Source organism: Christiangramia marina, assembly GCF_048285865.1.
GTDB lineage: Bacteria > Bacteroidota > Bacteroidia > Flavobacteriales > Flavobacteriaceae > Christiangramia > Christiangramia marina.
On record NZ_JBLVTK010000001.1, the window covers coordinates 514775 to 563216 of the forward strand.

The following is a 48442-nucleotide window of genomic DNA, read 5'->3' on the forward strand; positions in this document are numbered from 1 at the left end:
GGATAGTGAAGTACTTGTGACTTTCGAAAACAAACTTTTTACGGCTCTGCCTTTCTATGAGAACCTGGTGTATAGTTCACATTCCAATACTATACAATCTGCTTTGTATCTTAATAAAGAACTGGTAAACACTAAAGCCAGAAAGATCTTTGTACTGGAAGAACTGGAACCTCTTATCGCTGAATTTGAAGAGCAGCAGGGCATCGATGTCAGGGTTTCGGGAATGCCTTATATACGAACCTTGAATGCACAAAACATAGTCGATGAAATTGGACTTTTTATTGTCGCAGCCTTGCTGGTCACTTCCATAATATTTTTCTTTTTCTTTCGATCCATACGAGCCACCATTATTTCCATGGTTACGGTTTGTATTGGAGTTATGTGGGCCTTTGGTTTTATAGGACTTCTGCATTATGAGATTACGATCCTAACGGCACTTATTCCTCCACTTATTATCGTAATAGGTATTCCAAACTGTATTTTCCTAATCAACAAATATCAGCAGGAGATCAAAAAACATGGAAACCAGGCAAAGTCGTTGCAACGAGTGATCACCAAAGTTGGTAATGCTACATTGATGACCAATGTAACTACCGCATCTGGTTTTGCAACTTTCATTTTAACCGATAGTCAGCTTTTAAGAGAGTTTGGTGTGGTGGCATCTATCAACATCCTGGCAATCTTTGTTTTAAGTTTATTGATCATTCCGGTTATATACTCCTACTTGAAACCACCGCGAGACAGGCACTTAAAACATCTTAACACAAGATGGATTGGCGGCTTTGTTGACTGGATGGAAAATATGGTAAGAAACCATAGAATTGCTATTTATATATCTTCTCTGGGGCTTCTAATTCTTAGTATCATTGGAATTTACACCATTAAGGTTTCAGGAAGTATTCTTGAGGATATGCCTCAGGAAACCCAATTCTATAAAGATGTAAAATTCTTTGAACGGGAATTTGATGGAGTGATGCCTTTGGAAATCATGATCGATACCAAAAGACCGAAGGGCGTATTAAAGCTTTCTACTTTAAAACGGATGAATGATCTTGAAAGTAAGATCGAAGAGATTCCGGAATTAAGCAAGCCATTATCAATCAACCGACTCGTAAAATACAGCAAGCAGGCGTATTATAACGGGAACCCGAAATATTACCAGTTACCAACATCACAGGAGCAAAACTTTATAATGCCCTATGCAAAAGGTCTTTCTTCTTCTGAAGGAATTATGCAGAGCTACGTGGATTCTACTGGACAATATGCTCGAATTACTACCTTCATGAAGGATGTGGGAACCGAGAAAATGGAGGAGATCGAAAATGACCTTTTACCAGAAATAGAAAAGATCTTTCCATCTGAAAGATATGAGGTTTCACTTACCGGAAAGGCGCTGCTTTTTCAGAAAGGAACAAGTTACCTGGTTAGAAATTTAATAATTTCATTAGGACTCGCTATACTTCTTATTGCAGGTTTAATGGCCTGGATGTTTAGAAGTTTCAGGATGATTTTGATCTCTCTGGTACCAAACTTACTTCCTTTGATCGTTACTGCGGGAGTAATGGGCTTTCTTGGAGTTCCTATTAAACCCTCAACGATCCTGGTTTTTAGTATTGCTTTCGGAATTTCAGTTGATGACACTATTCATTTTCTGGCAAAATACAGGCAGGAATTAAAAGCCAATAACTGGAAGATCAAGCGCTCCGTTTATGCCGCACTAAGAGAAACCGGCGTAAGTATGTTCTATACGTCCATCGTTCTCTTCTTTGGATTTTCAGTATTCATGATCAGCAGTTTTGGAGGAACGGTTGCCCTTGGCGGACTGGTTTCGGCCACTCTGCTGTTTGCTATGTTGTCGAACTTACTATTGCTACCATCACTTCTGCTTTCACTGGAAAGAAGTATTGCTAATAAGGAAACTTTAAAGGAACCGGCGATGCGTATTTTTGAGACCGAAGAAGAGGAGGCAAATCGAGATCAGCAAAACAATTAAATTAATATATAAAACAGCCTGCTTGCTAAGCTTAAGGCGAAAAACTATCTTTGTTTTTTCTAAATTTCAACTAAATGATACAAGCAAAAGTCGCTGAAATACTGGAAAGCGATCAGTTTTTACAGGAACACCATGTGAAGGGATGGGTACGCTCTTTCCGTAGTAATCGTTTTATTGCGCTTAACGATGGTTCTACTTTGAAAAACCTGCAATGCGTTATCGATTTTGAAAATACTGATGAGGAAACCATCAATCGCATAAACGTAGGTGCAGCTATATCTGTTAAAGGAACTTTGAAAGAGAGTCTTGGCAGTCAGCAACGTGTTGAAATTGAAGTTTCAGAAATTCAAATTCTGGGCGATGCGAATCCTGAAGAAGTGAAACTAACCATTCTATCGCCGAAGAAGCATAGTATGGAGAAGCTGCGTGAACAGGCGCATTTACGTGTACGAACGAACACTTTTGGAGCGATCATGCGTGTGCGAAGTAAATTGTCTTTTGCAGTACACAAATATTTCCAGGAAAAGAACTTCTACCACGTTCACACACCAATTATTACGGGTAGTGATGCTGAAGGTGCCGGAGAAATGTTTCGTGTTTCTTCACTGGATATGAAAAATCCTCCAAAAAATGAGGATGGCAGCATTAATTATAAGGAAGACTTCTTCGGAAAAGAGACGAATCTTACAGTTTCCGGACAACTGGAAGCTGAAACCTTTGCACTCGGTTTAGGGCAGGTTTATACGTTCGGTCCAACTTTTAGAGCTGAAAACTCCAATACTTCCAGGCATTTAGCTGAATTCTGGATGATCGAGCCAGAAGTTGCTTTCTGTGATCTGGATCAAAATATGGACCTGGCTGAAGATTTTATTAAATACGTACTTCGATACGTAATGGAACACTCTAAAGATGACCTGGAATTTCTTGCCGAAAGACAGGAAAAAGAAGATCAGCTGAAGCCAAAAGCCGAAAGAAGTGACATGGGTCTTATGGAGAAGCTCAACTTTGTGCTGGAAAACAATTTCAAAAGAGTTAGTTATACTGAAGCTATAGAGATCCTGAAGAACTCGAAGCCAAACAAGAAGAAGAAATTCAATTATATCATCGAAGAATGGGGTGCAGATCTTCAAAGTGAGCATGAACGTTACCTTGTTGAGAAACATTTTAAAACTCCGGTAATTCTTTTCGATTATCCCGCCAATATCAAAGCATTCTACATGCGTTTGAATGAGGATGGAAAAACAGTGAGAGCGATGGACATTCTATTCCCTGGAATTGGAGAGATCGTGGGCGGAAGCCAGCGTGAAGAACGTTTGGATGTTCTTAAGGAGAAAATGGCAGAATTGAACATTCCGGAAGAGGAACTATGGTGGTATCTTGACACCCGTAAGTTCGGAACCTGTGTACATAGTGGGTTTGGACTTGGTTTTGAAAGACTTGTTCAGTTCACTACGGGAATGGGTAACATTAGAGACGTGATTCCTTTTCCAAGAACACCGCAAAACGCAGAATTTTAAGATTGAATATTATAGCAACGCATACAGTCCCTGCAATCGAACAAAAGATCCGGTTGCAGGAGTATGCGATTTCTATATTCCCTCAAATCAACAGTCGGTCGGCACTTAAAAAAGCGATCGCAAAGAAACTTGTCCTACTGGATGGAGAAAGAGCTAGCACTGCCGACTGGATCCAATCGGGACAGAAGATCGAACTTCTGGAAGATAAATTTCAGCAAATAAAGATCTTCAAATTTATACTTGAAGTATTATATGAAGATGAATATCTTGCTGTAGTTCAAAAACCATCGGGCATTCCTTCCAACGGCAATTATTTTCGAACACTCGAAAATGCTCTTCCGCACAATTTATCTGTATCCCATTCAGAAGATGCTTTAAGATATCCGGTTCCTGTTCACAGACTGGATAATCCTACCGCCGGGATCATTCTCGTTGCCAAAACCAGGAAAGTGCAGCAAATATTACACAGCGCTTTCGAAAATAAATCCATTCTTAAAACTTATCATGCACTAGTTCACGGCCAGCTACGAAGCGTGGTGACACAGACTGCAAGCATAGACGGTAAGGCTGCAACGACCATATTTGAACCAGTTGATAATTTTGAAATTGAGGACGAAATTTTTTCCTTGGTGAAAGCCAAACCCATCACTGGTCGCACGCACCAGATTCGTATTCATCTAAGTGATATGTCCTTGCCTATTGTTGGAGATCCCATTTATGGCATTGAGGAAGGATATTTTAAGAATAAGAATCTGTACCTATTTAGCTCCGGAATTAGTTTTGGACATCCTATCGCTTCAGAAGAAATGGAGTTTGAATTGAAGCTTCCGAAGAGGTTTACAAGCCTTTCCCGACATAAGCTGTCTTAACAAAAATTTACCACGAACATAGTTCGTGCCAAAGCCTACTTAGATCGATTTTTCCTTATTTTTGTTAAACAAGCACTCTTTTATGCTAAAGCAACAATTAAATTTTAAACTATCTCAGAAGCTATCTCCGCAACAAATCCAGTTGATGAAGCTTATTCAATTGCCTACCCAGGCTTTCGAGCAACGTATCAAACAGGAAATGGAAGAGAACCCAGCGCTGGAAGATGGAAAGGAAGATCGCGTCGACGAATATGATGATATAGGAAATGATAATTCAGACGATGAATACGATACCGATAGTGAAAGCATTGAAACTGAAATAGACGTTGATGAATATTTGAGTGATGATGAAATTCCAAGTTATCGCCTGAATGCCAATAATTACAGTGCAGATGATGAAGACAAGCAGGTGCCTTATGCCGCCGGAACTTCATTTACGCAACATTTAAAAACTCAGTTAAGCACGATAAGACTGGATGATATCGAGCAGGATATCGCAGAATTTCTGGTGGGAAGTGTGGATGAAAGCGGATATATAAGAAGAAGCATTCAGGATATCGTAGATGATCTTGCTTTTACCCAAAATATTTATACAGACGAGGAAACGGTTGAAAAAGTACTTAAAAAAGTACAACGACTCGATCCTGCTGGTGTTGGTGCACGAAGTCTTGAAGAATGTTTGATCATTCAGCTAAATCGCAGAGAACCCACAAAACAGGTGGAACTAGCCAAAGATCTGCTGGAACGCTCTTTTGATCATTTTAGCAAAAAACATTACAATAAACTTCTTACACGCCACGATATAAGCGAGGACGACCTTCGTGAGGCTATAGACGTTATCGAACATTTAAATCCTAAGCCTGGTGGAGCTTATTCGGGAAACACCAGAATGGTAGAACATGTCATACCAGATTTCACCATTAAAATAGAAGATGGTGATCTACAGTTAAGCCTGAATGGTAGAAACGCTCCTGAAATGCATATTTCAAGGGACTACAGTAACATGCTTAAAGGTTACAAGGAATCAAAAGAAAAGACGAAGGCTCAGAAGGATGCCGTCATGTTCATTAAGCAAAAGCTAGATGCCGCAAAATGGTTTATTGAAGCTATAAAACAAAGACAGCAAACGCTTATGGTAACCATGAGTTCGATCATGAATTACCAGAAGGAATACTTTCTTTCCGGAGATGAACGGAATCTTAGACCCATGATCCTGAAAGATATTGCAGATGAAATTGAAATGGATGTGTCTACGGTTTCAAGAGTGGCAAATTCCAAATATGTCGATACTCCATACGGAACGAAACTTATCAAAGAGTTCTTCTCTGAATCGATGACAAACGATCAGGGCGAAGAGGTGTCTACAAGGGAAATAAAGAAAATTTTAGAGATGTCCATAGAGGAAGAAGATAAAAGAAAACCTCTTACAGATGAGAAGCTCGCTAAGGTCCTGAAAAGCAAAGGTTATCCTATCGCCAGAAGAACAGTTGCGAAATATCGCGAACAACTGGATATTCCTGTAGCAAGATTGCGAAAAGAGATCTAATGAAATTGCTACTTAGGCTTTCCTCATACGTATTCCATCCTTTGTGGATGCCATTTTTTGGAAGCCTGTTTTACTTTATTCTTATTCCGAGGTATTTTCCAGACGAAATCGTTAAAGCTAAATTAATGGCGATAGCGATCATCACGATTTTCATACCGGTAGTATTTTATTTTTTACTGAAGAATCTTGGGAAAGCAGAATCGGTTTTTCTTGAGAAAGTTGAGGAAAGGCGCTGGCCACTATTTTTCTTTTGCTTATTGATACTGATGGTTTTACATCAAATTTTAAACTTCTATAATTATCCCGGGCTATATTACTACTTCGCAGGCATACTTATTTCGACTCTATTAGCCTATACCTTGAGCTGGTTCAGGCTTAAAGTCAGTTTGCATATGATGGGAATCACCGGGCTATTAATGTTCGTTACCGGCTTCTGTATTTACTTTCACCTATATTATATCTCCACTGTGGCATTTCTTATCATCGCCTGCGGTCTTACAGCATCTTCGAGACTTTATTTTAAAGCCCATACAAGCTCAGAACTATGGCTGGGAAGCCTATTAGGTCTAGGTCCGCAATTGCTTCTGTTCAATCTGTGGTTTACAGAATATAGAATGTCAGACCTATTTTTAAGGTAGATACATCTAAAGACTCATTCTGAAGTGAGGCATCCTTGAAAAAAGGGATCAATGAATAGTAGAAATGAAAGTTGAAAGTATTGTATCCAAAGGTAAAAGTTGCTCCGGCTCTGAATTTATTTAATTCTGAAAGTTTATTGATAACAGTTTGTCCTGTATCATCCCTATAGTTACTTCTGAAGTTATAAATATAGCCTAAACGGACTCCAGAATATATCCTCCAGAACTTATAAGATTCTGGGGTTGAAGTACGCCATCTAAATTCAAGTGGCAATTCGAACTGTTGTGTCGTGTAGCGATTGGTATCATAATCTATGTCCTCTAATGATTGAAATTCTGTGTCACCGGAAGCAGACCTAGTAATACGCAAATTTTGGCCATAGCTATCAATTCCCCAACCTAGCCCTAGACCGAGCGCAACGTTTCTACGTTTATTCAAAGGCATGTCTCGAATCACTCCCAGGTTGAGACCTCCGGAAAAACTTTCCTGAGAGATCGCTTCGGGTTTATTGGTAATTAGATTAAAACTGAAACCTACATAGAATTGATCCTCTCTATAGAGGCTATCTACTGTAAATGGTACTGAATCAGGGACTTTGTATTGCCGCTGTTCTTCCTGCGCAATCAAGATGACAGGAAAAAGCAGAGTTAAACTAAGAATGATCAATTTGATCCTCATGGTTTCAAATATTCTATAAATATAAAAAACATCCTGCCTGGTTTTAAACCGGACAGGATGCTTTCTATAATTAAATTGAAAAGATTTTAGTCGATGTTATTACCAGCTTCTCCCTTTTTGGTAGTATAGTTGATTTTTAACGCTTCAGCTTTTCTAAGTTCCTGTTTGATATCAGATACTAGTCCCATATTAGTTTCTTCATCCACTTTCAAAGCAGTTGTAAGATATGGAACAAGTTCTTCTCGCTTGGATTCTCTTTCGGCGTAAATAAACTGCTGCACTTCTTCAACACTTGCGAATTTATCATTTAGCTGAATCCTGGCTTCAGTACCATATTTCGCCTGGTATCTCTGGCTCGGTTTTCCAGCGTAAATATACATGATCAAATCTTTCTTGTCCAATTTCTCCACCTGGTCTGCAAATGGCAAATTGTTCTGGATCATTAATGTATTGTCACGCATTACCGTTGCCACCATAAAGAAGAACAATAGCATAAAAACGATATCAGGTAAAGATGCCGTACTAATTGCAGGCAAATCTCCAGACTTTTTCTTTTTAAATTTTGACATAATTTAAGTCGTTTTTTCGTTTCTAGTTCTAATTTGTTGGTTCAGCTTCAGATAATTTCTGAGGAATCATATCAGATATTACATCAATCTTCTCCTTCAATGCATCTTTGTCACCAGTATATCTTGGATCATTGTAGTTACTCTCCATTTTAGTGAAAGTGGTACCATACATTCTCTGTGCTTCACGATCTCTTAACTGATTATATGCAGCAACAAGTTCGTTCTGTACAGCGATATAAGTCCCGTACTCTGTCCCACGGTTATTTACCAGTGATATAATAGCTTTTTGTGGATTCACTGAAGATGCAGGATCTTTAGCTCCCTGGCAGAAACTACAGGCTTCATCGCCTTGTCCGCCACCATTATCAAGAAATTCGACAGCTGCTTGACGCAGTTCCCCAATTTCCATGCTCTCATCTTCAACTAGCAGCTCGTTATTACTGTTCACAAGCACCGTGAAAATGTTTCGTTGTTTAATAACCGGAGGCTCCTGCTCTTCAGGTTGCCATGGCGGTAACTTCCTGCTTATCCCACTATCTGTCTCAATGGTAGTAGTTACCAGGAAGAAGATAAGAAGTAAGAAGGCAATGTCTGCCATAGACCCGGCATTCACTTCCGGTGCTGATCTCTTTGCCATATTATTTAGCTAATTTTTTTATTCCAGAGAATACCATTGCTGCAATCGCAACTGCTGCAAGTATATAAAAGGTAATTAATCCTGCGCCTACCCAATGATCTGCAGATGCAGACAGCATAGTACCATCTTTTAGTTGAGTTGCCTCACCGTCACTTAATACATAAGCGACAATAATGATCACTGCAAAGGATCCTACGGCAATAATGGTGTTCTTAATACTTCCTCTGAATAAACCTACGATCACAAAGATAGCAACCAATACTACAACTGCTGCAAGAACAATGTATGCGATCCACATGAAAGGGTCTAAATGACTCCCCTGTAGGTCTGCCGAGGCTTTTATAGCATCGTCACCGGTAGCGATAATTCTTCCCAGAAGAATTAACCCAATCACACCGATCACGAGTGCCAGATATTTTAATACTTTATGTAAGGTCATAATTTACGTTGTCTTAAATTCGTTTTTTATTCTTGTAAGCTACCAACATATCGATTAGAAGAATAGAAGCATCTTCCATATCGTTTACAATGCTATCAATCTTAGCAATGATGTAGTTGTAGAAAATCTGAAGAATAATCGCAACGATCAAACCAAATACAGTTGTAAGAAGTGCTACTTTAATACCCCCAGCTACAAGTGAAGGCTGCATATCTCCAGCCGCTTCGATACGGTCAAATGCCTGAATCATCCCGATTACAGTACCCATGAAACCAAGCATTGGTGCAAGTGCGATAAATAAAGATACCCAAGAAACGTTCTTCTCAAGTTGTCCCATTTGAACACCACCGTAAGCAACTACCGCTTTCTCTGCAGCTTCGATACTTTCGTCTGCTCTGTCAAGACCCTGGTAGTAAATTGAGGCAACAGGTCCTTTTGTATTTCTACAAACTTCCTTAGCTGCTTCTACTCCACCACTATGAAGAGCGTCCTCAACATCCTGAGCCAACTTCTTAGTATTCGTAGTAGATAGGTTTAAAAAGATAATTCTCTCAATGGCAATGGCCAGACCAAGAATTAAACACAAAAGTACGATCCCCATAAAACCTGGACCACCTTCGATGAAACGTTTCTTAAGCTCCTGGTGAAAACCAAGGTCTTCTTCTTCCAGATCATCACCGGCCATTGCTTCTTCGTCATCCTGTACAAAGCTCACAATCGTCCCTGGCAAATTATTCGTACCGTTAGCCGCCTGTAGATTATAGGTTCCAAGAACCGTAATCGCGGCGATTACCAAAATAGAAAATAATCTTTTCATTACTGTTTGTCTTAATTTAATTAGTTAAAGGTTAAAGATATAAATTATTTTTAATAAACACTTAGCAGAGAGGAAGGGATTCGAACCCTCGATACGCTTGTGACGTATACACACTTTCCAGGCGTGCGCCTTCGACCACTCGGCCACCTCTCTGTATTTGTTAGGCTCGGCAAATAACGAAAAAAATAATTACCCGTCAAGAAACCCGCCGTTAATTTTAAGACATTTCACCACGAAGCGAGGTTTCGAAGATCGTTTTGAAAACTTTTGGAGATAAGTCTTTACCAATCAGGTACATCAGTTTGCTTACCGCAGCTTCGGTAGTGATATCCTTTCCGGAAACCACCCCTACTTTCTTTAGACCTACACTGGTTTCATACTGTCCCATGTTCACACTTCCTGCTACACATTGCGTCACATTGACCACAAAAAGACCTTCCTTTATTTTTTTCCGAAGCAGTTCGAGAAACCAGGATGTATTTGGTGCATTCCCGCTACCGTAAGTCTCTAACACCACTCCCTTTAGCCCAGGTTTAGCCAGAATATGCTCCACCGTGCTCTCGCTTATTCCCGGGAACATTTTTAATACCAGTATATTATCATCAAAACCTGTATGTAATTTTGTTTTCTGCTTTCTATTGGGAGCCCAAAGTGCCTTATAATTAACCGAAAGATATACACCAGATTCTGCCAATGCAGGGTGATTCATGGAAGAAAAAGCCTGAAAATGCTCTGCATTGATCTTCGTCGTCCTGTTCGCACGGTACAATTTGTATTCAAAATAAAGTCCAACTTCAGAAATAACCGGCTTTCCATTCTTTCTTAAACCTGCAACCTGAATACTTGTGATCAGGTTTTCTTTTGCATCTGTCCGCAAATCTCCAATAGGTAACTGCGAACCGGTGAAAATGATTGGCTTCGTTAGATTTTCGAACATAAAACTAAGCGCAGAAGCAGTATAGGACATCGTATCACTTCCATGTAGCACGACAAACCCATCATAATCATCGAATCTTTCATGGATCACATTCGCGATTTTGATCCAGTATTCGGGATTCATATTGGAGGAATCGATAGGATCACCAAAAGTCATGGTTTCGATCTCATGCTCAAGGATCTTCAATTCCGGGATATTATGCAAAAGCTCATCAAAATTGAAAGCTTTTAACGCACCAGTCTCATAATCCTTGATCATCCCAATGGTACCACCGGTATAAACAAGTAGTATCTTGGAATTATCCTTCATTAAGTCCCAGTTTATTGATTACAGGATTCGCGTACATTAATAAATAACTATTTAAAGCCAACGGATTTTTAATATCCACCCGCCTGCTTACTCTGCGGTCAAACTGTCTCTTTTCCTTTTCTGTGTATTTGTCTGTAAATCGCTCCTCGTTTCTGAGTAGATCACAGGCGATATAGTTCGATGGCCATAATTTGTAATTTTTATGGATCGCTTTATCAATGAGTTTGGAAACGGCCTGAAGTTGATCGTTTACTGAAAGATTCTGCTCACGAATATAATCCAGGTCTTCTGAAGTGATCACATCACCCGCATTCAAACGTATTCTACCTTTTTGCCCCATTGCGCCCTGCATGATACTATTAAAGTCTTCATTGGCGCTTTTCTTATATTCCTCCTGCATCCTTTTTGCCAGTACTTCAGGCATTTTCAGCATATCTGTAGGATCAAATTCATAAGAAATGGAAACCGGCACGATCTTGATCTTAGCCAGGTAATCAAGAAGATCCAGGTCACCCTTAGCCATCCCGATCATCTTAAGAACACCCTGCTGGGTCACATCATTACCATCTTTGGTTCTGCCTTCTCGTTGCGCCATCCAAATCGATCTTGAATCTTCCAGTAATTCTCTCGTGTATTCTGAAAGTCGCATGGAACTTTTTAGCATCTCACGCGGACTCTGATTTCGAAGGACCAGGAAATTACGATTCAACTTTGCCAGGGCGGCTAGGAAAGGTTTCTGCACCAGGTTATCGCCAATGGCAGAAGCAGTCATCACCAGGTCATGGTTGTACAGCGTATAATTAAGCAACGAAGTATCTAAGAGAATATCCCTGTGATTGGAAATATAAAAGTATGATTCGTCCTGATCAAGTTTATCGAAACCGCGGTCGCTAAGACCCTCACTGGTTTTCTCCAGAACTTTCTCCACACTATAGTAAATCACCTTGCTTTGAAAATCCTTAATAGAATAACAATCTGCGAGTATGGTCCTAATCTCGTCATATTCCAGATCGGGAAAGGTAAATTGCAGAAGCGCCTTTACCATGGGATGTTTTACATACTGCTGCAAAGCAGGGTTTACCTCTTCATCGTCGTAAAAACGTATATCATCAAAATTTTGCACCTATCTCTATTATTAGTTCAACAAATGAACAAAATTTATGTTTAACAGCTTTAGATTCCGAAGACTTCCTTTGAGTTTTTGGTAGTTACTTCAGCAATAGTCTCCACTGGGAGTTCATATATTTCGGCTAATTTCTCGGCAACCTTTAGAATATAGACCGGATCGTTTCTTTTTCCGCGGAAAGGTTTAGGAGCCAGGTATGGAGCATCTGTCTCAAGAACAATTTGCTCTAGCGGAATTTGAGCCATGAATTTATCGATTCCACCATTTTTGAAAGTAACCACTCCGCCAATACCCAGTTTCATATTATAGGAAAGCGCCTGTTGCGCCTGCTTGAAATTCCCCGTAAAGCAATGAAAGACCCCGAAAAGATCATCACCCTTTTCTTCTTCTAATACTGAAAATACCTCATTAAAGGCATTACGACAATGAATAACAATTGGAAGTTTATATTTTTTCGCAAGCTGTATTTGTCTTCTGAAAGCGTCCTGCTGAATTTCCAGTGTAGATTTATCCCAATACAGATCGACCCCAATTTCACCTACAGCGTAAAATTTGCGCCTGGCAAGTTCCTGTTCCACATGCTTTAATTCATCTTCATAATTCTCCTGCACATGAGTAGGATGTAATCCCATCATCAAAAAAATGTTCTCTGGAAATGCTTTTTCCAGCTCATACATACTTTGGGTAGTTTCTGAATCTATCGCTGGAATAAAAAAACGGGTTACATTTTCAGCAATGGCATCCTGTATAAGTTGCTGCCGGTCGCCATCAAATGAATCACTGTATAAATGAGTGTGCGTATCTGTAATTGTCATATCGCAAAAGTAAGATATGCGCCACAATCATAAAACCAATTTAGCTGAAGTTCTTGTAATTGAAAGGTGGTTATACTAAAACTGAATGCTTTTCAGCAATCTTTCGGGCGAGGTAAGCTGCATCTTTCTTGATTCCGCCAAGGGTTGCAGAACCTCTGGTATGCAACCAGGGCAAACCAATAAAGTAAAGGCCTTCCATATTACTTACTCCACGGTAATGTTCAGGATAGCCGTTTTTCGCCAGTTCCAGTCCTTCGATCCACTCAAAATTTGGTCGGTAACCAGTAGCCCATACGATATTCTTTATATCCCGAAGTTCTTCCTTCTCGGTAAGAATACGTTCGTTTTCGGCATCTTTGGTTTTACCCACAGCGGTTACATTTTCCCTGGCCAGAATCCCTTTTACATCTGTTCCAATTACGGGTTGTCGCGAATTACTGATCTTTTTTCCCAGCCATGTATCTCTACTGAAGCTTAAAAAGCCGGATTTTGTAAACCACCACCATAAAGTTTTACCCATTATTTCCTGCGGAAGTACTTTTACATCGGTAGTTCCTGAAAAATAGGTTTTGCGATCATTTTCAGAAATTTCATCCAGGATCTGAAATCCACTATCCCCGGCTCCTACCACCATAGCGGGACCGGCCTGTAACTGATCTGGATTTTTATAATAGTTGCTATGGATCTGAAAAACTTCAGAAGAGATCTTTTTAGAGAAAGCTGGTGTGTAGGGGATATGAAATGGCCCTGTAGCAATAACTACATTTCTGGCTTTTAGATCACCTTGAGGAGACTTCAGCAGAAAATGATCATCTACTCGGGTGATCTTTTGGATATAAGTTTCTAACTGAACCGGAATATCGAAATTCTGTACATATTTTTTAAAGTAACCGGCCACTTCAGTTTTAGAAGGATAATGTCCTTTATCGGCCGGAAATTCCATCCCGGGCATGTTATTAAATTCAGAAGGAGTAAAAAGAGTGAGAGAATCCCAGCGATTCATCCAGGAAGCACCAATTTCGGTTTCTTTATCCACTACCAGGAAGTTATGACCCTGTTGTTTTAGATAATACGACATGGCTAAACCTGCCTGTGCCGCTCCTACCACAATAAAATCCAACATCATTTAACTTTTTTGCAAAAGTACACTTATTTAAAGGTTTCTGAAAATCAGATCTTTCAGAATATAAACTCCTTATAACTCCAGAATTGGTAAAGGAACAGGATAAGAAATGCAAAGGTGACGATGAATTCCATAAAGCTTGAGGCCAGCAGACCGAGAAAAGAACCAAAAGCAGCCTTTCCAGCCGTTCTGGAATCAGATTTATTTAGAATTTCTCCAATGAAAGCACCTACAAACGGACAAATAAGAATAGCGAACGGAAATGGAGCGAAGATCCCAATGATCAAACCTATAGTAGCTCCGATCATTCCTTTTCGGCTTCCTCCAAATTTCTTGGTCCCCATTGCTGGGATGGCAAAATTGAGAATATAAAAAAGGATAGCAACAAAGAGCGTAATTCCAAGGAACACGTAGTTCACTCCTACTCCCGGAATAAGGAAAAATATAAGCAACCCGATCCAGCTTAATGGTACTCCGGGCAAGACCGGAAGAAAACTTCCCAGGATTCCCAGGATCATAAAAATCGCTGCCACACTTAACAATACTATCTCCATACTAATTCTATTTCTGAACGAAGATAATCAACTTAATTTCATTTTTTAACTAAATAATTAGTTCAAACTAAAAGATTAGTTCTATATTAGCTTTAACTTATTCATTTATCATGAAACAATTAACCAAGGCAGAAGAAGAGATCATGCAAATTCTCTGGCATCTAAAAGAATCTAACGTAAACGGGATCATTGATGAAATGCCCGAACCTAAACCCGCTTACAATACGGTTTCGACGATCGTACGGATTCTCGAGAATAAGGAATTTGTAGATCATAGGAAAAAAGGGAAAGGCTACATTTATTTCCCAAAAGTCGAGAAAGAGACCTATAGCAACCAGAGCATCAACCAGTTGATGAACAATTATTTTAATGGTTCATTTCAAAGCATGGTTAGCTTTTTTATGAAAAAGAACGAGATGAAATCAACAGATCTCGAAGAAATTTTAAAAGAAATCAATAAAGACAATAAGTGATGGAACATTATATCATTCAGGTAATTTTATTCCAACTTGGATTTTTCGTGATCTACGAGGTGTTACTGGAAAAAGAAACCTTTTTTAAACTTAACCGTGCGTACCTTATTGCAACTCCTATCCTGGCGTTTTTGATTCCATTTATAAAGATTGGGAGCTTACAGCAAAGTGCACCAGCACGCGTTATGCAACAATTTAGCGATCAAACAATGATCTTAATGCCGGAGGTAATGATTGGTGAAACTTCCAACGCTGCAACTACGAATTCTGTTCAGGCCGATCCTTCAATCAACTGGATGTTATGGTTATATCATGCAGGAGTAGTCATCAGTTTAAGCATATTTATTTTCAAGCTTATTAAACTTCAGAAGATCGCTCGAAAAAGTAAAACTCTCGATGTTCGTTACTACGAGCTGAGAGAGGTTCCAGATTCTGATACTGCTTTCACCTATTTCAATAAATTATATATAGGAGACCAGATTTCAGAAAAAGACCGACAGCATATCATCACTCATGAACTGGTGCATCTGCAGGATCATCACGGTTTTGATTTGATGGTTTTCGAGTTTTTAAAGATCCTGTTCTGGTTCAATCCGCTTATCTATATTTTCCAATCTAGGCTGGCCACGCTTCACGAATATATTGCTGATAGCACCACCGTTCAGAAATCGGGAAAAAAGCAATATTTCGAACAGTTGCTCAATACCGCCTTCGGAACAGAAAACTTTTCATTCACCAATCAATTTTTTAGTCATTCATTAATCAAAAAACGAATCATTATGTTACAGAAAAATCAATCATCAAACATTTCAAAATTCAAGTTTTTACTCATCATTCCCATGCTAATGCTTATGCTTACTTATGTAGCATGCTCCAATGATAATTCCGCGGAAATAGAACCAGAATTACAGGAATCCAGCACTTCGGAAATAATTGCGGAACTTAAAGCACATCTAGAAAATAAGGAGAGCCTTACTCCATCAGAGAAAGAAGAGTTCCTGCAGCTTCTTAAGAAAAGAGAAGAGTTATTATTGAAAGAAGCGAAGGCGAATGGGACAGAGGTTATAGAAGTTGTTGAAGAACAAACATTGCCACCTTCACCTCCGCCAGCCCCGGGTTCTACCGAAGATATTCAAAATCGTGCCGATAATAGCGCCTACGATAATGCTACCTCAGTTCCATTTGCTGTGATCGAAAAAGTTCCTGCCTTCCAGGAATGTGATGAGTGGCTAGATGACGCCAGAAAAAATTGTACTTCTTCAGAAATTTCAAAATTCGTCAATAAGAACTTCAATACTTCCCTGGGAAAAGAATTAGGACTTAAAGGCATAAATCGTGTCATCGTTCAATTCAGAATTGATGAAAACGGACAGGTCCAGGATATTAAATCAAGGGCTCCGCATCCAAGATTAGAAGAGGAAGCTAAAAGAGTCATTTCTGAGCTTCCATCATTTATTCCAGGAGAACAGAATGGTCGTGCCGTAAGTGTCATGTATAGTTTACCAATCGCATTTCAGGTTCAATAATAAATTCAAAAACAAGATTATGAGAAACAATAAATTTAAAAATCTACTAAGCCTTTTTGTATTGCTAATTTCTCTTTCAGGTTTCAGCCAGGAGTTGGCTACACCTTTTGCGGTGGCAGACAAAACACCTGTCTATCCTGGATGTGAATCGCTAACAGGCAATGATCAGAAAGATTGCACGGTGGAGCGAATTACCAATCATGTGAATAAAAATTTTAACACCGCTCTGGGAAAGGAATTGAATCTTAGCGGTCGCCAACGTATCGTTGTGAAATTTGTAATAGGCAAAGACGGTGAAATTAGAGATGTTGAATCAAGATCTCTGGCAAAAAAGGCTGAAGTAAGAGCCAGCCTGCAAGCTGAAGCCAGTCGCGTGATCAAATCATTACCAAAGATGCAAGCGGGTGAATTTGAAGGTGAAAAAGTTGCGATCGCATATGCTTTACCGATAGAATTTGCTACGCCTCAGAAAGAAAATAAGAACAGATAATATAAAGTGATTTGAAATTTTTACTAGCCCTGATTCTTACTGTAATCGTCCTGCTGCCCTCCTATGCGCAGCAGGACATTTTAAATAATGCTGATAGTCTTGCAGCCGTCGGCAATCGTGAAGAAGCCATTAAATTACTAACAGACCTGCCTGATAAAGACGCTAAAGTTCTATTGAAACTGGCGAAATTTCAGCAGTCGGAAGGAAATATCAAAGCCGCACTTGAGAATTATAAACAGGTAATTCAACAACATCCTGAGAAGGTTTTAACGATGCAGGATTATGGAGAACTGTTACTTGAAAACGGGAAACTTGAGCTGGCAGATAGTATCTTCAGTAATTTAAAAGAAAGCTATCCAGAAAATGCTGGCTTTACCTATAGATTAGGACTTGTTAAAGAAAAGCGCAAACTGGACACCCTGGCTAATCGTTTATTTTTTGAAACCGTTAGTTACGATTTTTCACATCAAGGTGCATTATATAAAACAAGCAAATATCAATTAGCTCGCGGTAGAAAACATGAAGCGATTGTACTTGCGCAGGCTGGTTTAAAAAAACGTCCAAAAAATGTAAGTCTGTTATCCATTCTGGGCCAGGCCTATATGTCCACTTTTCAGTTTGATAAGGCGATACCGGCGTTTAATACGATCGTGGAAGAAGGGGAAGCTTCAGAATTTGTACTGGAAAAGCTCGCAAAAGCCTATCGTATGACCAACCAGTTACCAAAAGCCTTGGAAACCTATAAGCAAATGCTGGACATCAATGATATGAATAGCGCTGCGCATTCTAATATAGGTGTCATCCTAATGGAAATGGATAGGCACAAAGAGGCGAGAGAACATTTCTACAATGCCCTGTTTATAAAAAATCCCAGAGTTGACAAAGAATTTCTGAATCTTGGACTCGCTTCAAAAGAACACGAAGATTTTAAAGAGGCCTACCGATTTTTCAAATTTGCGCTCGAAGAAAATGAAGAGAACGAACGGGCCTTACTGGAACTGGCGCTTACTGCCGACAGGTATTTTGAAGATAAAAAATCTGTTGCTGAACATTACCAGCGATACCTTGACCGGTATGCCGGCAAGGGGAATTCCAAGATGATCGAAATTGCAAAGTACAGGTTGAGTGAGCTTAAAAAAGAAGAGCATTTTTCGGAATAGCAGATAATTTTCCTAACCTGCTAGATTTCACTATTTTTGGAATCCGAAAGCTAACTTTTAATGAAGAAGATATTATTCGCAGTTGCCATTTCAGTTCTGTGCTCCTGTAATTTCGAAACCAGGAAAATTTCTTCTGAAGAGGTTCTGGAGCAGGAATCACGCACGTTGAATTGGAAGGAAGTGGATGAATACCCCGCTTTCGAGGATTGCCAGAATTTCACAAACCTTTCCGAAGCCAAAAATTGCTTCGCAAGGCAGGTCTCTACCACAATTTACAGTCACCTGGCGAGTCAGCAACCTGTAGTGACCAAAAGTATTGACGATACGCTTTTTATTTACCTGGAAATCGACAAGACTGGAAAACCGCAAGTTGAATCCATAGAAGTTGATACCACGGTGACCAATCAATTACCAGATATTAAGAACTGGATCAGGCAGAGTATCGATTCCTTGCCTAAAATTTACCCGGCCAGTAAAAGGGGAATTCCTGTATCTACTGTGTTTAAAATGCCGGTAGTTGTAAAAGCCGAATAGATCTATTTTCGGTAGTCTCTTCCTTTCCACTTAAAACCAACTAATAGAGAAGTGAGCGCAATTCCTGAAGAAAACAAAGGGTAGGCAATACTACTCCAGGCGTAACTTCGCATATTTGCCTTCCTATCAAAGAAAACCGCAGCTTTATAGATCAACATAAAATCCAGGTTAAACTTGATAAGAAATGCCATCATGAGCCACTGAAAATAACTGGCGTCGAACAGGCAAAGCACCACTCCTATGATGAGTGCAGCATTCATTATAAACACGGTCAAAGCAGCAAACCTGGCAAAGTTATCTTTGTAGCCGGCAGATTTCGCTGCCCAGCGCAAACGTTGCTGTATAAAACTTCCAAGATCTTTCTGCGCTGCGGTTGTTACGATCATTTTAGTACTTCTTAGAAAATCGATCTTCTCTCCGTGTTCTTTGAATTTCTGAAGTAAAAAAACATCATCACCACCTGCATAGTTGCTTGACTGCCTATATCCTCCAACCTCCTGGAACGCCTTTTTCTTAAAGCATAGATTTGCCGCATTACATATAAACGGTCTTCCCAATCCAAAAGCACCGATCGTAGTAGCCTGCAAACTCATAAAATCAATGAGATCGAATTTTCGGAATAGTGGATCTTCAGGAGGAACTTTGTCCAGTATTACCGAAGCTGCAATAATATCTGAATCTTGAGACTGTATATAATTATCAAATCCCTGCAACCAGTTTTCGGGAACTTTACAATCGGCATCTGTAGTGACTATATATTCAAATCTGGATTTATCTATGCCGACTTTAATAGCATCCTTTTTTGCTGAAATGGATTCTCTCTGGTTTTGCAAGAGCTCGATCGAAAGTTCAGGATGCATTTTGCGAAATTCCTGAACCAGTTTTTCAGATTCATCTTCTGAAGAGTCATTGATCAAAAGGATCTCAAACTTGTTTCTCGGATACTTCAAATCCTTCAGAGAGTCAAATAAATCGGATAAATGCAACTGCTCATTTCTAAATGGAATAATGATAGAAAAATCGGTTTCAGAAGTAGAAACAGAAGAAGGATTGGATTTTAAATTTCTCCATCCATATAATAGTGATACAAGTAAAATTATATAACACAGACAAATGCCGGCTAGGATGTAGACAGGAAGCATGGCCATAAATTGCGATCGCCAGGTTTTAAATGATTAGTTTTGCAGAAGTCCAAATTAGGCAATTTTAGTGAGTAGCACGACAGAGAAAAAGACGATACAAGGAGAAAGGATCATCCTGGGAATTGACCCCGGAACTACGATCATGGGTTTTGGTTTGATCAAGGTGGTTAACAAGAACATGAGCTTTATTCAAATGAATGAGTTACAGCTCAACAAGTACAGCGATCATTATGTAAAGCTGAAACTTATTTTTGAGAGAACCATTGAACTTATAGACACCTATCATCCTGATGAAATTGCTATTGAAGCACCGTTCTTCGGTAAAAATGTGCAATCCATGTTAAAACTGGGCCGGGCGCAGGGAGTTGCCATGGCCGCTGGATTATCGCGCGAAGTTCCCATTACAGAATACCTTCCGAAGAAAATTAAAATGGCGATAACAGGGAATGGAAATGCCAGCAAAGAACAGGTTGCAAAAATGCTGCAAAGTATGCTGAAGATCGGGGAACTTCCAAAAAACCTGGATGCTACAGATGGTCTGGCTGCAGCGGTTTGCCACTTTTATAACTCTGGAAAAACCGAAATTGGCAAAAATTACACAGGCTGGAGCGCCTTTGTAAAGCAAAATCCGGGTAAGATCAAATAGATCATGAGCGGAATTTACATTCATATTCCATTTTGCAAACAGGCGTGTCACTATTGTGATTTCCACTTTTCAACCTCTACAAAGAAGAAGGGGCAACTTGTTGAAATGCTTGGCAGGGAATTGGAATTACGAAAAAATGAGATTGCCGGACCTATACAAACCATCTACTTTGGAGGTGGAACTCCTTCTCTACTTTCTTCGGAAGAACTTGAATCAATCTTTCAAAGTATCTACCAGAATTTTGAAGTTTTAGACAGTGCTGAAGTCACCCTTGAAGCCAATCCCGATGACCTTTCAGAAGAAGTTTTAAAAATGCTGAATGATTCTCCAATAAACCGACTAAGTATTGGGGTGCAGTCCTTTTTTGAAGCAGATCTGAAATTGATGAATCGCGCACACAACGCATCAGAAGCATTAGAAAGCCTCAAACTTGCGAAGCGATATTTCGATAATATCAGTATTGATCTTATTTATGGAATCCCCGGACAGTCTGATAAGCAATGGAACGAGAATCTGGAGATCGCTCTTGAATTGGACATTCCTCATATTTCCAGTTATGCACTTACCGTAGAACCAAAAACAGCACTGGAAACTTTTATTAAGAAAGGAAAGATCAAACCGGTCACCGACGAGAAGTTCAGAAAGCATTTCGATATCCTGGTACACAAGCTTACAAACGCCGGATTGGAACATTACGAGTTTTCAAATTATGGAAAACCAGGCTTTCATTCAGAAAACAATATGGCTTACTGGCTGGGCAAAGCTTACCTGGGAATTGGTCCTTCTGCCCATTCTTATGATGGCAAGACCAGAAGCTGGAATGTGGCAAATAATTCATTATATATTTCAGCACTAGCAGAAAATAAAATTCCCCAACAACAGGAAGTTTTATCGCTTACAGATTCATATAATGAATATATCATGACGAGACTACGCACGAAATTCGGCGTAAATTCAGAAGATATTCACCGCAACTTTGGAGAACTTTATGAACAACATTTTACGATGGAAGTTCAGGTTTTCCTTGAAAACGGACAAATTGAAAAGCGTGATTCCGAATTCCATATTTCTGAAAAAGGTAAATTTCTAAGCGATGGAATTGCTGCAGAGCTCTTTTACTTTAATGATTAAAATTTGTGTGAGTCTTAAAAATATCAACTTCACTCCTAGCCTATTATCGGTTTACAATCTTACATTTGTTGAGCAAATTCATCTCTTATGATCGCCAGCATACATTACCAGAATTCAGATTTTCGTGTGGATCTTTCCAAACCTCTGGATATTTCGATTAGTCTGCGTGGTGATGAAAAAAATCCAATCGCCTGGTATCTGGAACATCCCGAGATCAAGCCGGTTGTTGATGGCAATTTTATTGGCAAAGTAAGTGCGGGAGCTTCAGTGAATTTCAACAATATCAGTTTTAATCCTCACGCCCATGCCACGCATACCGAGTGTGTGGGTCATATCACCAAAGAACCAAACTATATTCAGCAGCACTTAAAACGTTTCTTTTTTAAGGCGGAAGTGATCTCTCTGGAACCGGAAATTGCTGGAAAGGACCATATTTTTAGAAAAGCACAATTCGAAAACGCATTAAAGGATTCTACTGCGGAAGCCATCATTATCAGGACGCTGCCAAATTATATTGGCAAGATCTCCAGGCATCATTCTCATACGAACTGGCCATATCTCGAGGAAGCTGCAGCCATATTTTTACGTGATCGGGGAATCGATCACCTGCTTACAGATCAGCCTTCCGTAGATAAGGAAAAGGATGAAGGTAAAATTCTGGCGCACAAAGCATTCTGGAATTACCCGAAGGAAATCCGCTATCATGCAACGATCACAGAATTGATCTATGTTCCCAATAAGATTGAGGACGGCGCTTACTTTTTAAGCCTGCAACCGGCATCTTTTGAGAATGATGCAGCACCATCGAAACCGGTCTTATATAACATTCTCGACAAATGAAGCTTAGTTTGAAAATCGAAGAATTTGCAATGCTTATTCTGGGGGTTTTTCTCTTCACAAAACTGGATTATAGCTGGTGGTGGTTTGCAGGCTTATTTTTAGTTCCCGATATTGGCATGTTGGGTTATCTTGCCAGTGATAAAATTGGCGCATATTCTTATAATATTTTCCATCATAAGGGAATTGCGATTGCGATCTACCTGGCGGGAATCATGATCGAAAATGCATATTTACAGCTTACAGGAATCATGCTTTTTGCACATTCCAGCTTTGATCGTTGTTTTGGATACGGACTCAAATATGAAAAAGGATTTAAATTCACTCATTTAGGTGAAATAGGTACATAATATGGAATTACTATTTATAGGACTCGCCGCCGGCGCGGTTGCTGCATATTTTATTTTTTCGATTTTCAATAAGAATCGATCCCAGGAGAAGACTAATGAACAATCTGTTGTTCTTATGGATAAGATTCGAAGCGTTTGCAAATTTATCACTGTAGAAGGTGATTTTTCTGAGATCTACCACTACGAGAATTTGAAAGAGAAATATATAAGCCTGGTCTTCGGAAAGAAAAAAGCCATTGTGCTGGTACAGGCGAAAGCCCACGTTGGATTTGATTTGAGCAAGGTGAGCATGCATAGCGATAACGAAAATAAAAAGATCATTCTCACCAATTTTCCACAACCGGAATTATTAACGATCGAAACAGATTTTAAATATTATGATAAGCGTGAAGGTTGGGCGAATCCTTTTACAACCTCAGACCTTACCGACATTAATCGGGACGCCAAAAAGACCATCGTAGATAAGATCCCTCAAAGCGGACTCATGGAGCAGGCAAAAAAAGAAGCATTGGGTACGATCGCGCTTATGGAAAAGATCGTGGAAACCATTGGCTGGAAACTTGATTACTCTGCACTTACCATCGAAAATTCGGAAGCTCCGAAACTGGAAAAATAAGAGGAGTATATTTATGTAATATCGATTCTATGGATATAGACGAGTTTCGCGATTATTGCCTGATGAAAAGAGGCGTTTCTGAACATTTGCCTTTTGGACCAGACAACCTCGTATTCAAAGTGATGGGTAAAATGTTTAGCATTGCCAGCCTCGATGAAATTCCACTTAGAGTAAACCTAAAATGTGATCCCGAATGGGCTGTGCAGCTAAGAGAAGAATATCCTGAGAACATTTTACCAGGTTATCATATGAACAAACGTCACTGGAATACGTTAATAATAAATGGTGCAGTAGATCCAGGATTAACCAGGAAACTCATAGATCACAGCTACGAACTGGTGGTGGCCGGTTTGACCAGAAAACTTAAGCAGGAATTAGATAGTTTAGAATGAAAGAACCTTTAGCTTTTTACAAGGATAGAAAGAAGAAATACGAGCAGGAGAAAAAAAAGTTATCAGGAAAACTTTCTTTTTCCAGTATTTTGAGATTGCTGGTATTTCTCGCGTTATGTGCAGTCGTATATTTTTTTTACGATCGGGTTCAAATCGTTGTTCCTGCAATCATAGCTTGTCTCGCGCTGTTTATTTTTTTAATCACCAGACATTCCGGACTTAAGCGTGAAAGGGATAAAACAGAAGCTTTGATTTCCATCAATGAAACTGAACTCCACGTTCTCGAAACAGGGGATTTTCTGAATTTACCAGACGGAAAGGAATTCGATGTTGAAGACCATGATTTTAGCCGTGACATTGATCTCTTCGGAAAAAAAAGCTTTTTTCAGTATCTCAATAGAACTGCTTTAGCTGAAGGAGCCAGCAAACTTTCATCTTTTCTACTAAGTAATGACACTTCCCGAATTACTGAAAAACAGGAAGCTATTAAAGAGCTCGCGAACAAAGCCGACTGGCGACAGGAATTTAGTGCTACCGCCACGCTGGTAAGAACAGAGAATTCTTCAAAAACCATCCTGAAATGGATTGCGAATTATAAAGCCTTTGTCCCAGCAATGATGCGCTGGTTACCACTAGTTTTTACAACTATTTCTGTAGGAGTCATCCTTGCCTATTATTTCAGTTTTATTGGATTTTATCAGTTGTTATTATGGTTGCTTATAGGAATCATGATCACCGCCATTTACGTTGGCAGGATCAATCAACTATCCTCTGCGATTGGAAAAGTACAGGATACTTTTCAGCAATATTACCAGCTACTCGGCTTTATTGAGGACGAAAAATTTGAGTCGGTTATTCTCCATGATCTTCAGACTTCGATTGCTTCGGAAAAACGCAAAGCTTCAGAAATTTTGAAGGAATTCAGCAAAGGAATTGATGCGCTGGATCAACGGAATAACTTTCTATTTGGATTTCTTGCGAATGGATTTATGCTCTGGGATCTAAAACAATCTTACCGACTCGAAAAGTGGATCCTTCAGCATCGAACGGAAATTAGCAACTGGTTTAAAGCAGTAGAAAACTTCGATGCGTATAACAGTCTTGGTAATTTCGCATTTAATCATCAGCAATATACCTTTCCAAAGATCTCTGAAGTACCAAAGGGTATAGAAGCAAAAGATCTAGGGCATCCACTTTTAAAGCAAACCAAACGTGTAGATAACGATTTCAGAATAGAAAGTGACCAGTTTTTTATCATTACCGGTGCGAATATGGCTGGAAAAAGTACATTTCTAAGAACGGTCGCACTGCAAATCGTCATGTCGAACATGGGACTTCCGGTATGTGCCAATTCCTGTACCTACTCACCTATCAAATTGATAAGCAGCATGCGTACCAGTGACTCATTGGGTGACGATGAATCTTATTTCTTTTCTGAACTTAAAAGACTGAAATATATCGTCGATAAAATTCAGACAGAAAAATACTTTATCATTCTCGATGAGATTTTGAAAGGTACCAACAGTACAGATAAGGCGATAGGCTCCAAAAAGTTCATAGAACGCCTGGTAAAATCCAACTCAACGGGGATCATTGCTACACACGACCTTAGTTTGTGCGAAACTGCCAACCAGTTCGAGCAGGTGAGGAATTATTATTTCGATGCCGAAATCGAGAACAATGAACTTCATTTCGACTACCGATTCAAAAAAGGAATTTGTCAGAATATGAATGCTTCGTTCTTACTTAGAAAAATGCAGATCGTGGAAGATTGAGCTACAGGTAAGTTTTCACAAGGCAATTAGACTATACCACTTATGGATTCATTGACACAAATTGTATTAGGCGCAGCTGTTGGAGAAGCTGTTCTGGGTAAAAAAGTTGGAAATAAAGCGATGCTGTACGGGGCGATCGCCGGCACCATTCCAGATCTGGATACTTTTGTAGGCTACGCTTATGATACGATCACAGCTACCGAGATCCACCGTGGCTTTTCTCACTCAATAGTATTTTCAGTCCTGTTCGCACCGGTTTTTGGATGGTTAATCTCAAAGATCGAGTCAAAATCTGCCGCAACCTGGAAGAACTGGTCATGGCTCATGTTCTGGGGACTTTTCACTCATCCTTTGCTCGATGCACATACCACCTGGGGCACTCAACTCTTCTGGCCATTCGATCTAAGACTGGCTTATAAGAATATCTTTGTCATCGATCCGCTTTATACATTGCCGTTTTTAGTTCTGCTTATCATGGCAATGCGCTTGAAGCGGGATGATCCAAAACGAAGGAAATACAATCGGCTTGGTTTGATCATTAGTAGCATTTACCTACTGTTGATCACACCTGCGCTTAAATGGATCACTTATAACAAATTCGAAAATGCTCTGGAAGAACAGTCTATTTCCTATCAAAGAATAGATACACGACCTGCACCTATGAATAGTATATTATGGAGCGCAAATATAGAAGCCAAAGAACATTTTTTGATCACCGACTATTCCATCTTCGATACCAAACCCATAAGTTTTCAGAAAGTACCCAAGAATTATACGTTTGCCGACAGTCTGGCTGGTGATCCTAACTTGAAGCGTTTAATTAATATTAGCGAAGGCTGGTATACTTTCAGCGAGAAGAACGAGCAGCTTTATTTTAATGATCTTCGCTTCGGAAAACTGGATATGAATGATCCCGAAGCGCCATTTATTTTCAGCTTTTTACTACAGGAAGAGAATGGAGAATTAACCGCAACTGAATCTGAACGTTCCATGGAAGATGCAGAAAGTTTACTTCCTGAATTATGGAGCAGAATCCTTGGAAATTGAATCTATTTTACTGAAAAAGTCATAAATACTTAATAAAACATGGCTTTAAACTACCTTTGCTTCTCAAAATGTTGAAATAAATGATTTCTGAAGATAAATTAAGAGAACGCAGTGATTCCACCTGTGAATTGTGCGGTCAAACCGAACACCTGAATGTATATACAGTTTCCGAAGCTCCGGAGGACTATGAAGCTGAGATCCTGATCTGCCAGAACTGTGAATCACAGATTCAAGATCCGGAAAAAGTAGAACCTAATCACTGGCGTTGTCTCAATGACAGTATGTGGAGTACCATCCCTGCCGTCCAGGTCATTTCGTGGAGAATGCTGAACAGACTTAAATCTGAAGGCTGGCCGCAGGACCTACTCGATATGATGTATATGGAAGATGAATTAAGGAGCTGGGCCAAAGCAGATTTACGGACTGAGGAAAACGATATTCAACTGGTTCATAAAGATAGTAATGGGGTGGTACTGGAAGCAGGTGACAGCGTTGTTTTGATCAAAGATCTGAATGTAAAGGGCAGCAGTCTTACCGCAAAAAGAGGAACTGCAGTTCGAAGAATATCTCTGGTTCATGATAATGCTGAGCAAATTGAAGGTAAAGTGGAAGGCCAGCAGATCGTATTGCTTACCAAGTTTGTAAAGAAAACCTAATCACGCCTATGGAAAATGACAAACACACTCAGCCAAACAATCCTTTGCACGGTATCAAACTTGCTGATATCCTTGATTCTTTACATGATCATTATGGCTGGGAAGGGCTTGCAGAAAGGATCAATATTAATTGTTTTAAATCCAATCCCACAAAAAAATCCAGTTTAAAATTTCTTCGGAAGGAACTCTGGGCAAGAGAAAAAGTGGAGCGTTTGTACCTCAAGACAAACTTCGAATAGAGATATACTCACAAAAAAAAAGCGGCCAGTTAGCCGCTTTTTTTTCTATAATTCTGCTAAGAACTACTCTTCAGTTTTAGCAACTTCATTTTCTTCTTTCTCTTTCTTTTTAGTCAAGAAACTATAGTTTTCAGAATAATCCAGCATCTGCTCTTCGAAAGATCTTGGTTGAGTTACTTTGATCGAAACGATCTCATCATTCTCATCCATTTCAGCAACCAGAACAGGATTTACGAATCCGCTATATGGAGCCGATTTGAATTTTGAATTTCTGTCCAGTACCTGTTTGTGAATATCCTGATCTACTTTTACACCGTAGTTTTCTACCAGGTCCTTTGCAGCCTGGAAATCACCTTCAGACTTGATTCTCTGAGTTTCCTTAAGCAAATCTCCGAACAGTGAACGAAGCTTCGTGTAGTCTTTGATATCAAAGTAGATATTACCATCTTTTTCGACTTTTTCGATAACTCCTTCTTCCTGTCCTTTTTCGTAAACCCATTTACTCACCCATTGTCTGTTACGCATATGAGCTTCTTCAATATCCTGACCCGGCTCAATTCTTACTAACTGCGTAAGCAAACCATTACGAATATAATCGTTGTAAGCAGCTTTCCCCAGTTTTTCAGAATCATTTGTAAGACCAAGTTCTTCCAGTTTTGGATCCATCAGGTAATACAAACCTACAAGATCTGCACGACCTTCTTCAAGTGTAGATGCATAGTTCTTTAGAGTTTCCTTGGTTTCTCCAACACCTGCATTCATTTGTCCGGAAGCGTGACCAACTACTTCATGCAATGCAGTATGCAACTTGTCAGCCTCTTTCCCATATTGTTCAGAAAGTTGCACCTCTTCTTCATCATGTGCAAATTCTCTCAGTTTATCTGATCCTCCTGCGCTTTCGTAAGCAGAAATGATATTCCCTAAAGAAACAGATTTACTTCCATGCTCTTTGCGAATCCAGTTCGCATTTGGAAGGTTTACACCAATTGGCGTACTTGGAGATGCATCCCCGGCTTCACCGGCGACGATCACTGTTTTATAAGTTACTCCTACAACAGAATCTTTTTTATGCTCATCCATGATTGGCGAGTTGTCCTCGAACCACTGCACATCTTTTTCAAGAACGCTCATCTTTTTGGACATATCAAAATCCTTGATCTGTACGATGTTTTCATAAGATCCTCTATAACCTTTTGGATCATTATAAACCTCGATAAAGCTGTTGATATAGTCAATATTACCTTCAGTAGCTTCCACCCAGGCAACATTATAATCATCCCAGGTTTTCAGGTCTCCGGTAGTATAGTAATCGATCAAAAGACCTAAAGCATTCGCCTGTTTCTCATTTTCAGCAACACCTTTTGCTTTTTCCAGCCATTTGATGATCTCATCGATCGCTTCACCGTAAAGACCTCCACTTTTATAAACTTTTTCAACCAGCTGTCCATTCTCCTTTACAAGCTTGGAATTAAGTCCGTAAGAAAGTGGTCTTTCTGGATTTGGAGATTTCTTGTTCGCATAGAATGCATCCACTTCCGCAGCAGTTACATCAGGGCCGTAGAAATTGATAGCAGAACCTTCCAGTAATCCATCAGCTTCGTTAAGATTTACTTTTTTCGCATCCTTATCATTGAAGATCACTTCGTAAGCCTCCCCGGTAAGTTCAGTATTTGTTTCCTTCAGTAGCGTATCGAAATACTTTTTGCTGAATTCAGGCTTGATCTTCGCGTTGGAATAATGATGGTGAATACCGTTCGAGAACCATACTCTTTTCAGGTAAGTTTCAAATGAATTCCATTCTTCTGAAGACTGGTCACCTTCATAATTTGTATAAATATTTTCCAGAGCTTCACGAATCACCAGGTTATGACGGTAATTCTGGTCCCACATAATATCTCTCCCGGCAAGACCTGCCTGGGTAAGGTAATAAACTAACTTCTGCTCTTTCAGAATTAAATTTTCCCAACCCGGGATCTGGTAGCGCAGTACTTTAATATCTGCAAATTCATCTACGTTTACCTCAAAATCTGAGTTCATCGCGATCTCCTGCTGCTCATCCTTTTCTGCATTTTTCTTGTCCTCATTACAGGAAACAAAAGTCAATGCCGATGCAAGAAGGCAGGTACTTAATATTTTATTCATGAAAATAATTTTAGTGCGGCAAATATACTAAAACGGGGAATCAAATTCTGCGAACCTGATCCCCCGTGATATAGAAATATTGATATATTCTTTATTTTTTACTCATTTCAGTAAAATGTTTGTAAAACCATGGGATGGTTTCAATACCTTTTAGATAATTCCATATTCCAAAGTGCTCGTTAGGGGAATGGATCGCGTCGGTATCCAGTCCAAAGCCCATCAGGATGATCTTACTGTCCAGCTCCTTTTCAAACAGGGATACAATTGGGATACTTCCTCCACTTCTTTGCGGGATCGGAGTTTTGCCAAAAGTCTCCTCATACGCAGCACTAGCCGCTTGATAACCTATCGTATCGATTGGAGTTACATATGGATAGCCGCCATGGTGAGGTTTCACTTTCACCCGAACACTATCTGGCGCCAGACTTTCAAAGTGCTTTGTAAACAATTCGGTAATTTCCTTATGATCCTGGTTAGGGACCAGTCGCATGGATATTTTTGCATATGCTTTCGATGGCAGCACGGTTTTCGCTCCTTCACCAATATAACCACCCCACATTCCATTTACGTCGAGGGTTGGCCTGATAGAACCTCTTTCCAGCGTAGAATATCCTTCCTCTCCATGAACATCTTTGATATCCAGTTTTTCTTTATATTCTTCAATACTGAAGGGCGCCTCTGCCATTTTAGAGCGTTCCTCATCACTAAGATTTTCTACGTTATCGTAAAATCCAGGAATGGTAATATGATTATTATCATCTGTAAGTTTGGAGATCATTTCACTTAAGACGTTGAGAGGATTTGCTACCGCACCACCGTAAAGACCAGAATGCAGATCCCGATTCGCTCCAGTCACTTCCACTTCTACGTAGGAGAGTCCGCGTAGACCGGTTGTGATAGATGGAGTGTCTTTGGAGATCATTCCAGTATCAGAGATCAGGATCACATCATTCTGAAGTTTATCCTTGTTCTCCTTGATATACCAGTCCAGGTGCTCACTGCCAACTTCCTCCTCACCTTCGATCATGAACTTTACATTACAGGGCAGTTCATCATTTCTGGTCATGTATTCCATGGCTTTTACATGCATATACATTTGTCCCTTATCATCACAGGCTCCCCGGGCGAAAATTGCCCCTTCAGGATGAATATCGGTTTTTTGCACGACAGGTTCAAAAGGCGGTGAATTCCATAGATCTAAGGGATCTGGCGGCTGCACATCGTAATGGCCATATACGAGCACAGTTGGAAGGTCTTCGTTAATGATCTTTTCAGCATAAACCACAGGGTGACCCGGAGTTGGAGCGACTTCTGCAGTATCACAACCAGCATCCAGTAGACTTTGCTTTACAGCTTCCGCAGCCTTGAGCATGTCTTCCTTGTAATTTGCATCTGCAGATATCGAAGGAATCTTCAATAATTCCTTTAATTCATTGACAAATCTGTCTTTATGTTCTTCAAGGTATGTTTTTATAGAATCCATGTACTAATTTTCAGGTTTGCGTAAAGTTATAAAGAAGTCGGCGGAAAGTTGGTCTCAAAGCTCTTAGTGTTTTCATAAGAAAATAAATTTTCCTGAAAATCAATGAAATTGATCCATGCTGAAAATCAGAAACTTAATTGTAGCCACTAAATTTTAGCTGAATTTTTTTTAATTTTTTTCTGAAAGACTGTTTGAAAATTGAAACTTATCTTTATATTTGCACCCGCTTAAGTAATTAAGCAGGGAATCACAACGAGTCCTAAGTGTTGTGAAACTTTAAAATGCGGGCGTGGTGGAATTGGTAGACACGCTAGACTTAGGATCTAGTGCCGCAAGGTGTGGAGGTTCGAGTCCTCTCGCCCGCACAACGGAAAAGCTTCAGAGAAATCTGAAGCTTTTTTTTATTCCACCTTCCGAAGAAAATTTTATAATCAGACCTAATCTGTTTATGTCTCTTTCAACTGACCTGAATTCCTGAGTCCATCAATTTTGCCAATTGCTTTTAGAAAATCTCTTTCAGCTTAACAAGCTTTAACAAGTCCTGTTATTCCATGTCAATTATTTTCCCTTTCCCAGGCCATAATTTTGTATTCAATTTTTAAGAATAAAGTTATGAGTACACAAGCATTATTAAAAACATATAAATTAGGCGATCTGGAATTAAAAAATCGCATCATCATGGCTCCTATGACCCGTGGTCGTGCAGACAATCCAGAAAAGAAAGCTATTCCTGAACTCCATTCAGAATATTACCGGCAAAGAGCGAGCGCTGGTCTTATAATTTCTGAAGGTTCCCAGGTTTCAAAAGATGCCGTAGGATATATTAATACTCCGGGAATTCATACAAAGGAACAGGTTGAAGCATGGAAGGACGTAACCTCAGCAGTTCATAATGCTGATGGAAAGATCTTCATTCAGTTATGGCATGTGGGTAGAATGTCACACCCAGATTTTCATGGAGGTGAATTGCCATTAGCGCCATCGCCCATCAATCCGAATTCAAAATCGTTCACGCCAGAAGGTTTTAAGGATACGGTTGTGCCCAGAGAAATGACCGCCGATGATATCAAGCAAACCATTGAAGATTTTAAGCAGGCAGCTAAAAATTCTATGGAAGCAGGATTTGACGGAGTAGAAATACATTCCAGCAACGGATATCTTTTTCACCAGTTTTTCAATGCGACTTCCAATCACAGAAACGATGAATATGGAGGTTCTATAGAGAAAAGATCAAGAATACTTTTTGATGTTCTGGATGCGGTGAAAGAAGTAATGCCGGAAAATCGTATCGGTATTCGCTTAAATCCTTCCATGCACGGCCTGTTCGGGATAACTATGGATGAAGAAACCATCCCTACTTTCGATTATATCATCAAGAAGCTGAACGAATACGATCTGTCTTACCTTCACCTTTCTGAACCTTTTACAGACGTTTCTGAAATTTCTTTTGCTGAAACAGATATTGCTAAACGTTATCGCCCTATCTACAAGGGAACATTAATGATCAATACGAATTTTGATAGGGAAAAAGGGAATGCCGTGATTGAAGATGGGGATGCAGATCTTGTTGCCTTCGGAAAACCATTTATCTCTAATCCAGATCTTGCTGAAAGATTTGCACAGGGCGTTGAACTGGACTCCTGGGATGAAGATACTTTTTACTCTGGAGGAGCAAAAGGCTATACCGATTACGAGGTTAAAACTGAAAGAGCTACAGTACTTCAGTAAAAATTGGAAGTTTAATACTAAAAAAAAAGTCCTTCAGAAATTTCTGAAGGACTTTTTTTTGAAATGAGTTCGATGTTATGATCGATAAAATTGAATCCTCAAATAGTCAAACTTAATTTTAGTCTCTCATTAGTCAAGGTAGTAGCGTAATCCAACGCCAAAGTTGTTAGAATAAAAGTTCTTTAAAGTATAGAATTCCAGGCTACCTGTGAAATACAGTTTATCATCAAAAGGATAGCTAAAACTACCACGGTAACGCTGAAAATTATCTGAAAACGTATCAAGAAAATATGCCGCATCAAGGCTTAGATTAATATCTTTATTTAAATTCCCAAAGGTATATCCAGCTCCAAAACCACCATATAATCTCTCTTTGAGTGTCCAGTAGGGATAACCACTACTTTTATCACTATTACCAAGCAATCCTGCCACCTCAGTATATGCAGACATTGAAGATCCTCCACTTCGATATATTTTTCCGTAGAAAGCAAAAGCAGCAGTAGCGTCCACGGTGCCATCATCGTCATAATGATTTCCTTCCAGGTACAGAGTAGTTCTAAAAGTTTCATTAATCCTTAACTCCTCGTAGATATTTAGCTGACTCTGGTAAATCTCCAAACCATACGCTCCACCGGTAAGCGCAGGTCGCCTAAACACAGAAGCGGAACTATAAAGACTGTCCTTACTAATACTAGCCCCGGCACGAATATGATAAAACAAATTCTCATCCTGGTCCATTTCCAGCCTCGCACCTGCCGTGAAATTGAATTTTCCAGGTTTTATAGCTGTTAGAAATTGATAATCTAATCCATACAAGCTACGATCTATGTTATTAGGAGCTATTTGTACTACTGGCACTTCGTAAGCCTTGGTTTGAACCAGGCTGAAAATATGCGTGTTGAAGGAACTGTCTCTTAACCCATAACCAATCTTTGATTCATAATAATTAGGATCCAGCCTGTCTGCCACCATATTCCCATTTAACTGGATAAAATCACTTTCTGTAGTTCTAATATTCTTTTCCAATAGTGCCGATACCTTAGTATCAAAAAGATCAGGGTTTTCCTCTAATAATTGTTTTTGCTTATCTCTATCTATAAATACCACATCTTTATTCAACTGCTTTCTGAATTCTGTTTTCTTGTCAGATGCTGGCATAGCATCGGTAATTTTCCAGGCTTTAATGAAATTAGCCTCTGAGATATAGTAGGATACTAAAAACTCCTGAATCTCCTTGAATTGTTTATTCTCAGGACTAATTTGAGCATATAAATCCTCAATATCCTGTGTTTTGCTTAATTGTGCTAACCAATACATTCTGGTTAAAACCGGTAAAGCTGTGCTACATTCGCTCCAAGCTAAGGCCATTCTATAGCTTCCCTGGTTTCCAAAAGCATAGGCGATCTCTGTAGCTAATGACTCTAATTCATCATTACAGGCATCAGTATTGATCAATTGCTGTGTGGCTTTGGCCGGTGAATTACTCAACAACCAATTAATATAAAGTTGATAACCTCTTTGCTTTATTTCTGCTTCATTCCCATCTTTTAAATACCATTGATCTATGGTCTCTGCGTCTATCGTCTCTGCACAACCTGCCCAGGCGATCGCTTCTTTATAGTTCTGCCTATCGGCATAAAACCAGCTTATGGTCTCTGCAGAATTCTGATTATTAGAGCAGGGAATTCTGGTAAAGTAATTTGCTGCTTCATCGGGATATTCCTTCAGAAACATTTCAATATAATTTCGAACATTTTCTGATTCGTTTGAAGCGATCAATTGCTTGAATTCAGCAGAATTTAATTTCACTCCGTTATCATTTCCGAAGTAGCCGATATAATCGAGTTTCAACTGTGGATCCTCTGAAACCGCAACTTTTTCACCCATCCAGAATTTCCGGGTTTGCATGTCTGGATAATCACTGCCTTTTACCAGCATACTTGCCAGCTCAATATATCGTTGATCTCCATTGCTCTGCTCGTAACGGATTTTTAACAAGGGCCATATTTCTGCCTGCCTGTTCTGCCACCCCAGATAACGGGCGAGTTCAAGCCATTTATTTTTAGAAAAGGAGTTCGATGATTTCAAACTTTGTTTTAACCCATTTATTTTTTCTGTAATGGAATCGTCTGCCGGAGTTTCTTCCAGATTGACATAATTTTCGAACTGTTCTGCCAGTGAAACTTTTAAGGCTGAAGTGTTCTTCGGAAAATATGGAATAGTCACTTGTCCAGTCTCAGATTTCAGCATGTACAACTTCCCTGTATGCAGGTTTGTTTTTGAAAATTCGAATTTTCCGGAATTGAAATATTCTTCGATCAGCGTTTTATTTTGATCATTCACATAAAGAAACCACCAATTCTCATTTTCTTTGCTTGTTCTTACCTTAACCTCCCGATTGTCAAAACTATACGAATAAGATGCATTTCTCCAGGCTTCAGTAATTTCAGCAGCATTCTTAACTGCCAGAAACCGCATTAAAGGGAACAGCTTTTTTGTTTGTTTGATATAATTTTCAAAGCGTGGATACAATCCTAGAGAACCGTTTTTAGAAATTTTCCAGCCCAGCTGTTCCTGATTTCGGTAGTCGTATGGCGGCTCCTGCTCCTCAAAACTTGAAGGTATTTGATAAATATCATCTGCATGTATAAAATGTGACCAGATACCTGTGTATAAATATAGATTTTGCTGGTTGTATTGATTGGCTATGTCCATGGTATAGCCACTGGTAATTCTTGGGAAATTATAGAAATGAGTGTTGAATGGTTCTGGGTCGAATTCCCGAGATCCACCATCTTCAAAATTACCCAGGTACAGGCTGGCATTATATTTTATGGAAGGAAACACTTGTTGTAGCGCTGCAAAACCAAGACTATCTATATTATTGGACGGCGGAACGTAGCTTACAGGTAGCTTTCCATAGTTCCTGATCTGCCACCTCTTTTTCGCGGCTTCCAATCCCAGGACCATAAAATCGTAATTTGGCCAGTCGTTCTCAACCAGTGAAGCGTGATTATAGCCATGAAAAGCGAGTTCATGATCAGAATTCTTCATTTGATTCATTAGCCAGTCAGATGCGATGACTGTTTTACCAGATTCTCGTTTTTTTGAGCTTTCCCATTCTTCAAAAGTAAACGGCGGTGTGGTCTGGTTTCGGTAATCGAAACAAACATAACCGGAATAAATCAAGCCCTGTTCCTTGGCAAGATTCAGCATGTCTGGCCACCAGTGATCTGTATAGAAGTTGGCTTGAGTCACAGACATTTCTGTATGAACAGGTTCCATAGCCATGTTATACATTGGCGCAGGAAAATCATCCAGAAAAATGCTTGTAGTATTTGCAACGGAATATGGAATTTCTTCAAGTCCATGCAAAAGAATACTAAAGATTAATCCGCGATCGCGTTTTTCAAAGGCCTGAGAAGTGTTCATCAGGATCACCTTACCATTCCCAAGATCATTCTGAAGAATTGCCGGGTAGTTTGTATCACTATTTGCGGTAGCCAGTACTTTTATATCCGCTGAAAAACTTTCTCTGTTTAACCCATTAAGTAGAGTGGACTTCTTAAACGCCTTGTTTTTAAAATTTGGAAGAATATGATTGGGAGCCAGGTAACCGGTAGCCTTTGTATCAATTTGTTGAAAGCCATCAAGTCTCACCCCTGCAAGAAAGTTAAATTGCTCCCCCCAACTTAAAGTAGGCAGCAGGACCATCCCTCCATTTTCAAGGAATTCAAGGATTTGTTTAAATGCTCGCTTATTCAGGTCATCGGGATTCGTAAGAATAACTATGCGATTATTTGCCCCGAAGGCTGGTTTGGAATTAAATTCATCCAGTTGAATAGCGGTAAAGGGAATTTTGGAATAATTGAGTGTTTTATGAATGTTCTCTTTATAATTAATACTGGTTTTATCCTTTGGATCCAGGATAAATGTCACCAAAGGGTTTTTACTATAAGCTTCATAACTTACACGTTCTGTTATATTAGCCGTTTCCTGCTCCTTGCTATCCTTTTCACAGCCAGATATCAAAATAATACTAACTAAAAATATGATAAACCTACCTCTCAAATTTCTCACAACAACAATTCATTTATTTTACTGGAATTCGGAATATTTACTATTTCAAAAACCTGTACCGAAGGACCTTCGTAAACCATTTTCAACTCTCTTCCTCTTCGTTTTAAGATCTGCAGACTCCTTTGTACACCTTCCAAAATTTTAGCATTCAATTTTTCCGGAACAAATACAAAAACACTGGAAGGCAAGATTACTTCAGGATGGGTTTTTAAATACTCCTCATCAGCCTTATAACGTGCAAAATTTTTATCTTTTTGGAGATATGATGCGTTAAAATCTCCATAACTCAGAAAGTAATGTAAGCCGCGGCTTACCCGACCATTAATGGATGTGTTCACCACAGCATAAGAATAGGGTAGCCTGCTATTCTCGATCTCATAATAAGCCTGAAGAATATCTTTTTTTGTATCAAAAACCTCGCTGGTCACACTGGCCTTACTCTCTCCAACATAAAATAAACCTCCGGTTAAAATTAGAACGACACTAATTTCTGCAAAGTTGGAAGCATTCAGTTTTTTAATCAGACTATAAAATGGCAGATAGATAAAATAGAATAACAGTCCAATTAGTATTGGCAAGAAGACCCCTATGAGTTGTAGCAAAAGATCATCATCCAGAATGGGAATATCCAGGACATATATCGTGAATAAAAACAGGACAAAAACAAGAATTGTTAATATAGACCTCCATCGGGAAGATTTTTTGGCGATCATAAAGCTTGCAGCAATTCCCAAAGCCAGGTTTATACTTATGTAATACCACACTAATTCTGAAAATGGAAGAATAAGGTTTGGTGTATAGGTATAATAATCAAATGAGACTAACTTAGACACTAACAGATTCACAAAGCTTACCTGCAGGAAGTATGAAACAACGAGATAACACAGGAGGACTAGTGCGGCACTAACAAGATATGCCGTTAAAGCCCGTAAATTATACGCTCGTTTTTCAGCTGGGTTAATAACAAGACAAATGAGAATAAACGGCAATAAAACGGCCAGAGCTATAAAAAGATTAATAAAACTCAAGGCCAGAACACCAATAACATTCCACATGAAATAATTCAATTTCTTTTGACGGAAACTTGTGGGATACATGTTGAAGATCATTAACGGCAATGCCAGTGTCATGGAGAGAAAGACCGATTTATGTTGCAGAACAGAATCTATATTTAAGGGAATGATGGTATAGCCAAACCCGAATACCAATGCCGCAAGTAATCCAGGGCCATGTTTATGTGTTATCTTATATAATGCCCAGTATATGATCACTGCCAGCAATGCCGACTCGATAAAGCCAGCATTACTCAAGGCCAGCATATCACTTAGACCTGAGATCTTTGCGTATAACGAAATGATCGCATAACCACCCATAGAATCTGAAACAACACTGAACCAGGTTTGTTCTGCAATGGCTTTTACTTTATCCAGATCTTCATACCAGGATGAACTTAAGAGGTAATTATCATACTGCAGTAAATAATACCTACTCATAAACATAGCGGCGAAAATGAACAGAGCAACTCCAATTTGCCAGAATTTTGTTTTTTTAGCTTCCAGAGTCTGCGGTTTTCTTTTTCTGAAATTTTTACGCTCTACCAATGACCGATTAGCCTCAAACCTTATTACCACATATAAAATTAATCGGCTGTAAATCTTCTGAAGTTGAGCTTTGAGTGGTTTTTTTCGTTTTAGATTTAAAAAACTCAGGACAAAGAATAAGGATGTGATCATTAAAATTAGCATGGTATCGAAACCATTGATCTGTGTTAGAAATAAACTAACAATGATCGCTGCGGAAAGTCCCATCACGAACCTGGGGACAAAAAATTCGATTCCCGTTTGATAAGATAATTTTACAGCAGTTAACCTGTATAGAATGTAAAAAAACAAAAAGAATAAAAGAATTCTTAGTGGTCCCAGTAAAGTTGCACTGAACCAGAAATAAACATCACTCATTTTCCGGTAGGTTTTGAAGCTCAATTTTTCCAATAAAGAGATTTGCCTGATAAGGCTTCAAACGCTTTTTCACGGCCTTCTTAAGAGCTGCACTATCTGCATATTCTATAATTATAATAGGTAATCCAAAATCCTGAGCCACGCTCTTCAAATTGTTAATTCTTTGATTGAAATCTTTCGATTCTCTCATTCTATATTCCGAAGTTTCAAAATTATAATTGGTTGCTACAGATTCTACCGCGATTGAACTTACATACTCTTCGGTTTCATCAAGCGCTTCCAGTCCAGCATTCTGCATTAAATGTGATTCTGGAAATTCGGTTTTAAGACGTTTTAGAAAACTCACGAGCGCAGTCAGTTTTTCTGGGGTTGGTCCAAAAGAAGTGTAGTTATCTATATTATCAAGGAAGAGTCCATCAAAACCTTTAGTTTCCAGATTATTTCTTACGATCTCAAAAATTGTTTGGCGTGTTTGTTCATTTTCCAAATCGAGCACGTAACTATTCCAAATATCGTTTTTTGACAGCGTATACTCTGAAATCTCCTTATAATGTGGAGCAGCTTCATTCACTTCTCCAAAACTTACGTAAGCAAGAACATTCTGGTTGTTAGACTTTAAAATTTTAATGTCTTCCGAAGAGAAATGGGCGCTTTCTAATATTACATAGTCATAACCCCGAACGAGTTCAGGATCAAAATCACCATAATTTACAAGCACACGTTTTGCGGTTTCGTGCTTGCATTTAGAGAAACTGAAGATTGAAAAACAAACCAGACCCATCACAAAATATTTAATATGCTGCATAATAATAGTAATCCAGATTCTTAAAAAACTGCTTCGTATATCTAAAGGTTACAAGCATAAAGACCAGAGATCCCAGCATTAAACCAACAACCGCATACTCATAAGATATGAGTCGGCTTAGTATCACTCCCGATATAAAATTTGTTAACAACGCAGCGATAATTGCTACCAGCGGTTTCCGGTTTTGATTAAGAGTATACAGATAAAGCGTGTTTAAAACACCTATAGTAAGAAATATATAACCTATACTCCCTAATATGCTCACCTTAATACTCAGTTCTGAAAGTGCCTCATCAAATCCCGCTTTATAACCCCAGGGCTGGGTCATGATAAGATATAATAGGATCGCCACTCCCATCGTCGTGAAAAGAAGCAATCTCAAATGACGATGATATAAACCCGTCATTTTACGATTGAATTTCTTGAATTTTGAGTAAGTATGAATTAACTGAAAATAGTCCAGATGTCGGTTAAACGAGCTAATACTGTATTCCAGCACTCCACCCAGCAAAAAGAAGAACAGAATGGCGAGATCCATGCCTATTTCATAATCCTTTTCATAGTAGAATAGATAAGGTATTTCGCGATTAGTAGAAGATGACCATGCGATAATCCTATCCATAAAGACGAAAAGGAAGAAGAAAATTCCGTATAAAAAATAATTAAAGTTGCGGTAAATAGACAAAGTCACTTTTGGTTCTACGATGGACCTGGATTTCTTCTTCTTTAAAGTATGTTTTAAGAACCATTGCAAATATAAGATCGAGGTTAAGGCTGCTACAACTATTCCTGCCCAATGGAGAAAATATACCGGGACATTAGTAAAAAAATGTAAAGCAAGTGCGAGTGCAGTTCCTAAACTTATGCTCACCGTGATCATCCAACGTTGCTTTAATGCATATAAGGGCGCCAGTACCAAAAGTAGGAAGCCAATAAATAAGGCATAAGAAAAACAGATGATCACAAAACTAATAGAGTATAAAGGTATTATAAAGTTAAGCAAGGCTGAAAATATGAATATAACCAGGATGGTAAGCGTACCGTACTTTATGATATTGAGAACCGAGTGCCGGGCCATATAAAAATCTTCATTATACCAATAATAGGAAACCTGTTTTCCAATTACCTGCACAAATCCCCCCGTAGCCACGAAGCCCACAATTACACCAAGAACTACGGCAGTAGATTGCAGGTTATTGAATTTAGAAAATGTCCATAGTGAAATCCCGAAAAGTACAATTGAGATCACCTGTATCGCAACCGGCAAAAAGTTCGAGATCCCAGATCCATTCTCAAGTATAAATTGTTTGACCGCACGAGATGAAAAATACGAGGAAATGGCAATCTTCTTATAATTCTTGGCCTCAACTACTCGTTGCTTGTCATTCTTTAAATCATTATAAGCTTTTAAACCGAAGACTTTATAGATATAGTTCGCAAGATTTAAAATACTATCAAAGCCAAAATCTTTTTCAACATCAACTTCCCTGATGCCTAAAGATTCTATAGTAGCAATCACTACATTTAAATTTACCGGTTTCCCGTTACGATCTTTAATAGCAATGATGAGATGTGCTACAGCTTTTCTTTGTTCTGGGTTCATCTAAAATATTTCCACAGGTTGGTTCTCCACTAGATGTTCATTTAGTAGTTGTTCGTAAACATCTTCATATTGCCGTATAAATTTCGAGATCGTAAAGTGATCCAATACGCGTTGTCTTGCGTGGGTTGCCATTTTCGAGCGTAATTCATGGTTCTGTAATAATTCTATGACTCTATCCCCGATTTCCTGGGCATTTTTCGGTTTGCATAAAAAGCCGCTGTTTTCGTCGAGCGCTTCCTTAACTCCACCAACATCTGTAGAAACAACCGGAACACCACAACTCATACTTTCAATCACTGTATAAGGAAAACCTTCAGAAATAGAAGTAAGAATAGAAAGATCACCTTCCGGGAAAATATTATGCGAATCGCTTCTAGGCCCCATCAATTTAAAATTCTTCTTTATTCCCAGTTCATCGATTAAATGCAGACAGGTATCTGTATATTCGGGAACCGCTCTATCATCACCATAAATTAGATATTGAATATCTGGAATAGATTTTTGAACTACGGCACACGACCTGATCATGGTGATCACATCTTTAAGCTCAAAGATCCTGGCAGCTGCGACAACCGTTGGAACATTTTTAAGATGGTCTGGTTTTGGTTTCGGTTTAAATTTATCAGAATCAATCCCATTATATATGATCGAAATCTTTTTGGGATCTGCTCCATACATTTTTTCCCATTTAATATTGAACTTATTTACTGAGACAATAGCTTCAGATTTATAATAGGCCAACCTTGCTATAGCTTCTGAAAAGCGTATTAATAAACGTTTCAGAAAAAACGGATATTCAGAATTGTTCAATGCGAGAAGTCGCTCCCTTATAAAAACTCCGTGCTCGGTAAGCATGATTTTTGTACCGTACTTATAATGCGCGATCAAAGCCGGAATCACAGGGAATCCTGAAAGGGTTAGATGAGCGATATCACATTTAGGGACATCGGTAATGGCCAGTGGAATTAAAAACCTATAGATCCATCGAAGACCAATGGTAATATCTATCAAAGCTGCATCTGGGTTGTAATCCCTTACAATATACTGGGACATGATCTCACGGTAAGCCTTCCAAACAGGTTCACTTCGCATCGTTTCCTTGTAATCATAATCCTCAAAATATAACCACAGAGCTCTAAAAACCTCATCCAGATGTTCAACCTCGAGATTATCATCATAAATTAAATGCAACAATTTTGAAAAAACCGGCACAAATTCACGCTCCACAATCTCATTCGTGGTCCATTCCTTTTTACCTACGGTTTTGTAATATTCGTCCCCATAGCTAATATAATCATAAGGTTCATCTGGAGTCCATAATGGAACCTGAACTACCTGGGTAATATTAGGGCTCAGGTCATATTTTGGTGTAGTTTCAAAATTGGCATTAATGGAGTACAATTTAAAATTCACGTTGCTTACCTGGCTACATAATAGATGCGCCCAGGTAGAAACTCCACCACCATTGAAAGGATAGGTTCCTTCCAACACCAACATTACCGACTGCTTCCCCATAGCTATCCTGTAAGAATTCCGAAAATACAATTAAAATTATAGAATAATGACGTCCTGAATTTAATCCAATGGATTGAAACCCGTTTTAAACGCACGGGAAATCTACGTATGAAATACTTTTTTAGATTCCTGCAAGCTCGTATAATTTTGTTAAAATTTCGCTGCTATATGAAAGCGACTTTGCGCCCAATAAACTCCTCAGAAAATCATCTCATCCAAAAAATGCGAAATAGTTATAGACATTGATATAAGTATCTTAATATTCTGACCTTAAAAGAATAAATTGATTGAAAAAATAAGAAATCCTTATAGCCTTCGAGAAAATTCCTGATAAATTTTTGATTTAGAAAAAGGGAGTGAAGTTATTGAAGATGTTGATGCAGACCTGCTGCCTCTCGAAAATCATTTATCTCTAATCCAGATCTTGCTTTAAAAATTGCACAGGATGTTGAAATGGACTCCTGGAATGAGGATACTTTCTACTCGGAAGGAGCAAATACCGACTACGAGGTAAAAACCGAAAGAGCTGCAGTACTTCAGTAAAAACCTGAAGTTTAACACTATAAAAAAGTCCTACAGAAATATCTGAAGGACTTTTTTACTTCGGTATAAACATCTCAACTAGAATTCCTGAACTGTAGGTCTAATTACGATCTCATTCACGTCTACCTCTGTTGGTTGCTCAATCGCATACGCTATAGCTCTGGCAATAGAGTCTCCAGGAATTGCCTGCTTGTAAAACTCTTTTACGTTTTCTGAACTTTCATCATGGCTTGAACCATATTTTAATTCAGAATCTATAGCTCCAGGTTCTATGGTTGTTGTTCTTATGTTCCCACCAACCTCATGACGTAACCCATCTGAAATTGCTCTTACCGCATATTTAGTTCCACTATAAACGGTTCCTCCAGGACTAAATACTTTGATTCCGGCAACTGAAGAAAGATTTATAAAGTGGCCAAATCCCTGTTCCTGGAATACTGGTAGCGCTGCAGAAATTCCGTAAAGCACACCCTTTACATTAATATCGATCATTTTATCCCACTCCTCCACTTTATCTTCAGCAAGAGGTGCGATAGCCATTAATCCGGCATTATTGATAAGAACATCAATTTTTCCATATTCTTTTTTACTAATTTCAATGAGATTCTTCAGGTCTTCTCTTTTAGTAACGTCAGTCTCCACTACAAGCGCTTCACCGCCATCTTTTCTGATGTCTTCAGCAATTGCATCCAGTTTTTCCTTACGTCTTGCGGCAATAACTACCTTTGCTCCTCGTGAAGCTAAATGACGGGCCGTATTTTCTCCTAGTCCACTACTACCACCTGTTATAATTACTACTTTACCTTTGATATTATCTTCCATAATTGTGATTTTTAGATTTCACTTAAATTCGGAAACAAAAATACGAGGGGATATGGAGCTGTATAAATTTGGGAGTGGGTTTGTAAATAGTTTAACCTGGTTAATTGATCTGGGTTAATAATGTCACCTTAAAACAGAATTTTTAAAGACAATTGTTCTCCTTAACTGAATCTATGAAATTAGACGGTTTGCTCTTCTGAAGTAGTAGTTTTAATTCCAGAAATGGTAGTATCATGTTTTCGACCGAATCTACCGGTTATAGTCCATCCTACACCGAGACCCAGCATGACCCCCGAAATTAAATGAAAATTTGTACTTGTGCTCAGGTAGCCAATTAGGATTCCAAAGGTGATCATCCCCAATCCCAACAACCTCACTTTATTCATGACGCAATTTATTATGGTCTTAATAAATGCGGATTAGGGCTGGCATTTGTAGGTTTAGACCTGATTTGGATGGTAAATTTAGGCATTAAATCCTGAGAAATAAAAAAAATATCCGTTAAAATACTAGTATTCAACGATCAAGTTAACGGTGGAACCTCTATTTTCTAAGAAAAATAACTATTCAGTACGAATTCCCTGTGTAGTAAAAGATAGACCTTGCTGCCCTGAAGTGGAGATCATCACAGCATCGAATACCGGCTCGGTAGTATTCAGATCTGCCTGCCAGTCAAATACAAAGTTAGCACCGGTGCCACCAGACTTATCGGTTTCATCGATCACAATTTCAATCGTCTCCAGTGGCGCAATATAAATGGGAGCATCAAAATAAGTTCGGATGAGCTTTCCATTGGTCGCGTAATAGTCGGCTCTTTCAACATAAATCGTATCCTCACGACTGGTGTTCCTCATGCTAATGGTCGCAGTTAGATCGTGAGTGATATGTTCTGTCTGACTATAGATTTCAGAATAAATAGAGAGATAAGTTTCTCCGGAAGCCAAGGAATCATTCTTCGGAATAGCAATTTGTCTCGACTCCCAATTAATTGGGTCTATAGAGCTGATCTCCTTCTTATCCTCGCAGGCTTGCAACACCAGAAGAACTATCAGAAAACCGAAGAAATATTTATGTGGATATTTTGTTTTAATCATACGAATTAGGCTTTCAGGCTATTTTAAAACTACGAAAAAGTCTCTTAATCCTGCCAGTATAGATTGGGTTGCGTAGGCTGCCAGGATTAGCCCCATGATCTTACTTACCACAGTGATCCCATATTCTCCCACATGATCTTTCACTCGATTAGCTGTTAATAGCAATATGCAAGTTATAGCGATAACCACAAGAACCAACGCCGTGGTCACAGCCTGTTGCTGTATTGTATATAGATTATTATCTGTCATTAGCACTACTGCCATGATCGCACCTGGAGAAGCGATAGACGGGATGGCAACTGGAAAGATCACCACATGCTTGTAATCTTTAATAAGACCTTTTTCAGATTCAGGTTTTCCATCACCAAAGATCATAGTAAGTGCGAACAGGAAAAGGATCACACCCCCTGAGATTTGAAAAGCATCCAGCGAAACATCCATTCCATCAAGAACAAGCTGTCCTACAATAATAAAGAACAGTAGTATTAGAGAAGCAATAATAGAAGCTCTGATCGCGACAGTCTTACGTTTCTTTTCGGGAATATTCTTGGTTGCTTCCAGATAAACCGGTACCGAACCAAGCGGATCGATCACGGCAATAAAAAAGAAAATAGTAGTAATGATTTCGTTCATTGTTCCAATGTCTGGCAACTAAATTAATTAAATGTTCTGATACTATCAGCCTCTTTAGAAGTTACCTTCAACAAATTAAAATAGATGTTAATCTAAATCATTTGTAATTTCATTAACGGGTAAACTTGTAGATATCGGTTAAATTGAAAATAAAAAAATGAAAAAAATTTATCTACTAACATTTGTTCTTTTCATAGTTGGACATCTACAAGCTCAAAATGCCAACTTCAAGTCAGATTCAGTAAACAAAAGAATTCCGGCGCATGCAACAAAAAGCTCTATGAGTACAGATGCTTTACAAGCTACTTTATATGAAATAATCGATCAAAAACACGCAGTACATCAAGCACACTGGAATGTGCGTGGTCCACAATTCATTAGTCTGCATGAAATGCTGGGAGACATGTACGGTGAACTGAATGGCTTTATAGATCAGGTCGCTGAGCGTAAATTAGCCTTGGGTAAACCAGCAGATGGTAGACCAGCAGAAGTCGCTTCAAACGCAAATCTAAGCACGGTAACTTCAGAATTCGTAAGTGATCATCATGTGGTTGATCATTTAAGCGAGCGCTACAAAACAATTTCAGAGCGATTAGAAGCTCGTATCGAAACAACCGGAAAAACAGATACGGTTACTCAGGATTTATTGATTGCTTTAAGGAATACTATAGATTTACATCTATGGAAATTGAGAAGTTTTAATTACCCCAAATAAATTCATAGGGCAGAAATATCTGCCCTTATTATTTTAATCACTACCCATAGAAAAAGGATCAAAAACCAGACTTGAGTGCGAAGTAAGATGCAGTGCAATAGCGATCGAAGATATTTGCGATTCGTTCCCTGTCCTCCATTGAAATCTGTCTAATATCAAAATTTGAAGTTTTTCCGTAGCGTTCTATAATCATAAGTTCACTATCTGTAATTTCAACCGAACGAATCTTGTCAAAAGTAAACTGCTTTCCATAGAATCCCTTCATTTTGATATTTACTCCAAGCTTGTTCCAGGAAACTACCGACTTGTAGAAAATCATTCGGCTCCAGAATATTAAGAGAATTAGATGTGCACTGAATAATAGTACGCTATCGAATCTTCCAAACATATCATTGAAATAATCTACGCCGTATAATACGAGGCACACTAATGCCAGAGGGATTAAGATCTTGCTTGATCTACCGTGGATTTTGTGAAAAAGCACTTTCTTCTTTTGCATACTTAATTAATGAATAATCTGCTTTCAATGATTAGTATTTCAACTTACTCAGCTACAAATCAATTAACCATAAGATAATACAGCAGAAAAGATATTAATAATTTCTGAACCTTTAGCTTTAGATGCAAACATACATTTGCCTTCAAAATTGAGCTATGAAGTTGAGATTATTCAGGGAGCATTTTTCGCTATATTTACCCAAAAAGAAGGGAATGTTTTGCTTTTATCTTGAGAACAGAAAACGCTTTGGTAACCAACGTGTGGTTCACCTTAAAAGCTGTGATCTCCTGCCCGAAAAATCTGGAAGAACCAAACTTGGCTTTTTTAATGATTTCCAGGAACTGCATGCTCAGCATGATCTAGCTGAAGCTTCCTTGATGGCCTGTACTTATTGCTGCAAATCATTCCAACTCAATACAGACCAGAGGATCACACCTACAGAAAACTAAGTGGTAAATAGTCGGTTTTCAATCATTTCCACTTTCATATTATAACTTCTGCAAATTTCTCAAACTTGCTACGAACACTTTGCTTTTAAAATCTATATTTGCCGACCCAAAAAAAGATTTTTATTATGAGCGTAGTATGGTACGAGTGCAAAGTAAAGTATAGAAAAACCCATGAAACCGGGGAAAGTAAAGTAACTACTGAAACCTATCTTCTGGACGCTGTTTCTTATACGGAAGCTGAAGCAAGAATCACAGAGGAAATGAAGACTTACACAAGTGAGGAGTTCATGATCACCAATATCAAGGTGGCAAATCTATCTGAAGTTCATCCTTTTGAAAATTCAGATCGATGGTTCAAGTCCAAGGTTTCGCTCATTAGTTATGATGATGAGAGTGGTAAAGAAAGAAAGTCTAATCTATATATGCTTATCCAGGCGAACGACGTCAAGGAAGCTTATGAAAATACGGAACAGGCGTTACAGGAAACTATGGGCGATTATAGCATTCCTGCAATTACTGAATCACCAATCCTGGATGTATTCCCATATTTTTCAGATGAAGAAGAACCAACGGTAGCTTCTGAAGTAACGGAAGAAATTGAAGAAACTGAAAAATCTGAAGTTGTAGAAGAGACTGAAGAAGTGCCTTCAGAATAAGTTCCACTATTGAGGAATAATTCAGATTACACGGCAAAAGTGTGGAATTGTCACCCATGATTTTAATATAAGATCAAATTGAGCCCTGATTATCAGGGCTTTTCTAATGGCATAAGAGTTGCCTATATGGAAACC

At 38.9% G+C, this 48442-nt stretch carries 47 protein-coding genes and 2 tRNA genes (1 of these 49 only partly in view); 25 read left to right on the forward strand and 24 right to left on the reverse strand.

Translation table 11 applies throughout. The annotated features are described in order from the left end of the window. From ACNKXS_RS02315 to ACNKXS_RS02335, 5 genes are all read left to right on the forward strand, one after another. On the forward strand, nucleotides 1-1993 hold the 3' portion of the coding sequence (locus ACNKXS_RS02315) for an efflux RND transporter permease subunit (protein ID WP_417919456.1). 416 nt of this gene lie to the left of the window's left edge; 1993 of the gene's 2409 nt are visible here — the last part of the coding sequence; its start codon lies off the left edge, out of view; its stop codon occupies nucleotides 1991-1993. 74 nt (nucleotides 1994-2067) lie between these two features. Next, nucleotides 2068-3510: an asparagine--tRNA ligase gene (gene asnS / locus ACNKXS_RS02320; RefSeq protein WP_417919457.1), complete on the forward strand. Its 1443-nt coding sequence runs from the start codon at nucleotides 2068-2070 to the stop codon at nucleotides 3508-3510. Between the two features lie 2 nt (nucleotides 3511-3512). Further along, complete coding sequence (locus tag ACNKXS_RS02325; RefSeq protein WP_417919458.1) at nucleotides 3513-4379, forward strand: RluA family pseudouridine synthase; 867 nt, start codon at nucleotides 3513-3515, stop codon at nucleotides 4377-4379. A gap of 82 nt (nucleotides 4380-4461) precedes the next feature. Beyond that, nucleotides 4462-5925: an RNA polymerase factor sigma-54 gene (gene rpoN, locus ACNKXS_RS02330; protein ID WP_417919459.1), complete on the forward strand. Its 1464-nt coding sequence runs from the start codon at nucleotides 4462-4464 to the stop codon at nucleotides 5923-5925. Further along, nucleotides 5925-6563 carry a hypothetical protein gene (locus ACNKXS_RS02335; protein WP_417919460.1) on the forward strand — a complete coding sequence of 213 codons (639 nt, stop codon included), beginning with the start codon at nucleotides 5925-5927 and terminating at the stop codon, nucleotides 6561-6563. The genes rpoN and ACNKXS_RS02335 overlap by 1 nt, the downstream gene beginning before the upstream one ends. Here the strand turns inward: ACNKXS_RS02335 and ACNKXS_RS02340 are convergent. From ACNKXS_RS02340 to ACNKXS_RS02390, 11 genes are all read right to left on the reverse strand, one after another. Next, nucleotides 6526-7242 (reverse strand): porin family protein, encoded by a 717-nt coding sequence (locus ACNKXS_RS02340; RefSeq protein ID WP_417919461.1) that lies wholly within the window; start codon nucleotides 7240-7242, stop codon nucleotides 6526-6528. The two genes, ACNKXS_RS02335 and ACNKXS_RS02340, sit on opposite strands and share 38 nt — an antisense overlap. A gap of 86 nt (nucleotides 7243-7328) precedes the next feature. Next, nucleotides 7329-7811, reverse strand: coding sequence for an ExbD/TolR family protein (locus ACNKXS_RS02345; protein WP_026914054.1), 483 nt, complete (start codon nucleotides 7809-7811; stop codon nucleotides 7329-7331). Between the two features lie 28 nt (nucleotides 7812-7839). Next, the gene (locus ACNKXS_RS02350; RefSeq protein WP_417919462.1) at nucleotides 7840-8448 is read right to left on the reverse strand and encodes an ExbD/TolR family protein; all 609 of its coding nucleotides are present in this window, start codon (nucleotides 8446-8448) and stop codon (nucleotides 7840-7842) included. 1 nt (nucleotide 8449) lies between these two features. After that, on the reverse strand, nucleotides 8450-8887 hold the full coding sequence (locus ACNKXS_RS02355) for a hypothetical protein (RefSeq protein ID WP_295178515.1): 438 nt from the start codon (nucleotides 8885-8887) through the stop codon (nucleotides 8450-8452). Nucleotides 8888-8900: 13 nt separating this feature from the next. Continuing rightward, nucleotides 8901-9704: a MotA/TolQ/ExbB proton channel family protein gene (locus tag ACNKXS_RS02360; RefSeq protein WP_295178516.1), complete on the reverse strand. Its 804-nt coding sequence runs from the start codon at nucleotides 9702-9704 to the stop codon at nucleotides 8901-8903. Between the two features lie 65 nt (nucleotides 9705-9769). Further along, nucleotides 9770-9857 (reverse strand) — tRNA-Ser (locus tag ACNKXS_RS02365). A 64-nt stretch (nucleotides 9858-9921) separates the two neighbouring features. Beyond that, complete coding sequence (locus tag ACNKXS_RS02370; RefSeq protein ID WP_141878911.1) at nucleotides 9922-10950, reverse strand: asparaginase; 1029 nt, start codon at nucleotides 10948-10950, stop codon at nucleotides 9922-9924. Beyond that, the gene (locus tag ACNKXS_RS02375; protein WP_417919463.1) at nucleotides 10940-12073 is read right to left on the reverse strand and encodes a 1-acyl-sn-glycerol-3-phosphate acyltransferase; all 1134 of its coding nucleotides are present in this window, start codon (nucleotides 12071-12073) and stop codon (nucleotides 10940-10942) included. The genes ACNKXS_RS02370 and ACNKXS_RS02375 overlap by 11 nt, the downstream gene beginning before the upstream one ends. A gap of 50 nt (nucleotides 12074-12123) precedes the next feature. Beyond that, nucleotides 12124-12891 (reverse strand): TatD family hydrolase, encoded by a 768-nt coding sequence (locus tag ACNKXS_RS02380; protein WP_417919464.1) that lies wholly within the window; start codon nucleotides 12889-12891, stop codon nucleotides 12124-12126. Nucleotides 12892-12961: 70 nt separating this feature from the next. After that, nucleotides 12962-14014, reverse strand: a complete 1053-nt coding sequence (locus ACNKXS_RS02385; RefSeq protein ID WP_417920131.1) for a flavin-containing monooxygenase — start codon at nucleotides 14012-14014, stop codon at nucleotides 12962-12964. A gap of 56 nt (nucleotides 14015-14070) precedes the next feature. Beyond that, nucleotides 14071-14568, reverse strand: coding sequence for a DUF456 domain-containing protein (locus tag ACNKXS_RS02390; RefSeq protein WP_141878914.1), 498 nt, complete (start codon nucleotides 14566-14568; stop codon nucleotides 14071-14073). 110 nt (nucleotides 14569-14678) lie between these two features. Here ACNKXS_RS02390 and ACNKXS_RS02395 point away from each other — a divergent pair, with 110 nt between their 5' ends. From ACNKXS_RS02395 to ACNKXS_RS02415, 5 genes are read left to right on the forward strand one after another with little or no spacing between them, the layout of a single operon-like run. After that, complete coding sequence (locus ACNKXS_RS02395; protein ID WP_417919465.1) at nucleotides 14679-15041, forward strand: BlaI/MecI/CopY family transcriptional regulator; 363 nt, start codon at nucleotides 14679-14681, stop codon at nucleotides 15039-15041. Beyond that, nucleotides 15041-16567 carry a M56 family metallopeptidase gene (locus ACNKXS_RS02400; RefSeq protein ID WP_417919466.1) on the forward strand — a complete coding sequence of 509 codons (1527 nt, stop codon included), beginning with the start codon at nucleotides 15041-15043 and terminating at the stop codon, nucleotides 16565-16567. The genes ACNKXS_RS02395 and ACNKXS_RS02400 overlap by 1 nt, the downstream gene beginning before the upstream one ends. A 19-nt stretch (nucleotides 16568-16586) precedes the next feature. Then, on the forward strand, nucleotides 16587-17057 hold the full coding sequence (locus ACNKXS_RS02405; protein WP_417919467.1) for an energy transducer TonB: 471 nt from the start codon (nucleotides 16587-16589) through the stop codon (nucleotides 17055-17057). Between the two features lie 11 nt (nucleotides 17058-17068). Further along, complete coding sequence (locus ACNKXS_RS02410) at nucleotides 17069-18217, forward strand: tetratricopeptide repeat protein (protein ID WP_417919468.1); 1149 nt, start codon at nucleotides 17069-17071, stop codon at nucleotides 18215-18217. A gap of 60 nt (nucleotides 18218-18277) precedes the next feature. Continuing rightward, complete coding sequence (locus ACNKXS_RS02415) at nucleotides 18278-18751, forward strand: hypothetical protein (RefSeq protein WP_417919469.1); 474 nt, start codon at nucleotides 18278-18280, stop codon at nucleotides 18749-18751. Between the two features lie 2 nt (nucleotides 18752-18753). Here the strand turns inward: ACNKXS_RS02415 and ACNKXS_RS02420 are convergent, their stop codons facing one another. Further along, on the reverse strand, nucleotides 18754-19899 hold the full coding sequence (locus ACNKXS_RS02420; protein ID WP_417919470.1) for a glycosyltransferase: 1146 nt from the start codon (nucleotides 19897-19899) through the stop codon (nucleotides 18754-18756). An 88-nt stretch (nucleotides 19900-19987) separates the two neighbouring features. Between ACNKXS_RS02420 and ruvC the strand changes: the two genes are divergently transcribed. From ruvC to ACNKXS_RS02470, 10 genes are all read left to right on the forward strand, one after another. Further along, nucleotides 19988-20539 carry a crossover junction endodeoxyribonuclease RuvC gene (ruvC, locus tag ACNKXS_RS02425; RefSeq protein ID WP_417920132.1) on the forward strand — a complete coding sequence of 184 codons (552 nt, stop codon included), beginning with the start codon at nucleotides 19988-19990 and terminating at the stop codon, nucleotides 20537-20539. A gap of 3 nt (nucleotides 20540-20542) precedes the next feature. Further along, nucleotides 20543-21670 (forward strand): radical SAM family heme chaperone HemW, encoded by a 1128-nt coding sequence (hemW, locus tag ACNKXS_RS02430; RefSeq protein WP_417919471.1) that lies wholly within the window; start codon nucleotides 20543-20545, stop codon nucleotides 21668-21670. Nucleotides 21671-21757: 87 nt separating this feature from the next. Beyond that, the gene (locus tag ACNKXS_RS02435; RefSeq protein WP_417919472.1) at nucleotides 21758-22510 is read left to right on the forward strand and encodes a cyclase family protein; all 753 of its coding nucleotides are present in this window, start codon (nucleotides 21758-21760) and stop codon (nucleotides 22508-22510) included. Then, on the forward strand, nucleotides 22507-22857 hold the full coding sequence (locus ACNKXS_RS02440; RefSeq protein WP_417919473.1) for a DUF4260 domain-containing protein: 351 nt from the start codon (nucleotides 22507-22509) through the stop codon (nucleotides 22855-22857). Before ACNKXS_RS02435 ends, ACNKXS_RS02440 begins: the two co-directional genes overlap by 4 nt. A 1-nt stretch (nucleotide 22858) precedes the next feature. Next, entirely contained in the window at nucleotides 22859-23473 is a 615-nt protein-coding gene (locus tag ACNKXS_RS02445; protein ID WP_417919474.1) for a DUF4230 domain-containing protein, read from the forward strand. Between the two features lie 29 nt (nucleotides 23474-23502). Beyond that, complete coding sequence (locus ACNKXS_RS02450; RefSeq protein ID WP_417919475.1) at nucleotides 23503-23865, forward strand: MmcQ/YjbR family DNA-binding protein; 363 nt, start codon at nucleotides 23503-23505, stop codon at nucleotides 23863-23865. Continuing rightward, on the forward strand, nucleotides 23862-25640 hold the full coding sequence (locus ACNKXS_RS02455) for a MutS-related protein (RefSeq protein ID WP_417919476.1): 1779 nt from the start codon (nucleotides 23862-23864) through the stop codon (nucleotides 25638-25640). Before ACNKXS_RS02450 ends, ACNKXS_RS02455 begins: the two co-directional genes overlap by 4 nt. A 42-nt stretch (nucleotides 25641-25682) precedes the next feature. Further along, complete coding sequence (locus tag ACNKXS_RS02460) at nucleotides 25683-26687, forward strand: metal-dependent hydrolase (protein ID WP_417919477.1); 1005 nt, start codon at nucleotides 25683-25685, stop codon at nucleotides 26685-26687. An 80-nt stretch (nucleotides 26688-26767) separates the two neighbouring features. After that, on the forward strand, nucleotides 26768-27343 hold the full coding sequence (locus ACNKXS_RS02465) for a PhnA domain-containing protein (RefSeq protein WP_417919478.1): 576 nt from the start codon (nucleotides 26768-26770) through the stop codon (nucleotides 27341-27343). A gap of 8 nt (nucleotides 27344-27351) precedes the next feature. Then, nucleotides 27352-27582, forward strand: a complete 231-nt coding sequence (locus tag ACNKXS_RS02470) for a VF530 family protein (RefSeq protein WP_417919479.1) — start codon at nucleotides 27352-27354, stop codon at nucleotides 27580-27582. Nucleotides 27583-27645: 63 nt separating this feature from the next. Here ACNKXS_RS02470 and ACNKXS_RS02475 read toward each other — a convergent pair whose 3' ends face one another. Together ACNKXS_RS02475 and ACNKXS_RS02480 are read right to left on the reverse strand one after the other, a co-directional pair. Then, nucleotides 27646-29724 carry a dipeptidyl-peptidase 3 family protein gene (locus ACNKXS_RS02475; RefSeq protein WP_417919480.1) on the reverse strand — a complete coding sequence of 693 codons (2079 nt, stop codon included), beginning with the start codon at nucleotides 29722-29724 and terminating at the stop codon, nucleotides 27646-27648. Between the two features lie 91 nt (nucleotides 29725-29815). Beyond that, nucleotides 29816-31207 carry a dipeptidase gene (locus tag ACNKXS_RS02480; RefSeq protein ID WP_417919481.1) on the reverse strand — a complete coding sequence of 464 codons (1392 nt, stop codon included), beginning with the start codon at nucleotides 31205-31207 and terminating at the stop codon, nucleotides 29816-29818. Between the two features lie 283 nt (nucleotides 31208-31490). Between ACNKXS_RS02480 and ACNKXS_RS02485 the strand changes: the two genes are divergently transcribed. Together ACNKXS_RS02485 and ACNKXS_RS02490 are read left to right on the forward strand one after the other, a co-directional pair. Continuing rightward, a tRNA-Leu gene (locus ACNKXS_RS02485) sits at nucleotides 31491-31572 on the forward strand. 247 nt (nucleotides 31573-31819) lie between these two features. Continuing rightward, on the forward strand, nucleotides 31820-32935 hold the full coding sequence (locus tag ACNKXS_RS02490; RefSeq protein WP_417919482.1) for an alkene reductase: 1116 nt from the start codon (nucleotides 31820-31822) through the stop codon (nucleotides 32933-32935). Between the two features lie 129 nt (nucleotides 32936-33064). On the opposite strand, the gene ACNKXS_RS02495 is transcribed toward ACNKXS_RS02490, so the two are convergent. The 9 genes from ACNKXS_RS02495 to ACNKXS_RS02535 all read right to left on the reverse strand — a co-directional run bounded on the left by ACNKXS_RS02495 (nucleotide 33065) and on the right by ACNKXS_RS02535 (nucleotide 45988). After that, the gene (locus ACNKXS_RS02495) at nucleotides 33065-37015 is read right to left on the reverse strand and encodes a DUF2194 domain-containing protein (RefSeq protein WP_417919483.1); all 3951 of its coding nucleotides are present in this window, start codon (nucleotides 37013-37015) and stop codon (nucleotides 33065-33067) included. Further along, on the reverse strand, nucleotides 37012-38973 hold the full coding sequence (locus ACNKXS_RS02500) for a hypothetical protein (protein WP_417919484.1): 1962 nt from the start codon (nucleotides 38971-38973) through the stop codon (nucleotides 37012-37014). Before ACNKXS_RS02500 ends, ACNKXS_RS02495 begins: the two co-directional genes overlap by 4 nt. Then, entirely contained in the window at nucleotides 38966-39778 is an 813-nt protein-coding gene (locus ACNKXS_RS02505) for an endo alpha-1,4 polygalactosaminidase (RefSeq protein WP_417919485.1), read from the reverse strand. The genes ACNKXS_RS02500 and ACNKXS_RS02505 overlap by 8 nt, the downstream gene beginning before the upstream one ends. After that, nucleotides 39765-41381: an exopolysaccharide Pel transporter PelG gene (pelG, locus tag ACNKXS_RS02510; RefSeq protein ID WP_417919486.1), complete on the reverse strand. Its 1617-nt coding sequence runs from the start codon at nucleotides 41379-41381 to the stop codon at nucleotides 39765-39767. Before pelG ends, ACNKXS_RS02505 begins: the two co-directional genes overlap by 14 nt. Then, a complete protein-coding gene (gene pelF, locus ACNKXS_RS02515) occupies nucleotides 41382-42896 on the reverse strand; it encodes a GT4 family glycosyltransferase PelF (RefSeq protein WP_417919487.1) in 1515 nt (504 codons plus the stop codon). Between the two features lie 621 nt (nucleotides 42897-43517). Further along, nucleotides 43518-44261, reverse strand: coding sequence for an SDR family oxidoreductase (locus ACNKXS_RS02520; RefSeq protein WP_417919488.1), 744 nt, complete (start codon nucleotides 44259-44261; stop codon nucleotides 43518-43520). 179 nt (nucleotides 44262-44440) lie between these two features. Then, nucleotides 44441-44647 (reverse strand): hypothetical protein, encoded by a 207-nt coding sequence (locus tag ACNKXS_RS02525; RefSeq protein ID WP_417919489.1) that lies wholly within the window; start codon nucleotides 44645-44647, stop codon nucleotides 44441-44443. Nucleotides 44648-44824: 177 nt separating this feature from the next. Continuing rightward, nucleotides 44825-45355: a DUF3124 domain-containing protein gene (locus tag ACNKXS_RS02530; RefSeq protein ID WP_417919490.1), complete on the reverse strand. Its 531-nt coding sequence runs from the start codon at nucleotides 45353-45355 to the stop codon at nucleotides 44825-44827. A gap of 18 nt (nucleotides 45356-45373) precedes the next feature. Beyond that, nucleotides 45374-45988 carry a MarC family protein gene (locus ACNKXS_RS02535; RefSeq protein WP_417919491.1) on the reverse strand — a complete coding sequence of 205 codons (615 nt, stop codon included), beginning with the start codon at nucleotides 45986-45988 and terminating at the stop codon, nucleotides 45374-45376. A gap of 157 nt (nucleotides 45989-46145) precedes the next feature. On the opposite strand from ACNKXS_RS02535, the gene ACNKXS_RS02540 reads away from it, so the two are divergent. After that, nucleotides 46146-46703: a Dps family protein gene (locus tag ACNKXS_RS02540; RefSeq protein ID WP_417919492.1), complete on the forward strand. Its 558-nt coding sequence runs from the start codon at nucleotides 46146-46148 to the stop codon at nucleotides 46701-46703. A 58-nt stretch (nucleotides 46704-46761) separates the two neighbouring features. Here ACNKXS_RS02540 and ACNKXS_RS02545 read toward each other — a convergent pair whose 3' ends face one another. Further along, nucleotides 46762-47202, reverse strand: coding sequence for a hypothetical protein (locus ACNKXS_RS02545; protein WP_417919493.1), 441 nt, complete (start codon nucleotides 47200-47202; stop codon nucleotides 46762-46764). Between the two features lie 155 nt (nucleotides 47203-47357). On the opposite strand from ACNKXS_RS02545, the gene ACNKXS_RS02550 reads away from it, so the two are divergent. Then, nucleotides 47358-47651: a hypothetical protein gene (locus ACNKXS_RS02550; RefSeq protein WP_417919494.1), complete on the forward strand. Its 294-nt coding sequence runs from the start codon at nucleotides 47358-47360 to the stop codon at nucleotides 47649-47651. Nucleotides 47652-47776: 125 nt separating this feature from the next. Further along, the gene (locus ACNKXS_RS02555; RefSeq protein WP_298527368.1) at nucleotides 47777-48307 is read left to right on the forward strand and encodes a DUF4494 domain-containing protein; all 531 of its coding nucleotides are present in this window, start codon (nucleotides 47777-47779) and stop codon (nucleotides 48305-48307) included. Nucleotides 48308-48442: the final 135 nt, after the last annotated feature.

Excerpts from the sequence above, each read along its gene's own strand:
- asnS (WP_417919457.1), top strand. The coding sequence starts at position 2,068 with ATGATACAAGCAAAAGTCGCTGAAATACTGGAAAGCGATCAGTTTTTA.
- rpoN (WP_417919459.1), top strand. The coding sequence starts at position 4,462 with ATGCTAAAGCAACAATTAAATTTTAAACTATCTCAGAAGCTATCTCCG.
- ACNKXS_RS02335 (WP_417919460.1), top strand. The coding sequence starts at position 5,925 with ATGAAATTGCTACTTAGGCTTTCCTCATACGTATTCCATCCTTTGTGG.
- ACNKXS_RS02340 (WP_417919461.1), bottom strand. The coding sequence starts at position 7,242 with ATGAGGATCAAATTGATCATTCTTAGTTTAACTCTGCTTTTTCCTGTC.
- ACNKXS_RS02345 (WP_026914054.1), bottom strand. The coding sequence starts at position 7,811 with ATGTCAAAATTTAAAAAGAAAAAGTCTGGAGATTTGCCTGCAATTAGT.
- ACNKXS_RS02350 (WP_417919462.1), bottom strand. The coding sequence starts at position 8,448 with ATGGCAAAGAGATCAGCACCGGAAGTGAATGCCGGGTCTATGGCAGAC.
- ACNKXS_RS02355 (WP_295178515.1), bottom strand. The coding sequence starts at position 8,887 with ATGACCTTACATAAAGTATTAAAATATCTGGCACTCGTGATCGGTGTG.
- ACNKXS_RS02360 (WP_295178516.1), bottom strand. The coding sequence starts at position 9,704 with ATGAAAAGATTATTTTCTATTTTGGTAATCGCCGCGATTACGGTTCTT.
- ACNKXS_RS02370 (WP_141878911.1), bottom strand. The coding sequence starts at position 10,950 with ATGAAGGATAATTCCAAGATACTACTTGTTTATACCGGTGGTACCATT.
- ACNKXS_RS02380 (WP_417919464.1), bottom strand. The coding sequence starts at position 12,891 with ATGACAATTACAGATACGCACACTCATTTATACAGTGATTCATTTGAT.
- ACNKXS_RS02385 (WP_417920131.1), bottom strand. The coding sequence starts at position 14,014 with ATGTTGGATTTTATTGTGGTAGGAGCGGCACAGGCAGGTTTAGCCATG.
- ACNKXS_RS02390 (WP_141878914.1), bottom strand. The coding sequence starts at position 14,568 with ATGGAGATAGTATTGTTAAGTGTGGCAGCGATTTTTATGATCCTGGGA.
- ACNKXS_RS02395 (WP_417919465.1), top strand. The coding sequence starts at position 14,679 with ATGAAACAATTAACCAAGGCAGAAGAAGAGATCATGCAAATTCTCTGG.
- ACNKXS_RS02400 (WP_417919466.1), top strand. The coding sequence starts at position 15,041 with ATGGAACATTATATCATTCAGGTAATTTTATTCCAACTTGGATTTTTC.
- ACNKXS_RS02405 (WP_417919467.1), top strand. The coding sequence starts at position 16,587 with ATGAGAAACAATAAATTTAAAAATCTACTAAGCCTTTTTGTATTGCTA.
- ACNKXS_RS02415 (WP_417919469.1), top strand. The coding sequence starts at position 18,278 with ATGAAGAAGATATTATTCGCAGTTGCCATTTCAGTTCTGTGCTCCTGT.
- ACNKXS_RS02420 (WP_417919470.1), bottom strand. The coding sequence starts at position 19,899 with ATGGCCATGCTTCCTGTCTACATCCTAGCCGGCATTTGTCTGTGTTAT.
- hemW (WP_417919471.1), top strand. The coding sequence starts at position 20,543 with ATGAGCGGAATTTACATTCATATTCCATTTTGCAAACAGGCGTGTCAC.
- ACNKXS_RS02435 (WP_417919472.1), top strand. The coding sequence starts at position 21,758 with ATGATCGCCAGCATACATTACCAGAATTCAGATTTTCGTGTGGATCTT.
- ACNKXS_RS02440 (WP_417919473.1), top strand. The coding sequence starts at position 22,507 with ATGAAGCTTAGTTTGAAAATCGAAGAATTTGCAATGCTTATTCTGGGG.
- ACNKXS_RS02445 (WP_417919474.1), top strand. The coding sequence starts at position 22,859 with ATGGAATTACTATTTATAGGACTCGCCGCCGGCGCGGTTGCTGCATAT.
- ACNKXS_RS02450 (WP_417919475.1), top strand. The coding sequence starts at position 23,503 with ATGGATATAGACGAGTTTCGCGATTATTGCCTGATGAAAAGAGGCGTT.
- ACNKXS_RS02455 (WP_417919476.1), top strand. The coding sequence starts at position 23,862 with ATGAAAGAACCTTTAGCTTTTTACAAGGATAGAAAGAAGAAATACGAG.
- ACNKXS_RS02460 (WP_417919477.1), top strand. The coding sequence starts at position 25,683 with ATGGATTCATTGACACAAATTGTATTAGGCGCAGCTGTTGGAGAAGCT.
- ACNKXS_RS02465 (WP_417919478.1), top strand. The coding sequence starts at position 26,768 with ATGATTTCTGAAGATAAATTAAGAGAACGCAGTGATTCCACCTGTGAA.
- ACNKXS_RS02470 (WP_417919479.1), top strand. The coding sequence starts at position 27,352 with ATGGAAAATGACAAACACACTCAGCCAAACAATCCTTTGCACGGTATC.
- ACNKXS_RS02475 (WP_417919480.1), bottom strand. The coding sequence starts at position 29,724 with ATGAATAAAATATTAAGTACCTGCCTTCTTGCATCGGCATTGACTTTT.
- ACNKXS_RS02480 (WP_417919481.1), bottom strand. The coding sequence starts at position 31,207 with ATGGATTCTATAAAAACATACCTTGAAGAACATAAAGACAGATTTGTC.
- ACNKXS_RS02490 (WP_417919482.1), top strand. The coding sequence starts at position 31,820 with ATGAGTACACAAGCATTATTAAAAACATATAAATTAGGCGATCTGGAA.
- ACNKXS_RS02500 (WP_417919484.1), bottom strand. The coding sequence starts at position 38,973 with ATGAGTGATGTTTATTTCTGGTTCAGTGCAACTTTACTGGGACCACTA.
- ACNKXS_RS02505 (WP_417919485.1), bottom strand. The coding sequence starts at position 39,778 with ATGCAGCATATTAAATATTTTGTGATGGGTCTGGTTTGTTTTTCAATC.
- pelG (WP_417919486.1), bottom strand. The coding sequence starts at position 41,381 with ATGAACCCAGAACAAAGAAAAGCTGTAGCACATCTCATCATTGCTATT.
- pelF (WP_417919487.1), bottom strand. The coding sequence starts at position 42,896 with ATGGGGAAGCAGTCGGTAATGTTGGTGTTGGAAGGAACCTATCCTTTC.
- ACNKXS_RS02520 (WP_417919488.1), bottom strand. The coding sequence starts at position 44,261 with ATGGAAGATAATATCAAAGGTAAAGTAGTAATTATAACAGGTGGTAGT.
- ACNKXS_RS02525 (WP_417919489.1), bottom strand. The coding sequence starts at position 44,647 with ATGAATAAAGTGAGGTTGTTGGGATTGGGGATGATCACCTTTGGAATC.
- ACNKXS_RS02530 (WP_417919490.1), bottom strand. The coding sequence starts at position 45,355 with ATGATTAAAACAAAATATCCACATAAATATTTCTTCGGTTTTCTGATA.
- ACNKXS_RS02535 (WP_417919491.1), bottom strand. The coding sequence starts at position 45,988 with ATGAACGAAATCATTACTACTATTTTCTTTTTTATTGCCGTGATCGAT.
- ACNKXS_RS02540 (WP_417919492.1), top strand. The coding sequence starts at position 46,146 with ATGAAAAAAATTTATCTACTAACATTTGTTCTTTTCATAGTTGGACAT.
- ACNKXS_RS02545 (WP_417919493.1), bottom strand. The coding sequence starts at position 47,202 with ATGCAAAAGAAGAAAGTGCTTTTTCACAAAATCCACGGTAGATCAAGC.
- ACNKXS_RS02550 (WP_417919494.1), top strand. The coding sequence starts at position 47,358 with ATGAAGTTGAGATTATTCAGGGAGCATTTTTCGCTATATTTACCCAAA.
- ACNKXS_RS02555 (WP_298527368.1), top strand. The coding sequence starts at position 47,777 with ATGAGCGTAGTATGGTACGAGTGCAAAGTAAAGTATAGAAAAACCCAT.